The sequence below is a fragment of the Curvibacter sp. GW821-FHT09D12 genome, assembly GCF_059416245.1.
In genome coordinates, this window is record NZ_JBWKOU010000024.1 from 1 (window position 1) to 57,130 (window position 57,130).

Annotated in this window: 49 protein-coding genes; 35 read left to right on the plus strand and 14 right to left on the minus strand. The window is 63.1% G+C overall.

Translation table 11 applies throughout. From position 1 onward, the window contains the following. Positions 1–135: 135 nt before the first annotated feature. The gene (locus tag AC07PT_RS25355; protein WP_494658550.1) at positions 136–711 is read right to left on the minus strand and encodes a 5-formyltetrahydrofolate cyclo-ligase; all 576 of its coding nucleotides are present in this window, start codon (positions 709–711) and stop codon (positions 136–138) included. A 9-nt stretch (positions 712–720) separates the two neighbouring features. Between AC07PT_RS25355 and AC07PT_RS25360 the strand changes: the two genes are divergently transcribed. Further along, positions 721–2,739, plus strand: coding sequence for a lytic transglycosylase domain-containing protein (locus AC07PT_RS25360; RefSeq protein WP_494658551.1), 2,019 nt, complete (start codon positions 721–723; stop codon positions 2,737–2,739). A 122-nt stretch (positions 2,740–2,861) separates the two neighbouring features. Beyond that, positions 2,862–4,634, plus strand: a complete 1,773-nt coding sequence (locus tag AC07PT_RS25365) for an alkaline phosphatase D family protein (RefSeq protein ID WP_494658552.1) — start codon at positions 2,862–2,864, stop codon at positions 4,632–4,634. A gap of 10 nt (positions 4,635–4,644) precedes the next feature. On the opposite strand, the gene AC07PT_RS25370 is transcribed toward AC07PT_RS25365, so the two are convergent. Continuing rightward, positions 4,645–5,562, minus strand: coding sequence for an MBL fold metallo-hydrolase (locus tag AC07PT_RS25370; RefSeq protein ID WP_494658553.1), 918 nt, complete (start codon positions 5,560–5,562; stop codon positions 4,645–4,647). 14 nt (positions 5,563–5,576) lie between these two features. Then, positions 5,577–7,271 carry an AMP-binding protein gene (locus tag AC07PT_RS25375; RefSeq protein ID WP_494658606.1) on the minus strand — a complete coding sequence of 565 codons (1,695 nt, stop codon included), beginning with the start codon at positions 7,269–7,271 and terminating at the stop codon, positions 5,577–5,579. Between the two features lie 177 nt (positions 7,272–7,448). Between AC07PT_RS25375 and AC07PT_RS25380 the strand changes: the two genes are divergently transcribed. Next, positions 7,449–8,360 (plus strand): esterase/lipase family protein, encoded by a 912-nt coding sequence (locus tag AC07PT_RS25380; RefSeq protein ID WP_494658554.1) that lies wholly within the window; start codon positions 7,449–7,451, stop codon positions 8,358–8,360. Positions 8,361–8,513: 153 nt separating this feature from the next. Here the strand turns inward: AC07PT_RS25380 and hppD are convergent, their stop codons facing one another. Continuing rightward, positions 8,514–9,650 carry a 4-hydroxyphenylpyruvate dioxygenase gene (gene hppD / locus AC07PT_RS25385; RefSeq protein WP_492348849.1) on the minus strand — a complete coding sequence of 379 codons (1,137 nt, stop codon included), beginning with the start codon at positions 9,648–9,650 and terminating at the stop codon, positions 8,514–8,516. Positions 9,651–9,775: 125 nt separating this feature from the next. Here hppD and AC07PT_RS25390 point away from each other — a divergent pair, with 125 nt between their 5' ends. The 4 genes from AC07PT_RS25390 to lnt all read left to right on the plus strand — a co-directional run bounded on the left by AC07PT_RS25390 (position 9,776) and on the right by lnt (position 13,652). Then, positions 9,776–10,249: an Lrp/AsnC family transcriptional regulator gene (locus AC07PT_RS25390; protein WP_492348850.1), complete on the plus strand. Its 474-nt coding sequence runs from the start codon at positions 9,776–9,778 to the stop codon at positions 10,247–10,249. A 93-nt stretch (positions 10,250–10,342) separates the two neighbouring features. Next, the gene (locus AC07PT_RS25395) at positions 10,343–11,074 is read left to right on the plus strand and encodes a GNAT family N-acetyltransferase (protein WP_494658555.1); all 732 of its coding nucleotides are present in this window, start codon (positions 10,343–10,345) and stop codon (positions 11,072–11,074) included. Positions 11,075–11,178: 104 nt separating this feature from the next. Further along, entirely contained in the window at positions 11,179–12,054 is an 876-nt protein-coding gene (locus tag AC07PT_RS25400) for a CorC family transporter (RefSeq protein WP_492348852.1), read from the plus strand. Between the two features lie 17 nt (positions 12,055–12,071). After that, on the plus strand, positions 12,072–13,652 hold the full coding sequence (gene lnt, locus AC07PT_RS25405; RefSeq protein WP_494658556.1) for an apolipoprotein N-acyltransferase: 1,581 nt from the start codon (positions 12,072–12,074) through the stop codon (positions 13,650–13,652). Positions 13,653–13,683: 31 nt separating this feature from the next. Here lnt and AC07PT_RS25410 read toward each other — a convergent pair whose 3' ends face one another. After that, complete coding sequence (locus AC07PT_RS25410; RefSeq protein ID WP_494658557.1) at positions 13,684–15,630, minus strand: serine protease; 1,947 nt, start codon at positions 15,628–15,630, stop codon at positions 13,684–13,686. 300 nt (positions 15,631–15,930) lie between these two features. Between AC07PT_RS25410 and glyQ the strand changes: the two genes are divergently transcribed. The 8 genes from glyQ to AC07PT_RS25450 all read left to right on the plus strand — a co-directional run bounded on the left by glyQ (position 15,931) and on the right by AC07PT_RS25450 (position 23,464). Then, complete coding sequence (glyQ, locus tag AC07PT_RS25415) at positions 15,931–16,836, plus strand: glycine--tRNA ligase subunit alpha (RefSeq protein WP_492348855.1); 906 nt, start codon at positions 15,931–15,933, stop codon at positions 16,834–16,836. A gap of 18 nt (positions 16,837–16,854) precedes the next feature. Beyond that, on the plus strand, positions 16,855–18,975 hold the full coding sequence (glyS, locus tag AC07PT_RS25420) for a glycine--tRNA ligase subunit beta (RefSeq protein ID WP_494658558.1): 2,121 nt from the start codon (positions 16,855–16,857) through the stop codon (positions 18,973–18,975). A gap of 40 nt (positions 18,976–19,015) precedes the next feature. Further along, complete coding sequence (gene gmhB, locus AC07PT_RS25425; RefSeq protein WP_492348857.1) at positions 19,016–19,588, plus strand: D-glycero-beta-D-manno-heptose 1,7-bisphosphate 7-phosphatase; 573 nt, start codon at positions 19,016–19,018, stop codon at positions 19,586–19,588. Between the two features lie 31 nt (positions 19,589–19,619). Further along, entirely contained in the window at positions 19,620–20,366 is a 747-nt protein-coding gene (locus AC07PT_RS25430; protein ID WP_494658559.1) for a lysophospholipid acyltransferase family protein, read from the plus strand. A 20-nt stretch (positions 20,367–20,386) separates the two neighbouring features. Then, entirely contained in the window at positions 20,387–21,367 is a 981-nt protein-coding gene (locus tag AC07PT_RS25435; protein WP_494658560.1) for a M48 family metallopeptidase, read from the plus strand. 88 nt (positions 21,368–21,455) lie between these two features. Then, the gene (locus AC07PT_RS25440; RefSeq protein ID WP_494658561.1) at positions 21,456–21,833 is read left to right on the plus strand and encodes a CidA/LrgA family protein; all 378 of its coding nucleotides are present in this window, start codon (positions 21,456–21,458) and stop codon (positions 21,831–21,833) included. After that, positions 21,830–22,567, plus strand: coding sequence for an LrgB family protein (locus tag AC07PT_RS25445; protein WP_492348861.1), 738 nt, complete (start codon positions 21,830–21,832; stop codon positions 22,565–22,567). The genes AC07PT_RS25440 and AC07PT_RS25445 overlap by 4 nt, the downstream gene beginning before the upstream one ends. Before the next feature lie 57 nt (positions 22,568–22,624). Then, positions 22,625–23,464 carry a class I SAM-dependent methyltransferase gene (locus AC07PT_RS25450; protein WP_494658562.1) on the plus strand — a complete coding sequence of 280 codons (840 nt, stop codon included), beginning with the start codon at positions 22,625–22,627 and terminating at the stop codon, positions 23,462–23,464. A 31-nt stretch (positions 23,465–23,495) separates the two neighbouring features. Here AC07PT_RS25450 and AC07PT_RS25455 read toward each other — a convergent pair whose 3' ends face one another. From AC07PT_RS25455 to AC07PT_RS25470, 4 genes are all read right to left on the minus strand, one after another. After that, a complete protein-coding gene (locus AC07PT_RS25455) occupies positions 23,496–24,269 on the minus strand; it encodes an SDR family oxidoreductase (protein ID WP_494658563.1) in 774 nt (257 codons plus the stop codon). A 45-nt stretch (positions 24,270–24,314) separates the two neighbouring features. Next, complete coding sequence (locus AC07PT_RS25460) at positions 24,315–25,274, minus strand: NAD(P)H-dependent flavin oxidoreductase (protein WP_494658564.1); 960 nt, start codon at positions 25,272–25,274, stop codon at positions 24,315–24,317. A gap of 115 nt (positions 25,275–25,389) precedes the next feature. Beyond that, a complete protein-coding gene (locus AC07PT_RS25465) occupies positions 25,390–25,884 on the minus strand; it encodes a DUF6691 family protein (RefSeq protein WP_494658565.1) in 495 nt (164 codons plus the stop codon). Between the two features lie 28 nt (positions 25,885–25,912). Next, entirely contained in the window at positions 25,913–26,338 is a 426-nt protein-coding gene (locus tag AC07PT_RS25470; protein ID WP_494658566.1) for a YeeE/YedE family protein, read from the minus strand. Positions 26,339–26,430: 92 nt separating this feature from the next. Between AC07PT_RS25470 and AC07PT_RS25475 the strand changes: the two genes are divergently transcribed. After that, the gene (locus AC07PT_RS25475) at positions 26,431–26,685 is read left to right on the plus strand and encodes a metal-sensing transcriptional repressor (RefSeq protein ID WP_494658567.1); all 255 of its coding nucleotides are present in this window, start codon (positions 26,431–26,433) and stop codon (positions 26,683–26,685) included. A 111-nt stretch (positions 26,686–26,796) separates the two neighbouring features. Then, positions 26,797–27,906, plus strand: coding sequence for an MBL fold metallo-hydrolase (locus AC07PT_RS25480; RefSeq protein WP_494658568.1), 1,110 nt, complete (start codon positions 26,797–26,799; stop codon positions 27,904–27,906). A gap of 27 nt (positions 27,907–27,933) precedes the next feature. Here the strand turns inward: AC07PT_RS25480 and AC07PT_RS25485 are convergent, their stop codons facing one another. Continuing rightward, a complete protein-coding gene (locus AC07PT_RS25485; protein WP_494658569.1) occupies positions 27,934–28,731 on the minus strand; it encodes a galactosyltransferase-related protein in 798 nt (265 codons plus the stop codon). Beyond that, complete coding sequence (locus AC07PT_RS25490) at positions 28,731–30,596, minus strand: hypothetical protein (protein ID WP_494658570.1); 1,866 nt, start codon at positions 30,594–30,596, stop codon at positions 28,731–28,733. The genes AC07PT_RS25485 and AC07PT_RS25490 overlap by 1 nt, the downstream gene beginning before the upstream one ends. A 251-nt stretch (positions 30,597–30,847) precedes the next feature. Here AC07PT_RS25490 and gspE point away from each other — a divergent pair, with 251 nt between their 5' ends. The 16 genes from gspE to AC07PT_RS25570 all read left to right on the plus strand — a co-directional run bounded on the left by gspE (position 30,848) and on the right by AC07PT_RS25570 (position 48,172). Next, on the plus strand, positions 30,848–32,581 hold the full coding sequence (gene gspE, locus AC07PT_RS25495; protein WP_494658607.1) for a type II secretion system ATPase GspE: 1,734 nt from the start codon (positions 30,848–30,850) through the stop codon (positions 32,579–32,581). Next, the gene (locus tag AC07PT_RS25500; RefSeq protein WP_494658571.1) at positions 32,574–33,842 is read left to right on the plus strand and encodes a type II secretion system F family protein; all 1,269 of its coding nucleotides are present in this window, start codon (positions 32,574–32,576) and stop codon (positions 33,840–33,842) included. Before gspE ends, AC07PT_RS25500 begins: the two co-directional genes overlap by 8 nt. A gap of 38 nt (positions 33,843–33,880) precedes the next feature. Next, entirely contained in the window at positions 33,881–34,309 is a 429-nt protein-coding gene (gspG, locus tag AC07PT_RS25505; protein WP_494658572.1) for a type II secretion system major pseudopilin GspG, read from the plus strand. 24 nt (positions 34,310–34,333) lie between these two features. Beyond that, positions 34,334–34,783, plus strand: a complete 450-nt coding sequence (locus AC07PT_RS25510) for a GspH/FimT family pseudopilin (protein WP_494658573.1) — start codon at positions 34,334–34,336, stop codon at positions 34,781–34,783. Beyond that, positions 34,780–35,178, plus strand: coding sequence for a PulJ/GspJ family protein (locus AC07PT_RS25515; RefSeq protein WP_494658574.1), 399 nt, complete (start codon positions 34,780–34,782; stop codon positions 35,176–35,178). Before AC07PT_RS25510 ends, AC07PT_RS25515 begins: the two co-directional genes overlap by 4 nt. Beyond that, positions 35,175–35,861, plus strand: a complete 687-nt coding sequence (locus AC07PT_RS25520) for a prepilin-type N-terminal cleavage/methylation domain-containing protein (RefSeq protein WP_494658575.1) — start codon at positions 35,175–35,177, stop codon at positions 35,859–35,861. The genes AC07PT_RS25515 and AC07PT_RS25520 overlap by 4 nt, the downstream gene beginning before the upstream one ends. Continuing rightward, a complete protein-coding gene (locus AC07PT_RS25525; protein WP_494658576.1) occupies positions 35,858–36,718 on the plus strand; it encodes a type II secretion system minor pseudopilin in 861 nt (286 codons plus the stop codon). The genes AC07PT_RS25520 and AC07PT_RS25525 overlap by 4 nt, the downstream gene beginning before the upstream one ends. Before the next feature lie 7 nt (positions 36,719–36,725). After that, positions 36,726–38,021 (plus strand): PilN domain-containing protein, encoded by a 1,296-nt coding sequence (locus tag AC07PT_RS25530; protein ID WP_494658577.1) that lies wholly within the window; start codon positions 36,726–36,728, stop codon positions 38,019–38,021. Further along, positions 38,018–38,575 (plus strand): type II secretion system protein GspM, encoded by a 558-nt coding sequence (gene gspM / locus AC07PT_RS25535; RefSeq protein WP_494658578.1) that lies wholly within the window; start codon positions 38,018–38,020, stop codon positions 38,573–38,575. Before AC07PT_RS25530 ends, gspM begins: the two co-directional genes overlap by 4 nt. An 882-nt stretch (positions 38,576–39,457) precedes the next feature. After that, positions 39,458–41,770, plus strand: a complete 2,313-nt coding sequence (gene gspD / locus AC07PT_RS25540) for a type II secretion system secretin GspD (protein WP_494658579.1) — start codon at positions 39,458–39,460, stop codon at positions 41,768–41,770. A gap of 23 nt (positions 41,771–41,793) precedes the next feature. Then, positions 41,794–42,243, plus strand: coding sequence for a hypothetical protein (locus AC07PT_RS25545; RefSeq protein ID WP_494658580.1), 450 nt, complete (start codon positions 41,794–41,796; stop codon positions 42,241–42,243). A gap of 195 nt (positions 42,244–42,438) precedes the next feature. Continuing rightward, a complete protein-coding gene (locus AC07PT_RS25550; RefSeq protein WP_494658581.1) occupies positions 42,439–44,115 on the plus strand; it encodes a cell surface protein in 1,677 nt (558 codons plus the stop codon). Positions 44,116–44,224: 109 nt separating this feature from the next. Further along, positions 44,225–45,136, plus strand: coding sequence for a peptidylprolyl isomerase (locus AC07PT_RS25555; RefSeq protein ID WP_494658582.1), 912 nt, complete (start codon positions 44,225–44,227; stop codon positions 45,134–45,136). Between the two features lie 82 nt (positions 45,137–45,218). Further along, positions 45,219–46,019, plus strand: a complete 801-nt coding sequence (locus AC07PT_RS25560) for an ABC transporter permease (RefSeq protein WP_494658583.1) — start codon at positions 45,219–45,221, stop codon at positions 46,017–46,019. Next, complete coding sequence (locus AC07PT_RS25565; RefSeq protein ID WP_494658584.1) at positions 46,016–47,251, plus strand: ABC transporter ATP-binding protein; 1,236 nt, start codon at positions 46,016–46,018, stop codon at positions 47,249–47,251. The genes AC07PT_RS25560 and AC07PT_RS25565 overlap by 4 nt, the downstream gene beginning before the upstream one ends. Before the next feature lie 60 nt (positions 47,252–47,311). After that, a complete protein-coding gene (locus AC07PT_RS25570; RefSeq protein ID WP_494658585.1) occupies positions 47,312–48,172 on the plus strand; it encodes a methyltransferase domain-containing protein in 861 nt (286 codons plus the stop codon). Here AC07PT_RS25570 and AC07PT_RS25575 read toward each other — a convergent pair. From AC07PT_RS25575 to AC07PT_RS25585, 3 genes are read right to left on the minus strand one after another with little or no spacing between them, the layout of a single operon-like run. Next, positions 48,144–49,226 carry an acyltransferase family protein gene (locus tag AC07PT_RS25575; protein ID WP_494658586.1) on the minus strand — a complete coding sequence of 361 codons (1,083 nt, stop codon included), beginning with the start codon at positions 49,224–49,226 and terminating at the stop codon, positions 48,144–48,146. The genes AC07PT_RS25570 and AC07PT_RS25575 overlap by 29 nt on opposite strands. After that, entirely contained in the window at positions 49,216–51,225 is a 2,010-nt protein-coding gene (locus AC07PT_RS25580) for a tetratricopeptide repeat protein (protein WP_494658587.1), read from the minus strand. The genes AC07PT_RS25575 and AC07PT_RS25580 overlap by 11 nt, the downstream gene beginning before the upstream one ends. Before the next feature lie 38 nt (positions 51,226–51,263). Continuing rightward, the gene (locus AC07PT_RS25585; RefSeq protein WP_494658588.1) at positions 51,264–54,953 is read right to left on the minus strand and encodes a methyltransferase domain-containing protein; all 3,690 of its coding nucleotides are present in this window, start codon (positions 54,951–54,953) and stop codon (positions 51,264–51,266) included. Between the two features lie 189 nt (positions 54,954–55,142). On the opposite strand from AC07PT_RS25585, the gene AC07PT_RS25590 reads away from it, so the two are divergent. After that, complete coding sequence (locus tag AC07PT_RS25590) at positions 55,143–55,886, plus strand: SapC family protein (protein ID WP_494658589.1); 744 nt, start codon at positions 55,143–55,145, stop codon at positions 55,884–55,886. Between the two features lie 85 nt (positions 55,887–55,971). Then, complete coding sequence (locus AC07PT_RS25595; RefSeq protein WP_494658590.1) at positions 55,972–57,078, plus strand: MraY family glycosyltransferase; 1,107 nt, start codon at positions 55,972–55,974, stop codon at positions 57,076–57,078. Positions 57,079–57,130: the final 52 nt, after the last annotated feature.

Sequence of the window (57,130 nt, forward strand, 5' to 3'; positions counted from 1 at the left end):
GTCGCCTTTCTTTGCTTACTTTCTTTGGCGAGACAAAGAAAGTGAGGCGCCCGCCGGGGCGCAATCCCGGCCTCCGAACTCAAACAAGCAGCAGAAGCAACAGAGCGCAGCGGCATCACCGCCATAACCCAGCCCTTACCCCACCGGCCAAACCACCCCGTTGTCATTCAAGATCGCATCCAGCGGCTGGTCATGCGCCTCGGGCTCGAAGTCGGGCAGAAAGCCCTGGGTGTAGCCCAGGCCCACCGTCACCGGGCGGGGCTCCAGGGCGGCCAGGGTGCGGTCGTAGAAGCCGCCGCCGTAGCCCAGGCGGTAGCCGCCAGGGCCGTAGCCCACGCAGGGCACGAACAGCAGGGAGGGCACGATCAGCTCGGTGTCCTTCGGCTTGGGAATGCCGTAGGCGTCTTCTTCCATGGGGCAGCCCGGGTACCAGGCGTGGAAGGTCAGCGTCTTGTGCACCTTGTCCACCACCGGCAGGCCGATGCGGCGCAGCTGGGGCTCGCCCTGCAGTTCGCCGTCTTCCTTCCAGCGGTGCAAGGCGGGCAGGGGGTCGAATTCGCCCTTGATGGGCCAGTAGGCCCCAATGACCTGATCGGTGCGACCAACCAGCCAGATGCGCATCACGCGCTGCAGCAACTCGGCGCGCTGTAGCCTGTCTGGCAGGTTCAGTCGTTGCTCAATGAGTGCCTTGCGAACCGCTAACTTGTCCATAATTCCCTCATGTATCTAAAGAAGATTTTGACACCGCTTCTGGTGTCTCTGGTTTTGAGCTGTTCAGCCGCTGGGGTCTGGGCGCAAACCGGGGGCCTGGCAGGGGCCTCGATGGCGGGCCAGAACCGGGCCGATGACGTGCTGGTCGACATGAGCCAGGCCTTTCGCAAAGGGGATCGCAAGAAGCTGGCCCAGTTGCTGCCGTTGGCACGCGGCCACGCGCTGGAACCCTGGGCCGCCTACTGGGAGCTGCGTGCCCGTCTGAACGAGGCCAGCGCCGATGAAGTTGAGGCCTTCATGGCGCGTTATGTCGGCACTTACCAGGAAGACCGCATGCGGGCCGACTGGCTGCAATTGCTGGGCCAACGGCGCGACTGGGAGGGCTTTGCGGCGCAATACCCGCTGTACCGCATGGGTGACGACCGCGAACTGCGCTGCTATGCGTTGGCGGTGGACTACCTCAAGGGCGTGGCGGCACCCGGTGCGGCCGAAGAGGTGCGGCGCCTGTGGCACGGCCTGCGCGAGGCCGAAGATGGCTGCACCCTGGCAGCGGACCGCTTCTATGCCGGCAAGCGTTTGACTGCGCTCGACATCTGGCGCAAGGCGCGCCTGGCCACCGAGGCCAACCGGCCTCGCGCCGCCCGCAACGCGGTGGGCGTGGTGGCGCCCGAGGTCTTGCCCGAACTGGGCCTGATCAACGACAGCCCGGTGAAGTTTTTGGCCAAGCGTGCCGCGGCCCCGAGCCGGGTACGGCAAGAGCTGGTGGTGCTGGCCCTGATCAAGATCGCGCTCAGCGACCCCGACACCGCCGCCACCCTGTTGGAAACCCGTTGGGCCGTGCAGCTGTTGCCCGAAGAAGAGCACTGGGTGCTGGGCGTGATCGGCAAGCAGGCCGCGCTCAAGCTCGATCCGTCGGCCGCGCGCTACTTTGGCAAGGTGAACCGCGACACCGACCTCAACGATGATCTGCTGGGCTGGAAGGTGCGCGCCGCGCTGCGGGCCGGCCAGTGGCGCCAGGCCCTGGGCGCTTTGCGGGCCATGAGCGAAGAGGCGCGCAAGGAAAGCATCTGGGTCTACTGGCGGGCGCGGGCCCAACTGGCCCTGGCGCGCAACGAGGCCGAGCGCCGCGAGGCCTTGCAGCCCCTGCAGGCCATTGCCGGCCCCCGTGGCTTCTACGAGCAACTGGCGCTCGATGAGCTGGGCCAGAAGCTGGTGCTGCCACCGGCACCTGTGCCCTTGTCGCCCGAAGAGAAAGAGGCGGCGCGCAACAACGCCGGCTTGAACCGGGCCCTGTACGCCATCGCCATTGGCCTGCGCTCCGAGGGCAACCGCGAATGGAACTACAGCACCAACCTGCACAGCCCAGGGGGCATGGCCGAGCGTGACCTGCTGGCTGCTGCCGACCTGGCCTGCCAGCGCGAGGTTTGGGACCGCTGCATCAACACCAGCGAACGCACCCGCAGCGTGTTCGATGCCAGCCAGCGCTACCCCATGCCTTTTCGGGACCAGGTGCTGCGGCGTGGGCGCGAGATCAACCTCGACCCCGCCTATGTGTATGGCCTGATCCGCCAGGAAAGCCGCTTCATCATGGACGCCCGCTCGGGCGTGGGCGCCTCGGGATTGATGCAGGTCATGCCGGCCACCGCACGTTGGACGGCCAAGAAGATCGGCCTGGCGGGCTTCACCCCCGACCAGCTCTCTGACCGTGACACCAACATTGCCATCGGCACGGCCTATCTGAAGCTGGCGCTGGACGACTTTGGTGGCTCGATGCCCATGGCTGCCGCGGCCTACAACGCCGGGCCGGGCCGGCCGCGCAACTGGCGCAACGGCCCCATGCTGGAGGCCGCGATCTGGGCCGAGAACATTCCTTTCAACGAAACCCGCGACTACGTGAAGAAGGTTCTGGCCAATACCACGGTGTACGCCGCCTTGATCACCGGGCAGCCCCAATCGTTGAAAGGTCGGCTGGGCCTGGTGGGCCCGCGTGACCAAGGCGTGCCCGACCCCAGTACTGATCTGCCCTGAGCGCGGGCCTGCGCGCCCGTGCCCTGGCGGGGGCGGAACCTCCGTCCATCTGTCTGGTTTCACGCACCTGTCATCGCAGGCATCCATGCTGCGTGCTCATTCCATCTTCAAGAGCACCTCCCATGGATCGCCGCCAATTCCTGTCCCGTTCTGCCTTCTTCACCGTGGCTGCCGCCTCCCTGACCGCCTGTGGCGGGGGCGGTGGGAGTGACGGGGTTGGCACTTACCAGTTTCCCCAGGGGGTGGCCAGCGGCGACCCGCGTGAAAGCAGCCTGGTGTTCTGGAGCCGCTGCGTGCGCGCCACGGGGGCTGGCGCTGACATCAACGTGCGTCTGCAGGTGTCTACGTCGGCCCAGTTCATCAACTTGCTGGCCGATCTGCCCCTGGTGGCCAGCGCCACCTACGACAACACGGTGCGCGCCAAGGTCACCGGCCTGCCAGCGGCCACGCCGCTGTACTACCGGTTCCTGGCCGGCAATGACGTCAGCGCCGTGGGCGTGGGCAAGACCGCCCCGGCCAGCACGGCCACGCTGGCGCAATTGCGCTTTGCCTGGTTCACCTGTCAGGACTGGAGCGTGAACCACTGGGCTGCCATGAGCCTGTTGGCGGCCGAGGACCTGGACTTTGTGGTGCACCTGGGTGACTACATCTACGAGACCGTGGGGGCCGCCTTCCAGAGTGGCGCGGCCGAACCCGCGCACGCCCGCATCAGCCTGCCCGACGGCACCAAGCTGAGCGACGGCACGGTGTATGCCACCACGTTGGCCGACTACCGCACCCTCTACAAGACCTACCGCGGTGATGCACGCCTGCAGGCCATCCATGCCAAGTTCCCCATGATCGCCACCTGGGACGACCACGAGTTCAGTGATGACTGCTGGCAGGACCACCAGACCTACACCAACGCCAACCTGCAGCAGACGGCCCGCCGCCGCGCCGCCAACCAGGCTTGGGTGGAGTACCTGCCGGTCGACTTCGGCGATGTGTCTTTCGACAGCGCCAATGCGGCTTTCAACAACCTGCGCATCTACCGTGACTTCCGCTTTGGCACGCTGATGCACCTGGTGATGACCGATGAGCGCCTGTACCGGGACGACCATGTGGTGGACGAGGCCACCATTGCCACGGCCCAGGGGCACGACCCCATCAATGGCAGCGACTCGATCGGTGCCCGTTACTTTGTTCAGGTGCCGGTGCTGCAGCAATTCGAGGCGCTCAAGACCCAGGCGATGGGGCGCGTGCCGTCCATCCTCGGCACCCCCCAGACTGCGTGGTGGAAGCAGACCCTGTCGAGTTCCAGTGCCACCTGGAAGGTGTGGGGCAACGAAGTGATGCTGAGCCGGCTTTGGCTGGATCTGCGGGCCAGCGCGCCGGCCCCGTACAACGCCCAGTACGTGGTGAACTGTGACGGCTGGGATGGCTACCCCAGCCACAAGGCCGATCTGCTGGGCCACATCACCAGCAACAACATCCAGAACGTGGTGGCCATCACCGGTGACCTGCACGCCTTCCAGTGCGGTGTGGTGCGCGACAAGCCCGACACCAGCACCGGTACGCCTGCCGTGGTCGATTTTGTGAGCGCCGGCATCAGCAGTTCCAGCTTCTACAGCTATGTGAAAGCCGGTGCGGGAACCACCCCTTTGGCGGCCCTGGTCACCTCGCCCGCCGTGTTTGACGCCGTGCTCAAAGGCAACAACCCCGACTTCGCCTATGTGGATCACGACGCCCAGGGCTATGCCTCGGCCACCCTCACGGCCAGCAGCCTGCAAGTGATCTACACCAAGATGAAACCCCTCACCAGCAGCGGCACGGTGCCCGACAGCCCAGTGCTCAAGCGCACCCGCATCACCCTGGCCGCGGGCAGCAAGACGCCGGTGGTGACGGACAACATCTGAGCGCGCTGGCTCAGGCGTTGAGCAGTTGCTGCCCTTGCAGTCGGGCGGCCCCCGAGGCCACCAGTTGGTCGACCAGGTCGGACAGCCAGGCCTGCGCGGAGGTGCCCCCACCGTGCCTGGCGGCTTCGGCCATGTAGGGGGTGTGCTCCATCCATTGGCGCAACTCGGTGAGGCTGATCTGCTGCCACTCGAGCAGCTTGAACTTCAGCAGCACCTTGGTGGCGTATTGCTGGTGGCGCTCGGGGGTGCGCACAAAGCCGTCCAGCCGTCGGCGTGCCGTGGCCAGTGCGCTCGTCACGTCGTGGAACACCGCGCCATGCCCAGGCACCACGGTGCGGGGAGCCAGGCGCTCGATCAGGTCCAGGGTGGCGGCCACTTCGTCAAAGGCGGGCACGCCGTCGAGTTCGGGGAAGACCACGCCAAAGCCGTTTTCCCAGAGCGCATCCGCTGAGATCAGGGTGGCGCTGGCGGGCTCGAACAGGATCACCGAGTACGGGTCATGCCCTGGCGCCGCATGCACCTGCCAGGTCTGCAGGCCCAGCACCCGTTCGGTATCGGGTTGCAGCAGGCCGTCAAAGCCGAAGCGCGGGCATTGCTGGCCGGTGTGCTGGTAGCTCAGTCGGTTTTCGTCCCAGTGGCGCACGGCCTCGGCTTCGCCGGGTGGGATCCAGGTCTGCAAACCCGGGTATCGGGCCTGCAGCGCTGCATTGCCGCCGCAGTGGTCGCTGTGCAGGTGCGTGTTGAGCAACTGCACCAAGGGGCGCGGGCCCAGCGTCGATTCGACCAGGGCCACCGTCTGGTCGCTGTGGGTGGCGTAGCCCGTGTCGACCAAGGTGGCCCCGTCGGGCCCGTCAAGCAGGATGTTGTTGGCCGACAGCCAGCCCCGCTCGAACACGCTGACGCCCGGGGGCAGGGTGGGGCCCTCCATGGGATGCCTCGGGCTCAATGGGCCACAGCGCTGCTGCGCAGCTCGCGCCGCAGGATCTTGCCCACATTGGTCTTGGGCAGCTCGGTTCGGAACTCGATGTACTTGGGGTGCTTGTAGCCGGTGAGGTTTTCGCGGCAGTAGCGGGCCACATCGTCTTCGGTCAGCGCCGGGTCGCTGCGCACCACGAAGACCTTGATCGATTCGCCCTGCTTGGCGTCGGGCACGCCGATGGCGGCACATTCAAGCACGCCGGGGCACATCGAGATCACTTGCTCCAGTTCGTTGGGGAACACATTGAAGCCGCTGACCAGGATCATGTCCTTCTTGCGGTCGATGATGCGGGTGTAGCCCTTGTCGTCCATCACGCCCACATCGCCGGTGCGCATGAAGCCGTCGCTGGTGAAGGTCTTGGCGTTCTCGGCGGGCTGCTGGTAGTAGCCCGTCATCACATTGGGCCCCTTGATGCAGATCTCGCCCGATTCACCTTGCGGCACGGTGTTGCCTGCGTCGTCCTTGATGGCAATGTCGATGCTGGGCAGGGGCAGGCCGATCGAGCCTGAAAAAACGGTGCTGTTGACTGGGTTGTTGGTGCCGATGGCGCAGGTCTCGCTCATGCCCCAACCTTCGATCATGGCCGAGCCCGTGGCTTGCTGCCAGGCCTTGGCCGTGCCCTCGGCCGCAGCCATGCCGCCGGCCTGCGAGATGCACAGGTGCGAAAAATCAAGGGTCTTGAACTCGGGGTGCTGCAGCAGGGCGTTGAACAGCGTGTTCACCGCCGGCAGCATGTGGAAGGGGCGCTTCTTCAGCTCCTTGATGAATTTGCCGATGTCGCGCGGGTTGGGAATCAGCGTCAGGTGCGAGCCTTGGCGGATGGCCAGCAGGCACAGGGTCAGCGCGAAGATGTGGTAAAGCGGCAGGGCGGCAATGCCGTTGATCTGGGTCGGGTCGCCAATGCGGGCCAGCGCCGGTTTGAACCAGGCATCGGCCTGCAGGGTGGCGGCCACAATGTTGCGGTGGGTCAGGGTGGCGCCTTTGGACAGGCCGGTGGTGCCGCCGGTGTACTGCAGAAAGGCGATCGAGTCGAGGTTGCTGCTGGCAGGTTGCAGCTTCAGGCCGCGCCCCTCGGCCAGGGCCTGGCTGAAAGCCACCACGCTGCGGCCGGGCGTCAGCGGGATCTGATAAGGCGGCACCATCTTGGCCAGGTGGCGCACGGCAAAGGTGATCCAAGCGCCCTTGAGGCCGCCCAGCAGGTCACCCATCGAGGTCATCACCACCTGCTTGATCGGCGTCTTGTCGATCACCGCCTGCAGGGTGTGGGCAAAGTTCTCCAGGATGATGATGGCACTGGCCCCTGAATCCTTGAGCTGGTGCTCCAGCTCGCGTGCGGTGTAGAGCGGATTGACGTTGACGCAGGTGTAGCCGGCGCGCAGCACCGCCGCCATGGTGACCGCGAATTGCGGGATGTTGGGCAGCATGATGGCCACTCGGGCCCCGGGTTCGAGGCCGCGCGATTGCAGCCAGGCGCCCAATGCCGCCGACAGGGTGTCAAGCTCGCCATAGCTCATCCACACGTCCATGCAAACCGAAAACGGCTTGTCGGCAAATTTGCGGAACGATTCCTCCAACAGGTGGGGGACCGAACGGTATTGCTCGGGGTCAATCGTTTGGGGCACGCCGGCCGGGTAGTGCTGCAACCAGATTCTGTCCATCATGTCTCTCCTTGGCGCCCGATTTTGGCTGCACCGCAGCAAGCGTGGCTACGGGGCTTGTCCTAGGGGCGGGGCTTCAGTCGTCGCTGAGGCGACAGCCACAGACCGTTGTGCCCCCCAATGCACTGCGTGCCATCATTGGTGAATGAAATCAGATCCATCCGGGGTGATCCGCCCATGATCGCCAGATTGCAAAGAATGATGTTGTGCTGGGGCGCCCTGCTGGTGGCTTGTGCTGTTGGGTGGTGGTGGCCTCAATCGCCGTGGGCGATCGCCGCCACCCTGCTGGGGCTGCTGGCCCTGAATCCGTTGGCCCTGGGCCTGGAGTTCATGATCATGGTGCAGGTCAACCGCAGCGACCCGGCGCCCAGGGCCTCCTGGTGGCAGGTGCTGTTGGCCTGGGTGACCGAGGTGCGGGCCTCCAGCCGCGTGTTCGGGCTCTGGCAGCCTTTTCAGGCCGAGGCCTTGAGTGATCGGCTTCCGCCCGCTTGCCAGCCCGGGCCGCGCGGTGTGCTGCTGATCCACGGCTATTTCTGCAACCGGGGTGTCTGGACCCCGTGGATGCAGCATTGCACGGCGGTGGGGCGGCCTTTCGTGGCACTCAGCCTGGAGCCCCCCTTCGGCTCGATCGATGTTTATGCCGCGCAGGTGGAGCGCGCCGTGACGGCCCTCACCGAGGCCACAGGCCGTGCCCCCGTCATCGTGGCCCACAGCATGGGCGGCCTGGTGGCCCGCGCCTGGTTGCGGGCCAGCGCAGGGCCCGGCGAAGCCGCCCGTGTGCACCATGTGATCACCCTGGGCACCCCGCACCAGGGCACCTGGCTGGCCCGCTGGGCCCACACGGCCAACGTCCGCCAGATGCGCCGGGCCAGCCCTTGGCTGCAAGCCCTGGCCGCCCAAGAGCCGCCCGAACGCGCCGCCGCCTTCAGTTGTTTCTATTCGAACTGCGACAACATCGTCTTCCCGGCCCACACCGCCACCCTGCCCGGCGCCCAGGCCCACTTCGTGCCCGGCATCCCCCACGTCGCCCTCGCCACCGACCCCGGCGTGCGCACCCAGGTGATGGCCTTGATCAAAGCGATGGATTGAGGCGTGGCGGCATTCCCAAGGGGCCGTCAGGCCCCCTTCTGAATTCAGCGAGCTTTAAACGAAGCTGTCAGGCCGGCGTCTGGCAGCCCCAAGGCGGCCTGCGGCCCCCCAGGGGGGGTAGGAAGTGACACGAAGTGCACGCCCGTGGGGGCCTCAGATCACCCCGCGCCGCATCTGATCGAGTTCGATGGATTCGAACAAGGCCTTGAAATTGCCATTGCCGAAGCCGTCATCGCCCTTGCGCTGGATGAACTCGAAAAAGATCGGGCCCAGTTGGTTTTCGCTGAAGATCTGCAGCAGTAGGGCGTCCTTCTTGCCATCGATCAAGATCTTGCGCTGATGCAGCTCTGCCAAGTCTTCGCCGTGGCCCGGGATGCGCTTGTCCACCAGTTCGTAGTACGTGTCGATGGTGTCGAGCAGCCGCACTTGGTTGGCCTGCAGGCCATCGACGGTGGCGTAGAGGTTGTCTGAGCCCATGGCGATGTGCTGGATGCCTTCGCCGCGGTACATGTCCAGGTATTCCTGGATCTGGCCAGGCTTGTCCTTGCCCTCTTCGTTGATCGGGATGCGGATCTTGCCGCAGGGGCTGGTCATGGCCTTGCTCTTCACGCCGGTCACCTGGCCTTCGATGTCGAAGTACTTGACCTCGCGGAAGTTGAACAGGCGCTCATAGAAGTCGGCCCATTCATGCATGCGCCCCCGGTGCACGTTGTGCGTCAGGTGGTCGATGTAGGTCAGGCCCACGCCGTGGGGGGCCAGGGCTTCTTCGGTGCTCAGGCCGGGCAGGGGCTCGAAGTCGACGTCAAAGAAGCCGATGTTGCCGATGGCGCCTGGCTGGGCGCCGTTCTTGCCGCGCCAACGGTCCACCAGGTAGATCAGGCTGTCGCCAATGCCCTTGATGGCGGGGATGTTCAGCTCGCCCGGGCCTGCCACGCCGGCATAGCCCCAGGCACCCAGGCCGACGGCGCGTTCGTAGGCGGCCTTGGCGTCCTGCACCCGGAAGGCAATCGCACACACGCTGGGGCCGTGCAGCCGCGCAAAGCGCTGGGCAAACGAATCCGGTTCGGCGTTGATGATGAAGTTGATCTCCCCCTGACGGTACAGGGTCACGTTCTTGTGGCGGTGCCGAGCCACCGGGCGAAAGCCCATGCGTTCAAATACCAGGCCCATGGCCACCGGATCGGGGGCCGCGTATTCAATGAACTCAAAGCCGTCGGTGCCCATGGGGTTGTCCCAAGGGGTGAAGGGGGCCACGGTGGACGTGGCGCTGGCGGGCAGGGGGGCATTCATCGGTCTGTCTCCATCCATGAGTGAGGTCTTGAAGCGATTGACTGTAGGGGGCGGGCCCAGCAGTTTTTCTGCATTCTTTGGCCGTGACATCCGTCAATTTGCAAGAATCCTGCAAAATAAAAGCCATGGAAGCATTGGATAAGCTGGATCGGCAGATTTTGCGCAGTCTGCAGGCGGATGGTCGCGCCACTTACGATCAGATCGCCGAGGCCGTGGGCTTGTCGGCCAGCGCGGTGTTGCGCCGGGTCAGGCGGCTGGAAGACAGCGGCGTGATCGACCGCTATGTGGCGCTGGTGCAGCCCGAGGCGGTGGGGCTGGGTCTGACGGCCTACCTCAATGTTCGGCTTGAGAAGCACACGGAAAGCCACAAACGCAACCCCATGGACCTGTTCCGGGCCAGTGTGCAGACTTGGCCTGAGGTGGTCGAGTGCGCGGCGCTCACGGGCGAGATGGATTTTCTGTTGCGGGTGGTGGTGGCCGACATGGCGCATTACCGTCGCTTTGTGCTCGAAAGCTTGCTCAAGCACCCCAGCGTGCAGGATTGCAAGACCAGCTTCGTGCTGGACCGCGTCAAGGCGACCACGGCCTTGCCTGTCTGACGAACGGTGCTGGATGAGGGATAACCTTCATCCCCGCAGGGCTTGAATGGGGTGGATTTTGGGTTATAGGGGAAAACCCTTATAGTTCAGCCCATGTTAGCCCCTTCCAACTGGATCCGGTCTTCGCTGCAAGCGGGGCGTGATCTGTTTCATTTCACCCTGGCCCAACCTTCGGGCCCCGAAGCCTCGGGCCCGTCGCCTGTGCTGGTGCCCATTCGTTCACTGGGCCCCAGCTACCGCTCCCGCATTGCGGCCCACTTGCTGGCCCTGGAGCCGCAAGACCGTTACCTGCGCTTTGGCTACGCCGCCAGCGACGAGCAGGTGCAGCGCTACGTGGATCAGCTTGATTTCGAGCGTGATGAGATCTTTGGCATTTACAACCGTCGGCTTGAGTTGATTGCCATGGCGCATCTGGCCTTCTCGACCGATCCCAAGTCGGCCAGCTGTGCCGAATTTGGGGTGTCGGTGCTCAAGCAAGCCCGTGGCCGCGGTTTTGGTGCCCGTTTGTTTGACCGGGCCGTGATGCATGCACGCAACGAAGGCGTGAGCCTGATGTTCATCCACGCCCTGAGCGAGAACACAGCCATGTTGAAGATCGCCCGCAATGCCGGCGCGACGGTGGTGCGTGATGGCTCCGAGTCCGAGGCCCACCTCAAGCTGCCACCTGCCAGCCTGGATTCCAGGGTGGCCGAGATTGTTGAGCAGCAGTTTGCTGAACTGGATTACCGGCTCAAGGTCCAGGCCAAACAGTTCCGTGAAACGCTGGCCAGTGTGCAGGAAATCCGCCGCGGCGTGCGCCAGGGGCGGCACCAGTCCGCCCAGTGAGGTTCACCCAGTGACGGGTTGGCGGCCGGTCCTGTTGGCCGGCTGTCACATCAATCCGCTATCCTTGAGGCTTACTCACTACCGCACGTTTTGCGCACCAGGCTGTGTCCGACCCTCACCCAGCGCGCGCTTCCGAGAAGGAAGACAAGCGCTCTTTTCTGCAAAAAGTTGCCGAATTCATCCGTCCCGGGCCCGACTCGCGTGACGAATTGCTGGATGCCCTCACCGATGCCGAGGACAACCAGGTCATAGGCGCCGAGTCGCGCGTGATGCTCGAAGGCGTGATCCGCATGGCCGACTTGACGGCCGGCGATGTCATGCTCGCCACGCCGCGCATGGACCGGCTCAGCATCGATTCTCCCTACGAGGAACTGCTGCACCAGGTGATTGAAACGGCGCATTCCCGTTTCCCGGTGTACAGCGGCGAGCCCGACAACATCATCGGCATCCTGATGGCCAAAGACCTGCTCAAGCTGCAGCGGGCCCCTGAACTCAACCTCCGGGCGCTGCTCAGGCCGGCCGTTTTTGTGCCTGAAAGCAAAGGTCTCAATGACTTGTTGCGCGAGTTTCGCGGCAATCGCAACCATCTGGCCATCGTCATCGACGAGTTCGGCCGGGTGGCCGGTCTGATCACCATCGAAGATGTGCTGGAGCAGATCGTGGGCGAGATCGAGGATGAATTTGACATCGCCGAAGACGAAGGTGACATCTTCGGCCTGGCCGATCGCAGCTATCGTGTGAGCGGCGACACGCCGATCGAGCGTGTGGCCGAGGCCTTTGGCGTGCAGATCGAAAGCCGCGATGCCGACGAGCACTTCGACACCATCGGCGGCCTGATCGCCCATGAGCTGGGCCATGTGCCCCGGCGCGGCGAGCACTTCGAGCTGGCCGGCCTGAAGTTCGTGGTGCAACACACCAAGGGCGGCGCTGTGCGCTGGTTCAAGGTCACGCCCCAGGCGGACGGCGCCAGCCCCGCATGAAGGGCTTGAGCGGTCGCATGCGGCCGACCTGGGCCGCCTGGGTCTGTGCGGGCCTGGCCGGGTTGATGCAAGCCCTGTCGCTGGCCTGGCCCTGGGGGGGGCAGGCCTCGGGCACCTTGCAGGCCCTGTCGTTGGCGGCCCTGGTCGGTCTGCTCAACCGGGCGCTCAGCGCCCGGCACGGCGCCTGGCTTGGCGGGGTGTTTGCCCTGTGCTGGCTGGCCGGCACCTTTTGGTGGTTGTACATCTCGATGGCGGTCTATGGCGGGCTGGATGCGCCGTTGGCTGTGCTGGCCGTGTTGGGGCTGGCCGCTTTTCTGGGCAGCTACTACACCGTCGCGGCAGGTCTTTATGTGCGTTGGCGCCGTCGCCTCGCACTGGGCCCGCTGGCGTCGGCGGGCCTGTTTGCCGCCTTGTGGACCCTGGCCGAACTCCTGCGCGGGCATTGGTTCACGGGCTTTCCCTGGGGCGCCGGGGGCTATGCCCAGGTAGACGGTGCTGCCCGCTGGCTGGCCCCTTGGGTGGGGGTGTATGGCACCGGGGCGGTGGTGACGGCCTGGGCGGCCGGGCTGGCCAGCCTGCCTCGGCGGAAATGGCCGGTGCAGATGCTGCTGCTGGGGCTTGGGGCGCTGCTCTGCTGGGCGCCTGCGCCTGAGCAGGCGGCCTCGTCGGCCCCATTGGAAGTCAGTCTGTTGCAGGGCAACATTCCGCAGGACGAGAAATTTCAGGCCGGCTCAGGGGTGCCCATGGCCCTGGCCTGGTACCGTGCGCAGTTGATGGCCAATCAGGCCTCGCTGGTCGTGGCCCCGGAGACCGCGCTGCCCCTGCTGCCCGAGCAACTGCCCGCGGGCTATTGGGAGGGCCTGCTGGAGCGGTATGGCGTGGGGCCTCAGAGGCCTGGGCCTGCAGAGAACGGGCCGCCCCAGGCGGCCCTGATCGGTGTGCCCCTGGGCAACCAGCGCGAGGGGTATACCAACTCGGTGCTGGGCCTGAGGCCTGGTGAGTCCCGGTTGTACGCCTACGACAAGCACCATCTGGTGCCGTTTGGCGAGTTCATCCCGCCGATGTTCCACTGGTTTGTGGCCCTGATGGACATGCCCTTGGGCGATTTCAACGCCGGGACCGTGGGGCAGCCCTCCATGTCCTGGCAGGGGCAGCGCCTGGCCCCGAACATCTGCTACGAGGACTTGTTTGGCGAAGAGCTGGGCCTGCGTTTTCGCGACCCCACCCAGGCGCCCACGGTCTTTGTCAACGTGAGCAACATCGGCTGGTTTGGCGACAGCGTGGCGATTGACCAGCACCTGAACATCTCCCGCCTGCGGGCACTGGAGTTCGCCCGCCCCATGGTGCGGGCCACCAACACCGGCGCCACCGCCATCATCGACCACCGCGGCCGGGTGACGGCCCAGTTGCCCCCGGTGAGCCGGGGCGTGCTGCAAGGCGTGGTGCAGGGCAGGGGCGTGAGTGCCGACCAGGGTGGTTGGGGCATCACGCCCTATGCCTGGTGGGTGTCACGCCTGGGGCTGGCGCCGCTGTGGTTGATTTGCCTGGGGGCGCTGGCCTGGGCCCGTTGGCGCGAGCGCCGCGCGCCGCCCGGGTAGGCCCTCAAACGGGCGCGGTTGCCGAGCCCGTTTACTGAGTGGCCCAGGGGTAGTAGGCAATGCCTTCGTACGCAAATTTGGGCTGGGAGCTGATCACGTAATCGCGTTCAGCGCTGCTCATGGTGTAGAAATGCGCGCCTGTGGTGCTGTTGTAGAAGCGATACAGGGCGCTGTTGCTGCCATCCGATGACGTCTTGGCGTACCAGAAGGTACCTTCATCGCGGTAGGCTGGCAGCGATTGGTCTACATAGGCGCGTTCGACGGCGCTGATGGTATAGAAATGCACGCCCAGCGAGGCATTGTAGAAACGGAACACCGGGCTCAAGCCTGCTGCACTGTTCATGTAGGCATAAAAAGAGGTGCCCTCGTAGCTGTACTGCGGGTAGGTGGCAATCACATAGTCGCGTTCGCTGGCGCTGGCTGTGTAGAAGTGGGCCTGGGTCTGTGTGTTGTAGAAGCGGAAGACAGGTGTGCGGCTGGTCGTGCTGCTGTTGTCCAGCCATTGGAAGATGCTGGCGGTGTAAGGGATGTCAAAGCGGCCATACACATCGTTGGCCGTGGGGTTGGCGCAGGTGGAGGCGCCGCCGGACAACTGGCCCACCAGGTACTTCGAACTGCCGCTGGTGATGAACAGTCCTGAGCCGCTGCTGCCGCCCTCGGTTACGCCACTGGTCCAGCCAACCCGGACGTGGGTGGTGGCGCTGCTGGAGCTCGTTGTATAGGTGCAAGAGAAGGTCTCAGAGCCCGCGGCCCGGGTGCAGGTGGCATACCCGGTGGTGCTTCCCAGGCTGACCTTCTGCAGGTCGCCCGCGGGGTGGTGCACGCCGCCGACGCTGGTGCCCACGGCGGGCAGGCTCGGCGACCAGCCCGAATAGGTCACGCCCGCGGGCGGGCTGTTGTTCAGGCGCAGGAAGGTGGCGTCACTGCTGTTGTCGGTGTAGAGCAGGGCGGCGCCGCCGGTCACGGTCTTGCTGCCGCTGTAAAGCGTGCCGCTGCCACAGGCCGAGGCGCGGTAGAACCAGAAGGTTTGCAGGGTGGTGGCCACGGTCTGGGTCGAGATGCAATGGTTGGCGGTGAGCAGGTAGGGGGTGGTGGTGCTGGCCCGGTCGTTCAGCAGGGTGCCGGAGCACAGGTAGCTGCTGCCAGTGCTGGCATCGGAGAACAGCAGCCGTGCCACGCTGTTACCGGTGCTGCTCCAGTCGCTGTTGCAGGCCACGTCGACTTCACAACTGCCCGAGTTGTTGATCTTCAACGTGAGTTTGGCGGCCGTGGGTGACTGGAACAGGTGCGACAACTGCGGCACATTGATTTGCAGTGTCGAAGTGGCCACACCAGCGGGCAGCTCGATCTGCATCGTCAGGTCTTCGCCTTCCACATAGGGGGCAAAGTAGAGGTGGTTGCCGCTGGCGCCGGCCTGGCTGAGCTCGTTGACGGCCAAGGCGTCGATCACCTGGGTGCCGGTGACTTCAGTGGCGGTGCTGGCGCCTTGCGCATAAAAGCGCAGTTTGGTGCGAGCGTCGATGTGGCCCACCTCCAGCATCAGCCGAGTGCCGGCGGCGCCGCTGGAGACAAAACGGATGGCGGCGCGCTGGCTGCCGTCGCTGTTCGGCGTCCATTGCAGGCGGCTGGCAAAGGTGCTAGCGGAATCCAGTTCGGCAATCTTGCGGCCCAGACCGATCTGGGGCGCTTGTCCGATGCTGCGGATGTCAACAGTGGTTTGCAGTTTGGCGACCTCGGTGCCGGCACTGCCCAGGCTCACCTTGTAGCTGGGGGCCGGGTCGTTGGTGCTCAGGGTGTAGTCGCTGTTCAGCTCTGCAGATTTGGCCGCGGCGGGGGTGAAGCTGTCCACCGGGGTGCCCAGGGCGGTGGTGGGCAATTGGCGTTCTGCCACTGCGCCGCTGCCATTGCCGCCACCGCAGGCACTCAGCAAGGCGGCGACGCCCAGGGCCAGGCCCCATCGAACGAGGTTAGCTTTCATCTTGTCGGATTCCATGTGTTGTTGAGGTGTCCGACGGCCCCCAGGGCATGTGTGCATCGGCTTTGCTCACTTCTGGGGGGATATTTTGCATGGGCTTGGTGTCAATTCGTACTCCTTTTACACACGCGAGCGGGCCCCATGGCGGGGCGCAATGGCTTGCACCGCCGTCGCGCCCCAAGCATCCAGGCCCGGTGAGCCGTAAAATCATGGGTTTGCTGCGCAAGTGCCTGCTTCCCATGCAGCCACGCCGGCCCCATCCACCTCTTTTGCCCAGACCCCGGCCCACCGGGGCCCAACGTCATGTTGACCTTTCAGCAAATCATTCTGAAGCTGCAGTCCTACTGGGACGCCCAGGGCTGCGCGCTGTTGCAGCCCTACGACATGGAAGTGGGCGCAGGCACCTCGCACACCGCCACTTTCCTGCGCGCCCTGGGCCCCGAGCCCTGGAAGGCGGCCTACGTGCAGCCCAGCCGCCGCCCCAAGGACGGCCGTTATGGCGAGAACCCCAACCGCCTGCAGCACTATTACCAATACCAGGTGGTGCTCAAGCCGGCCCCGAGCAACATCCTTGAGTTGTACCTGGGCAGCCTGGAGGCGCTGGGTTTCGACCTCAAGAAGAACGACATCCGCTTTGTCGAAGACGACTGGGAAAACCCTACGCTGGGCGCCTGGGGCCTGGGCTGGGAGGTCTGGCTCAACGGCATGGAAGTGACCCAGTTCACCTATTTCCAGCAAGTTGGCGGCATTGATTGCAAGCCCATCACCGGTGAGATCACCTACGGCCTGGAGCGCCTGGCCATGTATCTGCAGGGCGTGGACAACGTCTACAACCTCAAGTGGACCGACACCCTGAGCTACGGCGATGTGTACCACCAGAACGAAGTGGAGCAGTCGACCTACAACTTCGAGCACAGCGATGCCGAGTTCCTGTTCACCGCCTTTGGCGCCCACGAAAAGCAGGCCAAGTACCTGATGGAGCAGCAACTGGCCCTGCCGGCCTATGAGCAGGTGCTCAAAGCCGCCCACACCTTCAACCTGCTGGATGCCCGGGGTGCGATCTCGGTCACCGAGCGTGCTGCCTACATCGGCCGCATCCGCAACCTGGCCCGCGCTGTGGCCCAGGCTTATTACGAGAGCCGCGAGCGCCTGGGTTTCCCCATGGCCCCGCGCGAGTGGGTTGAACAGATGGCCAAGAAGGCCGCCTGAGCGGGAGTACAAGACATCATGAGCCAACAAAATCTTCTGGTAGAACTGTTTGTCGAAGAGTTGCCCCCGAAGGCACTCAAGAAGCTGGGCGAGGCCTTTGCCGGCGTGCTGGCCGAGCAACTCAAGGCCCAGGGCCTGGCCGCTGCCGACAGCGTGACCACCGCCTTTGCCTCGCCACGTCGCCTGGCGGCGCACATCACCCACGTGGCCGCCAAAGCGGCCGACCGGGCCGTGCAGCAAAAGCTGATGCCTGTCAGCGTGGGGCTGGATGCCGCTGGCAACCCCACCCCGGCCCTGCTCAAGAAGCTGGCCGCCCTGGGCGCCGATGCCTCGGCCGTGGCCGGCCTCAAGCGCGCCCCGGACGGCAAGACCGAAGCCCTGTTCTATGACAGCGTGGTCAATGGCGCCACGCTCGATGTGGGTTTGCAAAAGGCGCTGGAAGAATCGCTGGCCAAGCTGCCGATTCCGAAGGTCATGACCTACCAGCTGGAGACCGATTGCGAACTGCCCGGCTGGAGCAGCGTGCATTTTGTGCGCCCGGCGCATGGGGTGATCGCCCTGCACGGCAGCAGCGTGGTGCCGCTCAAGGTGCTGGGCCTGAAGTCGGGCAACACCACCCTGGGTCACCGTTTCGAGGCCGCCAAGCCCGTGGTCACCATCGAACACGCCGACGCCTACGCCGACACCCTGCGTCGCGATGGCGCGGTGATCGCCAGCTTTGCCGAGCGCCGTGCCGAGATCGTGAGCCAACTGGCGGCGGCCGCGGCCCAGGTGGGCAACGGCGTGCGCCCCATCGAAGACGACGCGCTGCTCGACGAGGTGACTGCCCTGGTCGAACGCCCCAATGTGCTGGTCTGCGCCTTCGAAACCCAGTTCCTGGGGGTTCCGCAAGAATGTCTGATCCTGACCATGAAGGCCAATCAGAAGTACTTCCCGCTGCTGGACGCCGCCGGCAAGCTGACGCACCAGTTCCTGGTGGTCAGCAACATCAGCCCGGCCGATGCCAGCGCCGTGATCGGCGGCAACGAGCGCGTGGTGCGCCCGCGCCTGGCCGACGCCAAGTTCTTCTTTGACCAGGACCGCAAGAAGACCCTGGCCTCGCGGGTCGAGGGTCTGGGCAAGGTGGTCTACCACAACAAGCTGGGCACCCAGGGCGAGCGCGTGGAGCGTGTGCGCGCGATTGCTCAGGCAATTGCTGCCCAGTTGGGTGACGCCACCCTGGTGGCGCAGGCCGATCTGGCTGCCCAACTGGCCAAGACCGATCTGGTGACCGACATGGTGGGCGAGTTCCCTGAGCTGCAGGGCACCATGGGCCGTTACTACGCCCTCAACGACGGTCTGCCCGAAGCCGTGGCCGACGCCATCGAAGACCACTACAAGCCCCGCTTCGCGGGCGACACCTTGCCGCGCGGCACCGTGGGCGTGGTGGTGGCCCTGGCCGACAAGCTGGAAACCTTGACCGGCATGTTCGGCATCGGCAACCTGCCCACCGGCGACAAAGACCCGTTTGCGCTGCGCCGCCATGCCCTGGGCGTGGTGCGCCTGTTGATCGAGAACCAGTTGCCGCTGGCCCTGGGCACCCTGCTGCAAAGCGCTGTGCCCGCCTTTGGCGACAAGATCAGTGATGCCAGCGCCGCTCTGGCCGACTTCATCTACGACCGCTTGGCCGGCAGCCTGCGTGAGCAAGGCTTCAGCGCCCAGGAGGTGGATGCCGTGCTGGCGCTGCGCCCTGAGCGCCTGTCCGATGTGGCCCAGCGCCTGGAGGCCGTGCGTGCCTTTGCCAAGCTGCCCGAGGCGGCCGCCCTGGCTGCGGCCAACAAGCGCGTCAGCAACATCCTCAAAAAGGCGGGCGAGGTGGATGCCCACGTCAGCCCGGTGCTGCTCAAGGAAGCCGCTGAGCAGGCTTTGTACGCGGCCCTGCAAGCCACTGCACCGCAGGCCAAGGCCCAGTTCGATGCCGGCGACTACACGGCCTCTCTGCAGACCCTGGCGGCCTTGCGCACCCCGGTCGATGCCTTCTTCGAAGGCGTGATGGTGAATGCCGAAGAGCTGGACTTGCGCCTGAACCGCCTGGGCCTGCTCAAGACCTTGCACGACGCCATGAACCGCGTGGCCGACCTGTCCCGTCTGGCCAGTTGAGCCCCCACGCCAAACCCACGCCACCCCCAGGATGCTCCCCATGAAACTCGTCATTCTCGACCGCGATGGCACCATCAACGAAAGCAGCGACGACTTCGTGAAGAGCCCGGAGGAGTGGTTGCCTCTGCCCGGGGTGCTGGAGGCGATTGCTCGGCTCAACCACGCTGGCTTTCAGGTGGTGGTGGTGTCCAACCAGGCCGGCCTGGGACGCGGCCTGTTCGACATGGCCCAGGTCAATGCCATGCACGCCAAGATGCACAAGCTGTTGGCCGCTGCCGGCGGCCGTGTCGAGGCGGTGTTCTTCTGCCCCCATGCGCCCGACGAGGAGTGCCGGTGCCGCATGCCTTCTCCCGGGCTGTTCGAGCAGATTGCCGATCGCTATGGCATCAGCCTGCAGGGCGTGCCCATGGCGGGTGACAGCCTGCGCGATCTGCAGGCCGGGTATGCAGCGGGTTGCGAACCGCACCTGGTGCTCACCGGCCTGGGCGCCGAATGGCGCGACCGGTCCCTGCCCGACACCTTTCCGCCAGGCACCCGCGTGCACGCCGACGTGGGCGTCTTTGCCGATCACCTGATCGCGCGCGATGCCGAGCGCCAGCGCGTGGCGGCCTGAGCCGCCCTCTGTTTTCAACAAGGCCCTACCCATGCACCTGCTGCGCTCCCTTTTGCACACCCTGTGGATGATGGTCACCGTGATGCCCTGGGCCTTGATCATGTTGGTGGCCTCGCTGTGGCGCCGCGGCACCCCGCTGTGGTGGATGGCGGTGCGCTGGCTGGGCTGGGCCGTGGCGGGGGCCCGCGTGCTGATGGGCATTGAGGTGCGGGTGAGCGGACGCGAAAACCTGCCGAAGGGCGAGACCAGCCCGGCCATTCTGCTGGTCAAGCACCAGTCGACCTTCGAGACCTTTCTGATGCCCACACTGATGCCGCACCCGCTGGCCTATGTGTTCAAGAAAGAGCTGCTGTATGTGCCTTTCTTTGGCTGGGCCATGGGTCGGCTCGACATGATCCACATCGACCGCAGCCAGCGCGCCCAGGCCTTCAACAAGGTGGTGGCGCAGGGCAAGCGCCTGCTCGCGCAGGGCATCTGGATCATCATGTTCCCCGAGGGCACGCGCACGCCCCGCGGCCAGAAAGGCCAGTACAAGAGCGGTGGCACCCGTCTGGCCATCGAGACGGGCGCGCCGGTGATCCCGATTGCCGTGACCTCGGCCAAGTGCTGGCCGCGCAAGGCCTTCATCAAGCACCCGGGTGTGGTGGATGTGTCGATTGGCAAACCCATCCCTTCGGCAGGGCGCCAGCCCGACGAATTGATGCGCGAGGTCGAAGCCTGGATCGAGGCTGAAATGCGACGCCTGGACCCCGAGGCCTACCCGCCCGCCCAGGGCTGAGCACACGCGTGCCGGGGGCCATGAACCGACTGCTGCAATTCACGCTCGACCTGTTCGAGCGTGAGCCGACGCCGGCGGCCCCCTCTGCGCCGCCCAAGCGCAGGGCCGCGCCACCCCGACGGCCCAAGCCGACGCCGAAGCCGGATCCTCAGCTGTTCGAGCCAGCGCGCCCCATCCCGTCGGCCCCTGGTCCCGTCGGCCCGCCTGCGGCCCCGCTGACCGAGGTGATCGCACCCATGAGCTTTCGCCATCCGCAGGCCAACCGCGAGTTGCAACTGCAAGGCAGCTGGGTGGCTTACCGCTTTGAGCGGGCACGTCGGCGCAGCATCGGTTTTGTCGTCGGGCCCGAGGGCCTGGTGGTGCGGGCGCCGCGCTGGGTGTCTCAGGCCGAGGTGGACGCTGCTCTGCGTACCAAAAGCGCCTGGATCGTGCGCAAGCTCGACGAGGCGCGCGAACGCCAATCCCGCCAGGCCTCTGCCAGCGTGGCCTGGGCCGATGGGGCCGAGCTGCCGTTTCTGGGCGAACCTCTGCGCGTGCGCCTGCAGCCGGGGGCGCTGGCGGGCGGCATGTTGCACCGCCTGGCCCCTGAGGCCGCAGCCGAGCAGGGCGTGCGCCACCTGCTGAGCCTGGGCCTGCCGCCTCAGGCGGAAGCCAGCCAGATCAAGGATGCCGTTCAGGCCTGCCTGATGCGAGAGGCCAAGGCCTTGTTCGCGCAGCGGCTCGACCATTACGCGCCCCAACTGGGCGTGCAGTGGAACAAGCTGGCCCTGAGCAATGCCAGCACCCGTTGGGGCAGCGCCCGCATTGACGGCAGCATTCGCCTCAACTGGCGCCTGATCCATTTCAGCCTGCCCGTGATCGATTACGTGGTGGTGCACGAGCTGGCCCACCTGCGCGTGATGGACCACAGCCCCCGCTTCTGGGACACGGTGGCCGCAGTGGTGCCTGACCACGCCGAACGCCGTCAGCAGCTGCGCCTGGGCGCCTTGCCCCGCTGGTGAGGGTGGGCGCAGCGCCCGCGCCTGCACCCAAAGCGGCCTTGCGTGACAATGGCGGCCCCCAGCTTGAACCCACAGGAGACACCCGACCATGATTCAAGGACTGACGCTTTTGTTTCTGATGCAGTTGCTGGGCGAAGGCCTGGTGTTCTGGCTGCACCTGCCCTTGCCGGGGCCCTTGATGGGCATGCTGATCCTGGCCGGCTGGCTGGTGTGGCGCGGCGCCGTGCCCGAAGGGCTGCGCCAGGCCTCTGGCGGGCTGTTGCAGCACCTGATGCTGTTGTTCATCCCTGCGGTGGCCGGCGTGATGATGCACTTTGGCCGAGTTGCCCACGAGTGGTTGCCGTTTCTGGCGGCGGGTGTTGGCGGCGCGGCCGTGACGCTGGTGGTGACGGCCTTGACCTTGCGTTGGATGCTGCGGCGCAGTGGCCAGCCATTGGCAGATGAGTTCCCTGAGGAGGGCGCATGAACCCCGGCGGTCTGTTCGAGATCTGGGTTTTCCTGGGCCGCTCGCCCTTGTTGTGGTTGGCGTTGACCCTGCTGGCCTACCTGGGGGCGGTGGCGCTCTACCGGCGTTCGGGGCACAAGCCCTGGCTGATTCCGGTGCTGACCTCTGTCAGCCTGGTGATTGCCGTGCTGTGGGCCACTGGCACGCCATACCCCACTTATTTTGAGGGCGCCAAGTTTGTCCACTTCCTGATCGGTCCGGCCACGGTGGCGCTGGCCGTGCCTTTGTTTGGACAGCTTGAGCGCCTCAAACGAATCTGGCGCCCGGTTCTGGTGGCGTTGTTGGCGGGGTCGGTCACGGCCATGGTGTCGGCTGTGGCCATCGCCTGGGCGCTGGGGGGCTCGCGCGAGACCTTGCTTTCGCTGATGCCCAAATCGGCCACGATGCCCATTGCCATGGCATTGGCCGAGCGCTGGGGCGGGCTGCCCTCGTTGGCTGCGGTGGCTGTGGCGGTGACGGGCATCAGCGGGGCCATCATGGCTCGCCCGTTGCTGAACTGGGTCGGCGTGCATGACCCGGCGGTACGAGGCTTTGCCGTGGGCATTTCCGCCCATGCCATCGGGACCGCCCGGGCCTTGCAGGTGCATGAAACGGCCGGGGCATTTTCTGCCTTGGCCATGGGGCTCAACGGGGTGGCCACGGCGGTGTTGATGCCCTTGCTGGTGGCTCTGTGGCAAGCAACGCCGTGGTGGTGAATTTTTTTGATCCTGGGTATCTGCCCATTTTTTGTGTCGTCCAAACTGAGAATCTTTATGAAACTGACCCGAACCTTGATTGTTCGTGCCGCGGGGGCTTCTCTCGTTTTGACCTTGGCCGCTTGCGCCGGCCCTGGTGCCAACGGTGTGCCCGGCGCCTTGAATTCCACGTCGATTGCGGCCATTGTCGCCAACCCGGATCGCTCAGCCGAAGACCGGAAACTGGACGCGGTGCGTCAACCTGAGAAACTGCTGGCGTTCATGGGTGTGCGTCCCGGAATGCAGGTGCTTGATCTGAATGCCGGGGGCGGCTACACCAGCGAGCTGCTGGCTCGCAGTGTGGGGGCCACCGGGCGTGTCTATGGCCAAAGTGCGCCGCCGGCAGATGGCAAGAACGAGGCGCCTCAGGCAGGCACCGCCGGTTTCAGGGCCGGGCCGGAGCCGGCCCGCACACGCTCCTTTGCCGCCTTGCTGCAGCGAGCCCGCCAGTCTCAGTTGGGCACGCTTGAACCTGTCGTGCTGCCTTTTGAGTCTCCTGTCCCTGATGCCGCCACCCGCAAGGGGCTGGATCTGGTGACTTTCATGTTCAATTATCACGACCTGGGGCACTGGGGGGTGGACCGCACCAGCCTGAACCAGGCCATTTTTGCAGGTCTGAAGCCGGGCGGCGTCTATGTCATTGCTGACCACGCCGGGCGCGCCGGAACCGGCATCACGGAGTCGAGCAGCCTGCATCGCGTTGAAGAAGCCCTGGTGCGCCAGGAGGTCGAGGCCGCTGGCTTCCGATTTGTGGCCGCCAGCGAAATCTACCGCAATCCGGCCGACCCACGGGATCAGAAGTCAGCGCCAGATGGCCAGCGCACGGACGGCTTCCTGCTGAAGTTCGTCAAGCCCTGAACAGGGGGCGCCGGTCCGGCGCCCTTCCATCTCACCCCCGGGCGATCGTCACCCCGCCGTCCACCGTGAGGGTGTGCCCCACCACATAGTCGCCCGCCCGTGAGGCCAGGTAGATGGCAGCGGCGGCCATGTCCTGGTCGCTGCCGATGCGGTGTGCAGGGATGCGGGCCGACACGGCCTCGCCATTGTCACGGGCATCGCGGTTCATCTCCGAGGCAAAAGCGCCCGGGGCGATGGCGTTGACCACGATGTTGTCCTCGATCAGGCGCAGGGCCATGCGGCGGGTCAGGTGGATCAGGCCTGACTTGCTGGCGGCGTAGGAGTAGGTCTCCAGCGGGTTGACCGAGATGCCGTCGATCGAGGCGATGTTGATCACCTTGGCCGCGTGCTGCTGAGCCGCCTGGCGCAGCAAGGGGGCCAGCGCCTGGGTCAGGAAGAAGGGGGCCTTCAAGTTCAGGTCGACCACCTTGTCCCAGCCGCTTTCGGGAAACTCATCAAACGGGGCTCCCCAGGCGGCGCCGGCGTTGTTGACCAGGATGTCGAGCGAAGCCTCGTGCTGCCCGTAGGCGGCGGCCAGGGCCTTGGCGCCTTCCACGCTGGACACATCGGCCGGCAGTGACACGCAATGCCCGCCCTGGGCCAGTTCGGCGGCCGTAGCGTCGCAGGCCGTCGCCTTGCGCGCCGAGATGTAGACGCGTGCGCCCTGGGCAATGAAGCCCGCCGCGATCATGCGGCCGATGCCGCGGGAGCCACCGGTGATGAGGGCGGTGCGGCCCTTGAGCGAGAAGAGTTCGCTGGTGTTCATGGTCTTGTCTCCTGTGAATGGGGTTTCTGAAAGTCTCAGCCCGCTTCAGCCGAAGTGGCGTTGCTGGCTCATGGCGCCCAGTCGGGCGGTGATCTCTTCGAAGCCGCGCAGGGTCTCATCGATGATCTCCTGCGCCGTCTTGACGCCGTCGATCAGGCCCACGCTCTGGCCGGCCAGGGCCGGGGCGGCTTCCATGTCGCCCCCAAAATAGACCTGCTGCAGGCCCTTGAAGGTGTCGGCGGGCATCAATCCCTCCTCGTGGATCACCCGGGTGCGTTCGGACTTGAGTGCGCGGATGCAAGGCGAGGCCTTTTTGTTGAGCACCCAGGTGCCGGTCTCGCGGGACTCCACGATGGCGTTCTTGTAATTGGCATGCACCGGGCTTTCGGTGCAGCACACAAAGCGCGTCCCCATCTGGATGGCCTCGGCCCCCAGGGCGAAGGCCGCGGCCATGCCGCGCCCGTCCACGATGCCGCCCGCGGCGATCAGCGGCACGTCGACCCGGGCCCGGATGGCCTGCAGCAGTACCAGGGTCGAGACTTCTTCGGGGTTCTTGAAGCCGCCGCCTTCGGCGCCCTCGACCACCAGGCCGTCGATGCCGGCGTCCACGCACTTGAGTGCGGTGTCCAGCGTGGGCACGGCGTGGTAGACCGTGATGCCCGCGCTCTTCAAGGGAGCGATGAACTTGGCCGGGCTGCCGGCCGAGGTGGTGACAAAGCGCACCCCGCTGTCGCACACGAAGCGCAGCATGGCGTCGTCTTGCAAAAAGCGGATCGGCAGGTTGACGCCGAAGGGCAGGCCCAGAGTCAGCATCTGCCGGATCTCCTGCTGGCAGTTGGCGGTTTCGCCGGACGAGGTCTCGATCACCCCCAAGCCGCCGGCGCGCGACACGGCCGAGGCCAGCGGGGTGCGGGCGATCCAGCCCATGGGGGCCTGGATGATGGGGACGCGGGCGCCGGTGTGGGCCAGCACGCGGTTGCGACCGGGCGTGAATGCGGTGCTCATGGGGTGGGTAAGTGCAGATGGAACATGGGCTTGCAGCGTAGCGGCGCTGCTGCGGCCTGTCGGTCACCTGCGGGTCAGCCCCTGCGGCCGACCTCCGTCACCCCCGGGGGTGGCGTCAGCGCAGCCAGCGGCGTGCCACGGCCATCCCGGCCAGCATGGCGGCCACGAAGACCGCGGTGTCCAGCCCGCCGCTCAGCAGGGTGCTCAAGGCGGGGCCCGGGCAGTACCCCGCCAGCCCCCAACCGATGCCGAACAGGGTCGACCCCAGCAGCAGCGGGGTGTCGATGTCCTGCCTCGTGGGCAATTGAAAGCGGTCGGCGAACCAGGGGCGGCGCGCTGGCCGGATCGGCTTGGAGGGCGTGATGGCAAAGGCGATCAGGGTGACCATCAGCGCCCCGCTCATCACGAAGGCCAGGCTGGGGTCCCATTGGCCGTTGGCGATGCCGCCCAGGTTCAGAAATCCGATCACCTTGGCGGGTTGGGTCATGCCAGATAGGGCGAGGCCCGCTGCAAACAGCAGGCCGGCAGCGGCGGCCGTCAGCAGGGCTGGCAGACGCGACAGCTCGGGGTCTGTGGTGGATGGGGTCGCGGGTGTGGATTGCGTGTTCATGTCGGGCACCGGGGTGATGGGCAAAGCCTCAGGCTTGGAACAGCTTCAAAATGGCCACCGTGGCCATACCCGATCCCATGAAGGTGGCGGTGGCCGCCAGCGAGCGCACGGAGCGTCGGCCCAGTCCGCAAACGCCGTGCCCGCTGGTGCAGCCGGAGGCCATCACCGTGCCCAGTCCGACCAGAAACCCGGCTATCAGCAGCAGCGGCAGGGGGCGCAGGGCTGTGGTGGGGGTCGGCATCAACCGGGCCCAGAGCGCACCACCCAGCACCAGGCCCGCGATGAATGCAGCTTGCCAAGCTCGTTCCGGCTGGGCGTCGCGTCCGGGCAATAGCGCGGCGGCGATGCCGCTGATGCCAGCAATGCGGCCCAATGAAGCCAGCAGCCACCAACTGGCCAGTCCGATCATCAGGCCGCCCAGAGCCGACTGAAGGTAGGGGTGCAGTGCAATCATCGTGGGGTTCCTGGCAATGAAATCTTGTTCCTATATACCTGCCGGAGTATATTGGTGGGCTACTACTTTTGCCCGAATGCGGCGTTCTGACCATGCCCCCTTCATCGCCCCTGGCCGATGCGGCCCACAAAAAAGCACTCAAAACCCGCCTGGCTCGCGTGGAAGGCCAGTTGCGTGGCGTGCAGCGCCTGATCGACGAAGACGTGGATTGCGAACAGATTGCGCAGCAACTGGCCGCTGCCCGCAAGGCGCTCGACAAGTCGTTCTTCCACATGGTGGCCTGCATGATCGAGCAGGGGCGTGTGTCCCCTGATCAGATTGGCCGCCTGTTGGCCAAGTTTGCGTGACCTCACTTCGTGAGCTCGCACGTGCGACCGCTGGGCTGAGCCGCGCAGGGGTGCCGTTCGACTCGTTCTCTGTTTTTTCCACTTTCCGTCTGTTTGCCGCAAGGAACCGACATGCAACCCATTCAGTTGTTTGATACCGCCTCCAGCACCTACACCTACCTGCTGGCCGATCCTGTCACCCGCGACGCCGTGATCATCGACCCGGTCGAAGAGCAGTTGGAGCGTGACCTGCAGGTCTTGCGCGACCAGGGCCTGAGCCTGCGCTGGATCATCGAAACCCATGCCCATGCCGACCACATCACCAGTGCCGCCGCACTGGCCGAGCACACCGGCGCCCACACCGTGGCACCCCAGGGCTGTGGCGTCGGCACGGCGGCCACCCAACTCAGCGATGGCCAGAGCCTGGCTTTTGGGGGCGAAAGTCTGCTGGCCCTGCACACCCCGGGGCACACCGCGGGCAGCATGAGCTATGTGTGGCGTGACCATGTCTTCACGGGGGACACGTTGTTGATCAATGGCTGTGGCCGCACCGATTTCCAGTCGGGCAGTGCCGAAGCGCTGTACCACAGCCTGACCGAGGTGTTGTTTCGCCTGCCCGACGCCACCACCGTGTGGCCGGGGCACGATTACCAGGGCCGCACGCGGTCGAGCATCGGTGCTGAAAAAGCCAGCAACGCCCGCGTGGCAGGTCGCAGCCTGGCCGAGTTCGTGGCGGTGATGGAGGGCCTGCAACTGCCCAAGCCGCGCCGCATCGACGAGGCCGTGCCGGCCAACCTCAGCTCTGGCTTGCGGCACGATGCCGCAGGGGCCCCGGTGGGCGAGGTGCGTGCGGCACACGGCTATGCGGGCGATGTCTCGCCCCTGCTGGCCTGGCAATGGGTGCAGTCGGGCGAGGCGGTGTTGGTGGATGTGCGCACCGATGCCGAGCGCGAATGGGTCGGTTTTGTGCCGGGGGCCACAGGGCTGGCCTGGAAGCAGTGGCCCGGCATGGCCATGAACCCCGGCTTTGACGAGGGCGTGCTCGCCGCGGCGGCCGGGCGCAAGGTGGTGTTGCTGTGCCGCAGCGGCGTGCGTTCGGTGGCGGCGGCCAAACGTGCGACCGAGTTGGGGCTGCAGGCCTACAACATCCTGGAAGGCTTTGAAGGCGATCCGGATCAACACGGCCAGCGCGGTCGCAAGGGTGGCTGGCGCTTCCGTGGCCTGCCCTGGCGCCAGGGTTGAAACCGTTCGATCGGTGGTGGTGGGGCTTCAGCGCCCCATGTCCGGCAGGCGCACCGGACCGGTCTTGCGGAGTCGCCACAGGTAGCGGTAAAGCGTGGGGGTGGTCCACAACCGCCACAGGCTGCGCAGGTGCAGGCTCACGTAGCGCCACTGGCGGTGGCTGGTGCGCTGGGCGTGGTGCGTCATGCGAACATCGGCGCGCCTCAACTCGAGCCCGGCCAGCTGCACGCGCAGACAGAAGTCCACGTCTTCGCAGTACAGAAAATACCCCTCGTCAAAGCCACCCAACTGCTGCCACACCTCGCGGCGCAGTACCCAACAGGCCGCATTGGCCCAGTCGCGCCGCGGCACGGGCGGGCGATGGGTGTAGCGCTTGAGCAGGGCCAGTGGCGTAGGCACCTCGCGTTCGCTGTCTTGTACCGTGCCGTCTAGGTTGAGCAGCACGGGGTAGGCCAGGCCGGTTTGCGCGCGCTGGGCCTGCTCCATCAAAGTAGGCCATAGTTCTGCCGGTAGCCCCTCAAGGTCGGGGTTGAGGATGCCGAACAACGCAGTGTCGCAGCGCTTGAATGCCTCGTTGTGGTTGGCGCCAAAGCCTTTCGGGCTGGGGTTGTGGATTTCGGTGATGCGAAACGGCCAGCCCTGCGCAGGCAGGGGTAGCGGGGCGCCGGGCACGTTGTGGGTGATGATGAGGTGGCTCAGGCCGCTCGCTGACGTGGCGCACAGTTGATTCAACAGGGTGTGCAGGCAGGCGTCGTGTTGGTGACTGATGATGGAGAGGGTGAGGTACCTGGTATCGAATGTTTGTTGGATGGGCGTCATCAGCATCAGTTGAACTTCATCAGGCCCTTTGGGGGGGCGGGCAGGCTAGGCCTGTCCAGCCGCGTCGCAGGATCATTCAAGATGGCTTTCAGCGCTGAAAAAAGAGCGTCTGAACCGTAGGCATGGTTATCTGGATCAAAAGCGAACAAGTTGCGATCCTCTGACATGTAGTGTCCCTGCCAACGCCCTTCGACAAACATCGATATGAACTGAGCTCCTGCGGTCTGGTGTTGGCTGAGCGTTGTTTTGAGCTCTTCTGGGTTGAGGGGCGTCAGTGGATGGAACTCGGTCACTCCGTATTGGGTATGACCCTGGCTGTGCAGCCACTGAATCATGCTTTTGCCATAGGTGGTCTCACCATACAGGCTCACGCCAAGGTTCAGACCGGGTTGTGGCTGCAGTGAGCTGTCGACGGCGTATCTGTTGGCGTCCCAACTCGGATTGGAATAGGGTACCAGTTGGTGTGTGTAGAGCGGACGGCTGCCGAGACAACTATGAGCCAGCATGCTTTGAAAGTGTTGAATGTATTGCACGACTTGCAGGTTTCTGTAGGCATGCCAAAGAGGAACCAAGGGGTTGTAGCTGAAGCGCGCATTTTCGATCGGCGCATCGATGTAATAGCGAAGTGAAGGATCGGGTGAATTGCTCGCAGGAAGGCCAGGAGTCCAGCGATCGACCTTTGATGCGCCGGCATGGCCCACGATCTCCACGTGACGGGTGCCCAGGTGTTGCAGGGGGTGGCCGCTTCGCTCCAGATACAGGTCAATTTGATGGGGGCCGCTGGCAAGCGTCCGGAAGGCGAGGTCATACCGCCAGCCCACATCTGCTGAGCCAAGAGCAGGTAACGCGTCAAGCACATCCTGCCGATTCAGGCCGACATTGGCGCGTCCGTGAAGAAGTCCGTCAAGGTAGACCCGAACAACGCCGTGGCCTAGGTGTCCTTGTGGCGAGATCCATCCCGAGATTGGAAAGCTGCCGTGGGCATAGGCGTTGATATGTCGCTCAACATGGGAGCCTTGGCTTTTCAGTGCGTCATGGTCAGGCGGTTGCACTTCGTCCCAATGACTGTAGTTGCCGCCCAGCAGCGTGTTGAGTCGTGCCAGACTCCCGGTTTTTTGAGTGAGGAAGCGTTGAAACCCCTCGCGTGAAGCCTCGCTGTAGTCAGAGACTTTGTAGGGCACATTGAAGGCCATACCTGTTTCGAAGTGCGGAAAGAGCTGGTGAGTTTCTCCCAGGAGCGTGATCGCTGCCACTTTCTCAATGACTGAGACAGGCTGACGACACGCTTCTTCGATGATCGCTGCGATGACTTGTTCACGGCGCTGGGTCAGACTGTTGTCGGTGCGGGCAACGGACCAGGGGTACAACTTATCGTTGTAGTAACGATCAATGGGCAAAACACCATCTACAGTTGCAGCCAGATTGTGGGGGTCTTGTGCCAGTTCGGCCTCAATCGGGGCATGGGTCTCGAAATGGGTGGCAAAGAGATAGAGCACCACGGGGCGTGGCACATCGCGAATGGTCCTGATGAGTCGCTGCACCGCGGCCTTGTCCACGTGCCAGTCGGTGCCATCCCGGCGCAGAAAGTCGAGCAGTGGCGCCTTGAGGCTGTACCCCAAGGTTAGTCCCGAGGCTTGTATTGGGCCGAGCGTGTCCAGACTGGCTTGAACGAGTGCCGCAGCCGACCCCTCGGGCCCTATGCAAGTTGCGGGCAGCGCAAGTTCTGGACTTTCGGCGGTCGTGTTTTGCAGGCAATGATCCAAACCGCTGAGCATGGGGGCAAGTAGCAAAGGGCGATGCTTGCCGAGCGCACCCGCGTCATCAGCGACACGAAGCAGGCATGAGGCGGTCAGTAGCAGGGCAGCGATCATCACTCCGACAACCCATGGGATGGGTGATCCGGATTGTGCTGATGGTTGTCGGTGTTGCGGCATGCTGGATTCGGATCGGGTTGCAGGCAGCGAGTGCGGCTCTTGGCCGTGTGGCCTGTGCCTATCTACGCGCTGGGTGTGTGACTTTACAGGTCTGCGTGCTTGATGAGGCAAAATCGCGCATCACCGACATCACGCACTTGCTGTATTTCCGGTTTCTCGGTTCTACACCATATGCCTCATTTTCTCCCATGATCACAGAAGCCTTTGCCTCCCAAGAGCCAGCCCTGGACGTGACTATAGGCAGACCACGCTTGGGTGAACTATTGGTTCAGGCTGGTCGGCTGTCCGCTCGCGACATGGAGCGTGCGCTGCAGGCTCAACTCGAAATGGGCAATATGCTCGGGCGCGTTTTGGTCCAACTCGGCCTGGTGTCGGAGTTGGACGTGCTGCGGACGCTTTCTCAACAACTGAATGTGCCGGTGGCGGGATCTGACGAATTCCCCAGTGCCCTGCCTGAGGTTGAAGGGTTGTTGCCAGAATTCCTCTCCACTCACCAAGTTTGCCCGTTGCGTTTAGTAGGAACGGTGCTTGAGGTCGCCATGTCGGTACCTCAGGATGCCTTTGTGCTCAAGGCTTTGCGTCTGGCCACCGGGCTGACGATCCGGCCTTTTATCAGCCTGGAAAGTGATATCGAGCGCGCCTTGGCTCAGCCCGTCGTGACAGATGAGACTGGTGATGAGGCGCCTGATGGATTTGAGGATGAGGGCCTGGCTGGCGATTTTGTCGAGCACCTCAAGGATCTGGCCAGTGAAGCACCAGTGATCCGGTTGGTCAACGCCATCATCGGGCGAGTGATTGACCTGAGAGCATCAGATATCCATCTCGAACCATTCGATGACGGGTTGCATGTTCGATATCGCGTGGACGGTGTCATTCATGCGGGCGAACTCGTACCGCCGAAGCATAGTGCAGCGGTCAATTCACGCGTCAAACTGCTTGCGCACCTGGACATTGCTGAGCGACGTTTGCCGCAGGATGGGCGCATCAAGACCCGAGTCAAGGGGCGTGAGCTTGATCTGCGGGTTTCGACTGTGCCCACGGTGCATGGCGAAAGTGTGGTGATGCGGGTGCTTGATCGCGCCAGTGTGCGCTTCAGCCTCGAGAGTATGGGGTTTGCAGGCGATACGTTAAGTCGTTTCAATGCCTTGTTGGCCAAGCCGCACGGTATCGTGCTGGTCACTGGGCCCACGGGGTCGGGCAAGACGACAACACTCTACGCGGCTCTGTCCAAGCTGGATTCGGCGACTCAGAAAATCATCACTGTCGAAGATCCGGTGGAGTACCAACTCGAGGGCATCAACCAGATTCAGGTGCACCCGCAGATCAATCTGACTTTTGCCAGCGCGTTGCGGTCCATCCTCCGGCAAGACCCTGACATCATCATGATCGGTGAAATGCGCGATGGGGAAACGGCACAAATTGCAGTGCAATCTGCGCTCACGGGGCACTTGGTGCTTTCTACCCTGCACACCAATACAGCAGCGGGTGCGGTGATTCGCCTGAAGGACATGGGGGTCGAGGGGTATTTGATCACCTCTTCGGTCAATGGCGTGCTTTCTCAGCGCTTGGTGCGCACGTTGTGTAAACACTGTAAGTCGCCTGAGCTTCCCTCTGCCGAGGTGCTGGCTACGGCCGGGCTGCATCGTTTCTGTGCACCTGATCAGCCGATTTATCGCGCCGTGGGGTGCCCGCAGTGTCGGGGCTCGGGTTACCAGGGTCGTACTGGCATTCACGAATTGCTGGTGCTGGACGAGCCCATGCGAAGAGCAATTGTGGCGGGGCAGGATGCGAGCCAACTCCATGCACTCGCAATTCAGTCTGGCATGCTGACGCTGCATGAAGACGGTTTGCGCAAGGTTGTTGCTGGAGTTACCAGTTTGGACGAATTGTTGCGCGTTACGGAGGATCAGGGAGATGCCTGATTTTGTCTGGCGTGCCGCTGACGCTAGCGGAAAAATTCATGAAGGGCGTATGGATGTGGCCACGGTGGCGCTGGCTCAGAAGCAGTTGCGTGCTCGTGGTTTGACGCCGTTGAGTATTCGTGAACCCGGCCAAGGTGAGGCACCTTCGCTCGTGCCGACGGGAACTCGTGGCAGCCTGGCCGGGCTGCTGTCTAAGCAGGGTGGAAAGCAGCGTTTGGGGCGTGGGCCAGTGAACCAGTCTGATATCCTGCTGCTCACTTCGGAACTCTCAATTATGTTGCGGGCGGGACTCGCACTCGATAATGCCTTGCGCGTTTTGATCGGCATGAGTCACAAGCCGTCAGTAGCGGCATTGACCGAACGGACACTCGAAGATGTGAAGGGCGGCACGCCGTTCAGTAAGGCCTTGGGCAAGAACCGCGAACTGTTCGGCGATTTCTATATCAACATGATCCGCTCTGGCGAAGTCAGTGGGCAACTGTCTTCTGTGATGGAGCGGCTTGTGGAGCACATGGAGCGGCTTCGCGCTCTGCGTGAAAGCGTTGTGTCTGCCACCATTTACCCAGCCATTCTTCTCGGCGTGGCTGTGTTGTCGTTGATTGCCATGCTTGGCTTTGTCGTGCCTCAGTTTGAAAAGCTATTCACCGACATGGGTGATGCATTGCCTTTGCCTACCCGATTGGTGATGGAGTTGGGCCATGTATTCAAGAGTTATGGGCTGCTGATGGGCTTGCTTGCAATCATTGTGGGTGCTGCTGTGACGCGGTGGCTACGTTCGCCGCGTGGACGCCTTTGGTGGCAGACGCGCTTGCTGCGCGTGCCCCTCATTGGGCGTTTGATGCTCAAGTATGAATTGACCTTGTTTTCGCGTTCGCTTGGGACCTTGCTGGGCAACGGCGTGCCTCTCCTGACGGCCTTGCATATCGCGACCGAGACCGTCACCAATGCTGTTTTGCGTCAAGCCCTTGCGGATGTAGCGCCCAGGGTCAAGGAAGGCAGCAAGGTTGTCGACGCCATCATTTCGACGCAAATCTTTGAACCTTTGGCCATCAACCTCATCAGAGTTGGGGAAGAGACGGGGCGGATTGGCCCCATGATGCTTGAGTTGGCAAAGATTCTGAATCGGGACGTGGAGATTGGTATCAAGCGAGGCTTGACCCTGGTTGAGCCGCTGCTGATCATCGTTCTGGGCCTGATGATCGCCTCGATCATTGTGTCCATCCTGCTCGGTATTTTGTCTATCAATGATCTGGCAGGGTAGACCTCTAAAATCGCTCATTTTTCAAGGATTTGTCCATCGTGAATTCTCTTACTCGCCGCAAAACCCGTTCCGCCAAGGGCTTTACCCTGATCGAATTGCTGGTCGTGTTGGCCATTTTGACTCTGCTTGCAGGTCTGGTGGGGCCGCGTGTGCTGGGTCAACTCGGCGGTGCCAAGACCAAGACCGCAGGTGTGCAAATCGCCGATCTGGATAAATCGCTGGAGTTGTTCAAGTTGGACGTGGGCCGTTTTCCCAGTTCCGAAGAAGGCCTCAATGCGTTGGTCAACAAGCCGGGCAATGCAGCGGGTTGGAATGGTCCCTATCTGAAGGGTGGCGTGCCGACCGATCCTTGGGGTAAGCCGTATCAATATACGCTCAACGGTGGTGGGGTCGAGATCCTCTCTTTCGGGGCCGACGGTGTGGCTGGTGGCGAAGGCGAGAACGCCGACGTCCGCAACACCAAGTAATCCGTTTTTCTCACTTTCTGACGCATGCGATCGCAGCGCGGCTTCACGCTGGTCGAGCTGCTCGTGGTGTTTGCCATCATGGGCTTGCTGGTGGCCGTGGTGCCGCTTGCCTATGACCGCATGCGCGAATCCTCCCAATACCGAAACACATTGCGCAGCATGCTCAGTGGTCTCAAAAGTGCGCGCTCCACCGCCTTGGCTCAAGGGCGTGATGCGGTCTTTGTGATCGATTTGCAGCACCGAGCCTATCGGGCAGCCGAGGGTTTGGCGCTGCCGATCCCTGAATCGCTTCAGGTGCGTGCCACTGTGGCCGGGACCGAGCTGAGCGCCCAGCAGGAGGCTGCCATCCGCTTCCTACCCGACGGCGGAGCCACCGGAGGCAGTATCGATATTCTGCGCGCATCGGGCCAAGGTGTGCGTTTGCGTGTCGACTGGCTGTCGGGCCGCATTACCCAAGAGGCACTGGCGCCATGAGGCGACGCCAGAGCGGCTTTACTCTGCTCGAGATGTTGGTCGCCTTTTCGATCGCGGCACTCTCGTTGGCCATGCTCTACCGCGCCAGCGGCAGCAATGCGCGTAGCTCTGACAGCATGGAGCGCTCCCAGCGTGCGCTCTTGCTGGCTCAGTCGCTGCTGGCGACTAACGATGCTGTGCCACCTCAGGGTTGGAACGAAAGCGGTGTCTCGGGTGGCATGGCTTGGCATGTCAGTAGCGTGCTGTATCCGCTCACTGGTGATGACCCGCGTGTCCCCCCGATGCATGAACTGCACGTGCTGATCGAATGGCCCGATGGCGGTAAAACGCGCCAGATCGAATTCAAGACCTTGCGGCCCGAGCGAAAGTTGTTGCTGGATGGGGTGCGGCAATGAATTCGACGGTATGTCCTCTGCATAGCGCTCAGCCCTGTCGCGGCTTCACCCTGGTCGAGTTGTTGGTAGCCATGTCTCTGCTCTCGCTGGTCATGCTGGCTTTGGTGTCGGCTCTGCGCACGGCTGCCCAGACTGAAGAGCGGGTGGACCGCAAGTTGCAGTCGGCCGACGAGCTACGACTGGTCAGCAGTTTTTTGCGAGAGGCACTGGGTCGCATCTCTGTTCAGAAGACGCCTCTCATCAAGCAGGCTGGTGATTCACCCTATTTCTTTCGCGGTGAGCCAACTGAAATCAGTTGGCTTGGCGTGCTGCCGGCTCGTCATGGCGTGGGCGGGCGTCATCATCTGCGCCTGTTCTTGAGCTCAACACCTAATGGCAGCGCGCTGGCCTTTCAGTACGCGCCCTGGGTCGGTCCCGCCAATGCGCCTGAGTGGCAGGGCGCAAGCTCAAGCGTTCTGCTTGAAGGTGTGCAGGGCTTTGGCCTTGAATACCTCGATTCACAAGTCGAGCCTCCGAGCTGGAACCCTCGATGGACAGCGGTCGATCATCTGCCCGACAGGGTGCGTGTATCGATTCGGACGTCGACCGGTGACTGGCCCTACATGGTGGTGGCGATGCGGGCGCTGGTGGGCAGCGATCCGTCCATGTCGGGCCCTGTGTTTGGTGGCGGGGCGGCACGATGAGTCGAGTCACGTTGCTGTCCGGGCAGGCGCGCGAGCGCGGCGTGGTGTTGGTCATGGTCTTGTGGATCGTGGCAGCGCTGAGCATCATCGTTGCGGGTTTGACCCTGTCGGTGCGTGAGGAGGCTCGTAGCATGGGCTTGCAGCGTCAGCGTACGGTGGCTGGCGCCGTAGGTGATGGCGCAATACAACTTGCCTTGCGTGAGTTGACCCTGCGTACTGAGCCGTTGCTCCGCACGATGACGGTTGAGTTGTCCTATCAGGGGGTGCCGGTACAGATCGAGGTGATGCCGCTCAACGGCCTGATAGACATCAACAGCGCGCCGTTGCCCTTGTTGGCAAAGCTGTTCGCTGTCGCTGGCGGGGTGCCTGGTCTGGCGGATCAACTGGCCCAAGCAGTGGTACAGCAGCGTAGCACCCCTGGCCCGGGGGGCGCTGTTGAGCGTTTCGATGCGCCCGAAGATCTGCTGCGGGTTCCTGGAATCGATTATGCGCTCTATGCTAAGATCGCCGCGCTCGTAACGGCAGACCTCAGGGGAAGCGGCAAAATCAATCCCATGGCTGCACCGGCGGGCGTCTTGAACGTGCTGGCTGGAGGCAACGCGGGCGTGGGCGAGCGGATACAGGCGGCCCGTGCTGCAGGTGATGCCGGCATCGATACATCATCCCTTGACACCGCGTTCGTGGACCAGAGCCCGATCCGGCGCTTTCGCGTGCGTGCCCGTGTGCCATTGGCCGATGGTGGCTGGGCGATTGTGTCGCGCCACGTCGACATGACGGTTCGTCGCGCCGATGGCTTGCCCTGGCGCACGTTTTACTCAAGCCAAGGGTTTGAGTCAATTCCCCGCAAGAACCCCTAGTTGAACCATGTCCACCCTTTCTTCTGATGACCGTTTCCTGGGGGTCGATCTCGCTTCGCTCTGGCGCGAGATTCGTCGGCCCTGGTCGCGCCTGCACGAATGGCCTGTAATGTCCTGGCTCACGCCTCCAGTGCCCATCCGTCTGTTGCAGGCTGATGGCGACGAGTCAGTTTGGCTGGGCGAGGTCCTGCTGGCCACTTCCAAGTCTGGCAAGCAGCCCTTTGTGGCTGTTGAGCTGCCACTCGACGACGTGCTGTGTCGTTCGCTGGTCCTGCCCCAGGTTCCCGATGACGAGGTGGCCGGTGCTGTTGCGCTCGAAGCCCACGGCGTCAGCCCCTTCGCGGCGGCCGATCTGGTTTGGGGCTTCCGCCTCTCGCCTCGCGAGGGGGGCGGCCGTGAGGCGCAGGTCGTGTTGGCTTCGCGTCGGCAGATCGCGCAATATCTGGACAGTCAATCAACACGTCTGTCGCCGGACCAACAGCCTGAACTTTGGGTGCGTATTGACGCGGGCGCCCCTGTGGTGCTTGCTGGCTACGGTGAGGTTGCTCGGGTTCGTTTTGCCTCCCGGCGCCGCCATTTGGCCTATGGGTTGTTGGCGAGCGCGGTATTGCTGGCCTTGGCAAGTGCCGTGACCCCCGTGCTGCAGTTGCGCATGCGCGCGCTGGAGGCAGACCACGCCTATGAGGATGCACAGAGGCGAACCAAGTTGCTCGTGAAGCAGCGCGAGGCCATGTTGCAAAGTGCCGAGCAAGTGAATGCGCTCCACGATTTGCTCGGCAGTCAGGTTGATTTCATGCGCGTGTTTGAAAAGCTGACCGTGCTGTTACCTGACGACACTTACATTCTGGCGCTCAAGTATCAGGGCGGAAAATTCAACCTCACTGGCCAGACCGCCAATTCGTCTACCGTCATGCAGGCTCTGGGTGGTCAAAGCGGGTTCAAGGAAGTCCGTGCACCTTCTCCCGCCACTCGGGTGGGTGGGGCCAACAACAAAGAGACCTTCATTATCGAGTTCGCTGTCGACCTTGAGCAGTTTGGCATTGCGGCAGCGCCTGCGAATGCCTTGCCCGCTGGCGCAGCTGCAGCTGCGTCCAACGCCGCGCCAGTGTCAGGTGCAGCCCCATTGGTGACGGTGGTGCCGACACCGGCGGCGACCGTCTCTGCTCCGACGGCTCCACCCGCCACCACCCCACCCAAGTTGGTGGCCCCTAAGCCAGTGGCTGTGCCGGCTGGCAAAGGGCCGACCTTCGGTGGCTCGCCAACCATTCCGGCACCTGCGCCCCCGACCCCCAAGACGCCATGAAGAATATCAAATTCCGTGACGTCGCGATTGTCCTTTGCACGCTCGCGCTCGTTTTACTGCCTCTGGCCGGCATGGGCCTATATGTGTTCCAGAAATACCAGTGGGCTGAAGAAAAGCTGCAGGCACTCACCCCTCGTTACAGCCGTTTGATAGGTTTCGAAGCTCAGGGCGCCGACATGGACCGCTTGCTGGAGACGGCGCGTGGCCTTGTCAAACAGTATGCTTATGGCGACGAGCAAGATGCTAACCAGGCCGGCAGCGCTGCGCAGCAAAAAGTGCGTGACATCTTCAACAGCGCCGGGCTGCAGGTCATCAGTAGCCAGGTGTTGCCGGCCAAGGCTGACAAGGGGTTTGATCGTATTTCGCTGGTGTTCCAGGTGGAGGGCACGCAACAAGCCTTCCAGACCGCACTGGCGGTGCTGCCGGGGCAGTCGCCGGTCATCGTGCTCAACGAGCTTGATCTGCACATGATTCTTCCTGTTCCGACAGCGCCGGGGGTGCCTCCTAGGATCTCGGTCCAGTTCCAGTTCAGCGCATTCAGGGTGCATTCATGAAGCGATACGTATTGCATTGCTTGTGGCTGCTCAACGGTGCCTTGTGCGTGCCTATGGCTTGGCAATGGTTGACGCCTGAGGGCGAGTTGAAGAACGTGCACTGGGTGCCGCCTGAGGCTCAGAAATCTGATTTCTCTAAATTGATTGCGGCCTTGCCACCGATCGCACCGGCGGATACCAATCAATTCATGGCCTTGCTCGATCGGCCTCTGTTTTCAGTCACACGGCGTCCGCCTCCCCCGCCGCCACCGCCGGCCCCACCGCCCCCGGTGGATCATTTGGCGTCGGCCGTGCTCAGCGGCATCGTTGATGCAGGACCAGCCAGCACTGTGATGATCAATGTGGCTGGCAACAATCGCCGTGTGCGCTTGAATGCGCAGATCGAGGGGTGGACGCTGACGGCGGTACAGGGCCGCAATGCCACGTTTGTTCGCAATGGTGAAACCAGGGTTGTGCCTTTGCAAAAGGCCAAGATGACCGCCTACGCTGGTCTGTCCCGTGCAGCGCTATCGCCCGCTCCGTCTGCTCCTGTACCATCGGGAGCGCCCGGCGGTGTTCCTTCTTCCCCCGACGCGCATGCCGCCGCACCGGCTGTCACTCCCCAGGCTTCGGCGCTGCGCCCTGTCTTTGGTGCCCCGCGTCAGACCAACCCCCGTTAACCGAGCTAGCTCCGTAGTTTCCATGACTCGATACCGATACGTTCTCACTGCTGTTGCCTTGGCGGTCTCGCAATTGGCGGCGGTCCAGTCCGCCACCTCGGCAGAAGCCGGTTCGACCAACACGGGGGATCCGGTGAGTGTGCCCGCAACCCCTGTATCTGATGCACCGGCCCCAGTTCCGCCAGCTGCTTTGGCCGCGCCCGCTACTGCGGCTGCGGCGGGCATGGTGCCCGCTGTGGCACCGTCTACGGCACCCGCCGTGGCCCCGGTAACGCCCGCCACCGGTAAGGCCGACGCTGCCAGGAGCGACGCCAGTGGCAGCGAGCCGCGCATCATCCGTGGCAATGACCGTGTGATTGCGCCGCCCAAGCCTGTGCCTGCATTGACTGGTGCACCCATCACCTTCAACTTTGAGGAGGCCCCGGTGGCCGATGTGGTGCGGGTCATTCTGGGCGACGTGCTCAAGGTCGATTACGCCCTGCACCCGCCGCTGGCGGGCACCGTCACACTGACTACACGCACGCCGGTGTCGCCCGACCAAGCGGTGTTCCTGCTGGAAAGTGCACTGCAGGCCAATGGCATCCTGATGGTGCGCGATGTGCGCGGAACCTATCAGGTGGGGCGGCCTGATGCTGTCAAGGGCATGGGGACCTCGGCCCGGCAGGTCGACAAGGGCAGTCTGCCGCCAGGGCAGGGCGTGATCATTGTGCCGCTGCAATACATTGGAGCGGGTGAGATGGCCGCCATCCTCAAGCCGCTGATGCCCAGCGATGCGTTGATTCGGGTCGATAACATCCGAAATCTGCTGGTGCTGGCTGGTACCCGCACGCAGGCTGAGGGCTGGTTGGACCTGGTGTCCACATTTGACGTCGATCTGCTCAAGGGAATGTCAGTCGGTGTGTTCCCCCTTAAATATGCGTCGATCGCTGAAGTCGAGGCTGCTTTGCGCATGATGACCCCGGGAGCTACCGCGGCTGCGGCTGCGGCGACGTCGACTGCCGGTTTAGCTTCCGGTGTGACGGCACCGGCAAACACCGGCAGCAGCGCAGCTGGCCGTGCCAGCAGTACGCCAGTGGGCTTGGGTGAGGGTAATCCGTTGTTTGGCGCGCTGCGCATTTTGCCGATTGAACGTCTCAACAGCATTCTGGTGGTCACCCCACGGGCGGCCTATCTTGATGAGGCTCGCCTTTGGATTGAGCGCCTGGACCGTCCCAATGACAACAGCACGGAACCTCAGTTGTTCGTCTACCCAGTGCAAAACGGCAATGCGCGCCACTTGGCCACTGTGCTCAGTGGTATTTTCGGTGACGGGCGTCAGACCGGCAATACAGGTACCAGCGGTGTTGCGCCTGGCCTGAATCAGACCTCTTCCCTGACTAACAGCAGCACACTTAACCGCAGCAGTAGCACCAGTTTGTCCGGCCAAGGTGCGTCTTCGTTTTCAGGGGGGCTGAACCAGACCCAGAACCAAGCTCAGAGTGCCTCGGTGACAGCAGTCAACTTGGTGTCGGGCGTCCGTCTGATTGCCGATGAGATCAACAACGCTATTTTGGTCTACGCCTCGCGACGTGAATTCAACAAGATTGAGTCCACGCTCAAGCGCCTGGACATTCCGCCGACCCAAGTGCTGATAGAGGCCAGCATTATTGAGGTCACGCTGACCGATAACCTCTCGTACGGCCTGCAGTGGGCCTTCAGCAACAAAAGCAGCAATGGTTCCAGCGGTCTGGGCGTACTCAGTACGGTGGCTGGTGGCACCTTGGGTGCGGCGGCTGCGGGTTTCTCGTACACCTTCAAGAACAGCGCGGGCGATGTGCGCGCTGTATTGAATGCGCTAGCCGATAAATCCTTGGTCAACGTGATCTCCAGCCCCTCGCTGATGGTGCTTGACAACCATACGGCCAATATTCTGGTCGGCGACCAAACGCCCGTTAAAACGGGTGACACCAACTATGTCTCTGGTTCGACGGCTGTAACTTCGACCTATCAATACAAGGACACCGGGGTCAGCTTGGGCGTCACGCCCTCGGTCAATGCCGGCAACATGGTTACCATGATGATCAATCAGTCGGTCACCGATGTTGGGCAGGTGGATGTGCCAACCGGGCAGCGTGCCTTCATGCAGCGTCAGATTTCGAGCAAGGTGGCCGTGCGCTCGGGCGAAACCATTGTGTTGGGTGGCCTGATTCGTGACAACAGCACCAAGGGTAGCTCGGGCTTACCGATCCTGGGTGACCTACCCTTGATCGGCGGGCTGTTCGGTGCTCAGACCCGTAATGCCGCAAAAACTGAACTGCTGGTGGTGATCACGCCGAAGGTTGTTCGCTCCGATCAGGAGATCCGCGACGTCAGCGCCGAACTGCGTGATCGCATGAGGGGTCTTTCGCGCATGGTTGAGTCTAGCGGTGCGACCCCTTTCACCACTCCCAGTAAATTAGGTGTACCCGCCACCGGTTATGCCATACCGGCTCCAGTCCCTGCTGCGGTTACGCCGGCATTGACAACGGCGCCGGCTTCTTCTCAACCTGCGAAATGATCTGTCAACAGGAAATCCGCAATATGTCTATTAGTAGTGTTCGTCGTGCCTTTGGCGTACGCCGCCTAGCTGCCCTGGCGGCTCATACGCTGGTCTTGGCCGGTTTTGCCGCTGTCATGACTGGCTGTGCCATCCTCAAGCCCGAGCCGCCTGAGCAGAAGGTGACTCAGCGTGCCACGGCCTACTGGCAAGCCCGCGTGGCCGGAAAGATCGATCAAGCCTATCCTTACCTCACGCCCGGCTACCGCAGCCTGCACACGGTGGACCAGTTCTGGGGCACTGTGGGCTCGGGTGCGGGGCTCAAGGGGGCGCAAGTCGTTCGCGTGGCCTGTGAAGCCGAAAAATGCAAGGCCACCGTCCGCCTGGATGTGGTACCGATGATTCCGGGTGTCGCCTCGGGCATCGTGTCCACCCATCTTGAAGATACTTGGCTGCTTGAAGGTGGCCAATGGTGGCGCTACGAAGCGCCTTGAGTCGAGGGGAATGTATGTGCCTGGCTTTGCTTGAGGTAGACTGAGAATGCGACTTTGGTTGCGGTGTTGCATTTAATCAACACAAATATTCATGCCTGCTTTGCAACTGGCTTGGGCGCAAACTGCTGTGCTACCATCTCCTCGCGTAATCAATCGTGGTAGTTGCGCTTACCAACTTTTTAACTGGAGTTTGATATGAGAAAAAATGTTTTGGCCCTGAGTATTGCTGCCATGATTGGTGGCCTGGGCTTCGCTGGCGCTGCTTCGGCTGGCGTCATCGTCGGTACTAGCACCCCTACTGCTACCACTCTGGGTGCATCTAACGCTTCTAGCTTCACCGTGTCGCAAGGCGGTGTCGGTCACCAGCTGATCGTCCCTTACTTCACCACCCAAGCCGGCAACATGTCTGTGGTTCACATCGTGAACACCGACACCAGCAACGGCAAGGCTCTGAAGGTTCGCTTCCGCGGCGCTTCGAACTCTGACGACATCATGGACTTGCAAGTTCTGCTGTCGCCTGGTGACGTGTGGACCGCTGCTGTGGCCCAAGGTTCGGATGGCATCTCCACCCTGACCACCTACGACAACACTTGCACCTACCCCAAGCTGACCAAGGGTGTGGCTCAACCGTTCGTGACCAGCCGTCTGAACCCGAACCTGACCACCGCTCAAATCGCTGAAAACACCCGCGAAGGCTATGTTGAAATCTTCAACATGGCTGACATCCCGTCGGCTTCTGTCTACACCGTGGGCACGAACACCGCTTCCAAGAGCGCTCTGTACAGCACCATCAAGCACGTCGCCGCAACCGAAACCCCGGCTTGCGACAGCGCTGTTCTGGACGCAACCCTGCTGACCAACTACACCGCTGAAGCTGCTGCAGCAGCCGTTGGCTTCGCAACTCCGACCGGCGGCCTGCTGGGCGACTGGTACATCATCAACACCGGCAACACCACCGTGTTCTCGGGTTCTGACACCGCTCTGGTGGCTAACGGCCGTGGCAACTTCGTGTTCCACCCGCAGCTGCCTTCGGCTGTGGCTAGCCCTGAGCTGTACACCGCTGACCCGGCCCTGGCTTCCGCTGCAAAGGCTGTGACCGCCAAGACTTCGACTGGCGCTGGTACCGTGACGACCGCCGCTGTGATCGCTGCTGCTTACTACGACCTGCCTGACCTGTCGACCCCGTACCTGACCTCCACCACCACTGGTGATCTGACCGGTCCTCGCAAGCAAGCCGCTACGCTGACTGGCCAATTGGCTGTGACCTCGATCACCAATGAGTACGCTCGTGACCCGAGCATCGCTGCTCAAACTGACTGGGTGTTCTCGATGCCCACCCGTCGTTACAGCGTGGCTCTGGACTACAGCACCACCACCAATGGCGTGAGCACCCCGACTCCGGTGTACTCGTACGTCGGCGCTGGCAACGATGGCGGCACCACCACCATCCCGACTGCTACGACTCCTGCTCAGTACTTCAGCAAGGACAACACCAAAGTCGTGAGCGGTCAGATCTGCGTGAACGCCGACGGTCAATCCTTCTGGAGCCGTGAAGAGTCGGTTGCTTCGGCTGCCGCTGTGTTCTCGCCCAGCCAACTGACCACCTACCGCTTCTGCGGCGAAACCAGCGTGCTGAGCTTCAGCGCCACTTCGCCCCTGGGTGCCAACCTGGCCCGTCAAACCACCACCGCTGGCTACACCAACGGTTGGGGCGTCGTGACCACCAGCAATACCACCGGTTCTACCCCGGTTGCTCTGGGTCTGCCGATCCTGGGTTCTTCGTTCATCAAGCTCAGCAACACTGCTGTGACCCCGAACGTGAACTACGGCCTGACCCTGCCGCACCGCTCGGTGGCAGCTGTTCTGAACTAATCAGCGGCACTTTTTCGCGCTAGCGCGATCAGAAAAGGCGGGGTTCATCCCCGCCTTTTTTTATGGAATTTGCTGAAAGAGTGAGTAGTTTTCAATGACCCATCGAACCATGGCCCCTCGTTATCCGTTGCTCGTCTCCTCGGCCGCCTTGGCGGCTTTGTTGTTGGGGGCCCAGGCCGCGCAGGCCCAGGGGGCTGCCGCGTCGACGGCAAGCATTCTTTTGCGTGGCGATAAGCAGTTGCAAGTGAACAGCGATGACATGCAAGCCGATGCCTGGTTGCGTGTGCCACCAGAATCGCGTGCCACCGTGCTGTCTGATGCGAATGCTGTAAGCCAAGTGAGCAGCAACCTTTATGTGCGCCGCATGATGGCGGCTCAGGCTCGCGAAGCAGGGCTTGACAATGATCCCAAGCTGGCCGCTGCGATCCGCATCGTGCAGGACAAGGTGCTGTCGGATGCTTGGCTGGAACGCATTGATGCTTCGGTGACGAACAATGAGGCTGCCATTGACAGCATCACACGCGACGTCTATCGCGCCAACCCAGACCGTTTCAAGCATGGCGGTCAGGTGCATGTGAGCCATATCCTGATCCAAGGCACCTCGGACGAGTCGCGCGAGCGCGCCGACAAACTGCTGGCTGAGTTGAAGGCTGGCGCCAAGTTTGATGAAATGGCGAAGGCGCAATCGCAAGATCCGGGCAGTGCCCAACGCGGTGGTGACCTGGGCTGGTTCGAAAAGGGCCGCATGGTGCCAGAGTTTGAGGAAGCCGCGTTTGCGCTCCAGAAGCCGGGGGAACTCAGTGGCTTGGTCAAGACCCAGTTTGGCTACCACATCCTCAAGCTGGATGAGCGTCGTGAGCCCGGTGTGAGTACCTTCATAGAGGTGCGCGACAACCTGCGCAAAGAGGTGGTTGCCAAGCGCTTGCAGGATGCACGTTCTGCTGCGGCTCAGAAGATCCTCGAGGGTGCAAAGCCCGATGCCGAGGCGGTGCGCGCCTTCTCTGCGGCACAAAAGCCCTGAGGCTAGCCTGGATGAAAGCGGGCCGGAGATCGAGCCGGCCCATTTTCTTTCCATTGGTGCCTGAACCCTTTTTTCACTTTATATGCTGACTGTCTGGAACGAGTTTCGGTCCATCTGGCGCGCGCGCGCCTTGGTGAATGTGCTGACGCGCCGCGAGATATCTGGCCGTCATGCCGGAACGGCTGCCGGCATTTTCTGGCTTTACATTCAGCCCCTGTTTTCAGTGGCCGCCTTTTACCTGGTGTTCGACGTGGTGTTCGCCATGCGCCAAGGCAGCGGGGCGCACAGCACGGGCGTTGGCACCTTTTTGGTGGTGGGGGCCTTGCCTTGGATGGCGTTTTGTGACGCGCTGATGCGGGGCATGAACAGCCTGCTTGATGCGGGTGGTTTGCTTCAGAAGAATCCGATGCCGCCGGTGTTTTTTGTGGTCAAGTCGGTCTTGGCCAGCAGTGTGATTTTTGGCCCGCTGCTGCTGTTGATGGGCTTGGCCTATGCACCTTTGCACGGCTTTGCCGCCGCACTGACGGCCTTGCTTCCCTTGTTGTTGCTGCAGGTCCTGCTGAGCTTTCTGCTGGCGTACACACTGGCGATTCTCGCCGCGGCCCTGCGCGATACGGTGCAGTTTGTAGGCTTTCTCGTCTCCGTAGGAATCTATCTGACGCCGGTTTTGTTCCCGGTCACGCTGTTCCCCGAGAACTGGCGGTGGTTGCTGTGGCTCAATCCGATGACGGCTTTTGTGCTGGCCTACCAGCAGATTTTGCTGCAGGGCGCCTGGCCAGAGCCCGGCGTGTGGGTGGCGGTGGGAAGCTGGACGTTGTTGGTGGGTGCCGCTTTGAATGTGCTGGTCAAGCGCAGCCGTGATCAGTTGGTGGATTGGCTATGAGCGAGCAAGTGAGCACACAACAAAACGTACTGAGCGTACGTGACTTGGGCAAGGAATACCGGCTTTACGCTTCGCCGCGCCAGCGCTTGGCCGCCTTGCTGCGCAGCAAGGCCACCTACCGCAGCCACTGGGCTATCCAAGGGGTGACCTTCGACCTCGTGCGGGGGCAGTGCATCGGCGTGATCGGCGACAACGGCGCAGGCAAGAGTTCATTGCTCAAGCTGCTGGCAGGTACCTTGACGCCGACCCGTGGCACGATTGAGCGGGTGGGCCGCGTGACCGCGATTCTGGAGTTGGGGGCGGGCTTTCACCCGGAATTCAGCGGTCGTGACAATTTGTACTTTGCCGGCAATCTGATCGGTATCGAGCATGAACAGATGGCTGAACTGGAACCCAGCATCATTGAGTTCTCCGAACTCGGAGATGCAATGGACCGACCGGTCAAGACCTATTCTTCTGGGATGTCGGTGCGTCTGGCCTTCGCCTTGGTCACGGCGGTGCAGCCCGATCTGCTGATCATCGACGAAGCGCTGGCCGTCGGTGATCAGCACTTTCAAAAGAAATGCATCGACCGCATCATGGCCTTCAGGGCCAAGGGATGCACGATTCTGTTTTGCTCGCACAGCCCGTACCATATCCGTCACCTGTGCGATCGTGCATTGTGGTTGCATCAAGGTCGGGTGCGCCAGTTCGGCGAAACCGAAGAGGTTCTGGGATCCTACCTGGTGCACAGCAGATTGCTGGACGAAGGCCAGCCCGACGTGGCCGAGCCGCAAGCGGAGGCCGCAGCGGCCCCAACTGGCCCACCCCCCCCGCCTGCAGATCCGGCCCAGGCCCATGTGGTATCGGTCGAATTGGCCAACCTGGTCGAGGGTGAGGACATGCCTCGCCTCAACAGCAAGGACTTGGTGGCCACCATCGTGGTGCGCGGGCGTGGTGACGAGCGGCCCAATGTGGGCTTCATGATTGAACAGTCCAAGGGCGTGGGAATCACGTCGTTGGCTACCCACGAAGAGGGCGCTCATCCGGTGTCATTGGGCAACGGGCTGTGGCGTTCCATCCTGACCTTTCCGAACCTGCCTCTGCACAGTGGCGATTACGTGATCAGTGCCTATGTATTCGACGAAAGCGGCCTGATTGTGTACGACCAGTGGTTCCAGTTTTTCCATTTCCGCTTTGTGTCTCCGACGCTGATGCCGGGGCTGGTTCATCTGCCTCATCGCTGGGAATAGGCCTCGTCATGCGCGAGCGCTCTGATCAATTTTCCATGGCGCCGGTGCGCCCTCATCACCATGTCCCTTCTTGATTTCCTGTGGCGCCGCTGGCGCGATTCGGGGCCATGGTCGGCCGACCAGATCCACGACGAATGGTTCAGAGCTCATTTTGGCTATGCGGCCGACATGGTGCATGGATGGCTGGGCTCGGTGCTTGACCTGAGCCAGGCAAGGCTTCTGAATTTTGGTGTCGGTGACGGCATCACCGACTTGAGTTTGATGCTGCGCCATGGGGCCCGCCACATCGAGGGCGTGGATATCCGGCAGGAATACCGGCGTCTGCCGCACATCGCAAGGGAACAATTGGGCCTGCGGCGCCTGCCCAAAGGCCTGCACTTCAAGACCATTCGTCCCTCCGAGCCCTTGTCGGGCCGTGGTCAAGTCGACGGGGTGATCAGTTGGTCTACCTTCGAGCACATCCAGCGCGACCAACTTGAGCCGATTGCCCTCGATTTGTTCCAACTGATCCGACCGGGGGGCTATTTCTTTTTGCAGATTGAACCCCTGTACTTCTCGCCTTATGGTTCTCATTTGCGGCGCTATGTGGAAGAACCCTGGCACCATCTGCAGTTGCCTGACTCTGCGCTCTGGGACCGTGTGCTTGCGCACCAGGGCGAGATCAATGCTGAAGAGCGTGATTTCGGCTTCGAGGCCTTTGGCCCCGAGGGCTACAAGAAGTTCGTGTTTGATGAATATCTGGCGCTGAACCGCTTGACCGCTGATGAACTGGTCGCCTTGCTGCGCAAGGCGGGCTTTGAGGTGGCTCGAGAGGAGCGGCGTCGCATGGCGCTTGAAATCCCTGAGGCCTTGCGCAACAGCCATCGTGAGGCCGATCTGCTGACCAACGAGATCATTCTGCTGTTGCGTCGTCCTGTCTGAGGCCAGGGCGCTCGAGAGCCCGGACGCCCGCCCCAGGTTTGTAGCGAAGCGCAGGTTTTTCGATCACGTGCCAGGAGAGGGCGGCGCAACCAAGGCTCAACAGCAGCGAGAGCAGCAAAAGAGCGGGCAGTGGGTGATCGGGCCCCCAAAGCATGACTACGCATTGCTGCACAGGAAAAGCGTAAATGTAGAGCCCATAGGAAAAGTCGCCCCAGCGTCCAGCTTGGTTCAGAACGGGCCAACTGAGCGTACCAAAGGCCAAAGTCAACACGGGTATGAGCAAAAGCGCGGCAGGCATGGTCAAGCCCAGAGCGTGCAGGCCGGCGGCCAGGAGCGCGGCGCTCATGAGGACTGGGCCAATCCGCTCCTGCCACAGCGGGCGCAGGTGTTGCAGAAACACACCTGAAACAAAGCAACAGCCCAACTCTAGCGACCAGATGCGTGGGTAGGGGCCTGGGCTAGAAAAAATCCATCCCAAAGCCAACCACGTCCCCAGCCAGACCAGCAGCAAGGGGCCACGCCGCTGCAGCAAGCCAAGGCGGCCGCACAGAAGCAGACCAAGGTAGCAGCCCACCTCGTAGGGGATGGTCCAAAGCGAGCCATTGACGGCGCGTGCGAAAGGGTTGTCAGGGAACACACCGGGCAGGGTCTGCTGAATCCAGAATACCCCCGTAGCGAGATAAGCCCAGGTCTCACTGTTGGCGAAATAGGCGGTCCAGTGCTGGCGGCTCAGGAGAGGCCCGAGGACGAGGCTGCTCAGCAGCGTGACGCATGCGAGCGCCGGCCAGATGCGCAAGGCGCGACGTTGCAGAAAGCGCCACGGATCTGGGTCGCGTTCCCAACTGCCGCTGACGAGGTAGCCGCTGATGACAAAAAACACCATCACACCCAGATAACCCCAGGTGGCGAACACCAACGGCGTGCTCTCTGGTCGTCCGCTGAGGGCAAGCTGATGGCTGTAAAGCACCATGGCGGCCGCCAGCAATCGCACGGCGTCAAAGTTGTTGCGGGCGCCGACCCTGGACAGGCCGACCCGGGTGTGTTCAGTCGCCATTTGGGCCAGGCACGGCAAAGGCAGTGGGCCTTAGACCGGCGCGGTGGCGGCGCGACATCTCGCCGTAGGCCGCTTCGAGCCCCCGGGCAAACAAGGGCGTGTTGAACAAAGGGGTGCTGTCGCGTTGTGCCAGCAGTTTGGCGCGCAATTGGGCCAGATCCTCAGGTTGGCGGGCCAGCGCCAAGGCGCGTGCCTCGTAGTCGGCCGCCGTTTCGGTGACCAACTCTGGCAGGCCCACGGCGTGCAGCAGGCTGGCGGCCACGCGCCCCGCAAAGGCCTGGCCCAGACAGGTCAGCACTGGCAGACCGACCCAAAGCGCGTCGCTGGCGGTGGTGTGGGCGTTGCAGGGCAGGGTGTCGAGAAACAGATCGGCCAGGCGATGCCGGGCCAAATGCTCGGGCAGGTTCACACGCGGCGCGAAGACCAGGCGCGATGGCGCCACACCGCGGCGCTGCGCCTCGTAACGCAGGTTGGCTTCGACATCACTGCTGTCACGCAGCAGCCACAGCACGCTGCCCTCGACCTGTTCCAGCAGTCGCATCCAGATGTCGAAGGTACCAGGGCGGATCTTGAAATTGTTGTTGAAGCAGGCAAATACAAAGCCCCGCTCGGGCAGGCCCTGCGAAGCCCGTGTGGGTGTATTGATGGCGATGGGGCGCAAGCGGTCGTTGACCTGGTAGCTGTAGGGTAGCTGCACGATCTTTTCATCGTAGTAATCACCGTGGTTGAAGGGCGTGACAAGCGCATCGCCTACTATGTAGTCATACACGCTCGAGCCGAGGCTGCCCGGATAGCCCAAGTAGTTGACCAGCACAGGCGCGGGTTTGAGCGCAAAGATGCCGTTGCGCGAGTGCGCCGTGAATCCCTTCAGGTCGACCGCAATCTCGATGCCGAGCTGTCCTATCAATGCGCAGATCTGCTCGTCAGAAAGGTCGGGCACATGGTGGAATTGGTCGAACGCAGTTTCGAGCCGGGTGCGCATAGGGCTGCGGTCGTTGGGCCCGTAGGAGATCGCGACAAGTTCGAAGCAGCTGCGGTCATGCAGCTCGAACAGCTCAGCCATCAGAAAAGCTGTGGCGTGTTCGTGGAAGTCGGCAGACACATAAGCCAAGCGAATTTTGGCTGCCGTTGCCACGCGCTTATGCGATGAAGGCCTGAAATTGGCGGGGGGCTGATATTTTGTGATCAAGCTGCGCGCCGTGCGCTGGTGCAGTGCGGGGTCGTCATACAAGGCTAGAAGTGCAAAAGGGGTCGACACGGATTCGCCGGCCAGGATGCGCTCACGAAGCTGAGCCAAGTGGGGGCCTTCATCGGTCCAGTCGCAGCTCATGCAGCGGGAGCAAGCCAGCTCGGTGAGAACTCGGAAGTCGTCGGGGCGGCTCTGCAGCAGGGCGGCCATGTCCAGGGCTGCTTCATAGCTGCGTTTCAGGCCGTTCAAGGCCTCGGCCCGCTGCAGCCGTGCTTCAAGGTGCTCGGGCTGCCGCAGCAGGGCTTGCTGGGCCATGGCCAGGGAATCTTCGTAGCGGCTGGCCAGAAAAAACGCCTGGCTCTTGCCGGTCCAGGCCTCCACATTGTCGGGCTCCAGCTGGAGGACCTGATCAAAACTGGCCTGAGCTTCGTCGTGACGGTGCTGTAACAGCAAGATGTTGGCCTGTGTGTGCAGCGCCGACAGATAGCCCGGTTGCAGCGCCAGAGCGCGCCCGCAGGCGCGCAGGCCGTCTTCCAACCGGCGTTCACTTTTGTAGGCATTGCCCAGATTGTTCCAGGCTCTGGGATCCTGTGGCATCGCGCGCACGCAGCGCTCCAGGCAGTCTACCCCCTCGCGTACACGTTCTGACTGGGAGAGAAGCACGCCCAACAACTGCAGTGCCAAGCCATGCTCGGGGGCCTTCTTGAGGATCTTTCGGTACAGCGCTTCGGCGTCTTTGCCGCGGCCGCATTTCTGGTGTTCCAGCGCTTCGCGCAGACTGGGAAGGTGGGGGTCGAGGTGGAGGTTCATGGCAGAGCCGACGGGAGAGTAGGACGGGTGTGCCTGGGTCAGCCTGGTGGGCTGGAGTGTCTGTTGTTTTCGTACTCTGCCAGCAGGTCGGGTGGGCTGGGCGGTGCGGGCTCACCAAGGCCGTTCAGATAGTCTTGAAGATAGAACTCAGCAGTGACATCGAGTCCGTCCAGCTCTGGGTGACGTCGTGGTGGGTTAGGCGCTCGGCCACCGAGGAATGCCTGCTCGCGCAACCGCAGCAGCTGTTCCAGCCACTGCTCAGCCGTCGCTGGGCAGTCCTGCAGCCAACTCCAGGGCCGGCCCTGGAGTCGCTCCGGAAAGGCGCCCAGTTCGGGGGCCAGTACGGGCAGGCCAGCGCGCAGCACTGCACTCAAGGTGTAGCTGTAGGTCTCGGGCCATTGGGCTGGGAACCAGGCCAGATCGGGTGCCAGCCATTGCAGCAGGGCAGGAAGGTCTTCTTCCGAATAGGCGCCATGTACGGTCAGGCGGGCACGTGGCTGGGTGGTCAGTGGGCGATAAGCATAGCCCAGCAGGTGGAATTCAAGTGGCAGGCCACGGCGAGCGGCCTCCAGTGCCACGGCCTCGAGGATATCGGCGCCCTTGATCTGGCTCAGTGCGCCCAGCACCACCACCTTGAGCGGACGCGCGGCATCCAGGGCCGCGGGCACGGGCAGTGGCAGCACCTCGCCATGGGGCAGGTCGGTGTGCGGCACGGCCCTCACCTGTGCCGTGGGGGCGTAGCGAATCAGGCGGGCCGCCGCGTCGCGGCTAGGCGCCAGTACATAACGTGCATTTTCAAGAAACGGCTGGAACCTCTTGCGCCATTGGGCAATGTCCACGCCGTCGGGTGCCGGGGTCTTCTGCAGGCAACGTGTACATTGCTCCGCGCCTTGTTCTCCACAATAGCTGCCTTGCGCGTCGGTCAGGGAGATTTGTGGGCAGATGCTGTAGAAATCGTGTGCAGTGAAGTCGTAGCTCAGGCCCAGGCTGCGGGGCAATTCGAGGATGGCGGGGTCGTGGTCCAACACGTGGTGGTAGTGCAAGTGGCAAACGTTGAGCCAACGCAGCGCGTCGATCAAGCGGGGCAACTCTTGCGGCACCAGAAAGCGGATCGACAGGCCTTCGCCGACTGCGGGCCAGCTCAGTCGTAGTTCATGCTCACCCTCCGGGGCCAATTGGAGACAGATGGCCCGCCCCTGCAAGTGCTCAGCCAATTCTTTCGCGTGGCGAAGCGTGCCACCGCCGCGCTTGTGCAGCACAGACACCAGCACAGGCCGTTCACTGGCTAGGATGCGCAGGCGGTCAACTGCCTGGCGCGCGGCGCGTGCTGGATCGCGGCCCAGAAAATCGTGGATGGCCGCCTCGTAATCGGGGTGCAGTCGCCGCAAGGTTTGCATGGCGGCCAGTTCGCGTGCGTTCTTGCTTTCGCCAAAGCTCACCCCTCCGGTGTGCAACACAAAGGTATCAAGTGCATGCAGGTGGCGCCAGCCGGCGCGTGAGGCTCTGCAGCAGAAGTCGTTTTCCTCGCCATAGCCCTTGCCGAAATTGGCGACATCGAAGAGTCCCACCTCCTGCAGGCAGGCGCGGCTGATGTACATGCAAAAACCGATGCCGGTCGGGATGTCGACGGCCTGGCCTGCGCATTCACGTGCGAACAAAGCGTCGAGCTGGGCCGTGTCGTAGCCCATGGGCAACTCGTTGGGTTCGCAAAAACGCGGGTAGCTGCAGATGGTGGCGTTGTTCGAGAACGGCGTGACGCTGCCAACCCGCTGGCCTTGGTCGGCATGGCGTACCAGACGGTCCAGCCAGTCGTTGGCCACCTCCGTGTCGCTGTTGAGCAGCAGCACGTCGTGATCGTCGTGGAGTGCCATGGCGCGGTTCACTGTGGCCACGAAGCCGAGGTTCTGCGGGTTCTCCAGCAAAAGCATGCGAGGCTCGCGGCTGGCCAACTCGCGCAGCCAGTCACTCAGCGCAGGCTCGGGACTGCAGTCGTTGACTACCACCAGGCGCCACGGGGTTTGCTGCGGCCACGCCAGTACCGATTGAAGACAGCGCTGGGTGTCGTCCAGGCCTCGGTACACCGGCACGACGATGTCGACGGTGCGCCGCTTGGGCGCGGACGGTTGAGTCTGCGCCTCGACGGCTGGCGCAGGGGACGACGGGGAACTGGGCACAGGCTCTTGCCTACCCAGGGCCTGATTGAGGCGGCGCTTGAGCACGCCCAATGGGCGGGTCAGGCGAAAGGCGAGCGACTGTTCCATGCCGCGCAGGTAGCCGTAAAGCTGCTGGCTCTGGGTCTGCAATTCTCGGTTCTGCCGGCTCAGTGCTTCGTTGTCATGCAGCAGCTTCGTCTTGAGGTTGAGCAAAACCAGGTTCTGGTTTTGCAGGTCGCTGCTGCGTTCACGCAGGAACTGCGCCTGACGCTGGTTTTCCCGCTCAGTCTGCTCGGATTCTTCGCGCCGCTGCTGCAGCGTCTGCTCGCAGCTTTCCAGGCGCTGGCGCAGCAATTGGGTCTCTCGTTCGTGAGCGTCCAGCGCCAGTTTGGTGTGTTCGGCCATGGCAAGGTAGTCGGCCGACATCGGCCAACCCAGGCTGACCTCCAGGTGGCTGGCCATTGCGAGCTCTGCCGGGCCCACCGGTAACTCCAGCCAGGGGTCATCGGTGTAAAGCAGTGCTACTGTGCTGGTGTGGGCTTGCGGGCCACCGAGGAGCAAGCCGCTGTGACGGCCCTGTTCAAGCACGCTGCGGCTGTCGTGTCCATCCACCCATTGCCACAGTGGATGACCCGATGCATCGCGCAGGCACAGTTGGTGCAGGTGCAGGAAACCCGGGCGGTCGGCCGGATCCAGGCGCAACCGGGTGATCGACAGGCCGGGGGGCAACTCAAAGCGCAGCGTTTGCAGTTCGGTGCCAATGCGGCCGGTTGCTTCGACCTTGCGATCTTCCTGGTAGCCGGCGGTGTCGCCCAGGTAAAGACAGGCACTGAACAAGGCCTGTGCTGGCTCGTCTGTGGGGGGAGGCAGCGTGGCATGGGGGCGACCGGGGCGGGCTGCGGCGATGAATTGGTAGGTCAGCGCATCAGGTAAAGCCAGCAAGTGGCGAGCAACGGCTGGCGGCAGGCGGTCGAAGCAGGTTTTAAATTCAGACGCTGGCAGCGTCCGCACGATGGTTTCCAGGGTCTCAATACCCCAGTCATTCTGGCCCATGAAACGGACCAGCGACTGGCGGGTGAAAAAGCGCAGGTGGGTGCTATCGAGCAGGCCTTCCTCGCGGTAGCGAAACTCGCCTTCCATCAGTTCGGCAATCAGGCCGGCATAGGCTGCGTTGGGTATGGAGATCAGTACCTGTCCATCGTCGGCCAACAACTCGCGGCATGCTGCCAGCACCCGCTCGGGCTGGCGCAGATGCTCGAGAACGTCGGCACAGATGATGTGATCGTAGCGCTGGCCGGCGAAAAGATCAGGCAGTTCGCAGTCGTCGAGGTTGGCCACCTCGACGCGGCGGTAGTCGGGGCGGGCCAGATCGGCTTCGCGCTCGTTGAGCGTCACGCCATCGATGCAGCAACCCTTCAGCGCCCTCAGGTGACGGCCCAGGGCGCCGTTGCCGCAACCCAGATCCAGAATCAGGGCGCCGGGGCGCACCAACTCGCTCAATACCGACAGCGAAGTACGATCCTGCTGGTTGATTTCGCGGGCGTAGACATGGAGCGATGGGGGGCTGCTTAACATGCCAGAATTATGACCGTTCGAGCTCGTCAGTCCGGCTCCTGGCAGGGGTACTGCGCCCCGCGTGGGCCAGGTTTTGCCGATTTTGGCGCGCGCACATTGCCACCGAACTAGAATCCGGACACTGATCATGCGCCGGCACAGGCCGCGCCTCTCCCATTCAAATCCCCGTCTGATAAGAAAAGGTTCTTCATGCAGGCACTGAAAGCTGTATCTCCCGAAGCGTTCGCAGGGAAATCCTGGAAGCGTCCGGGCAATTACATGTACGCTGCCGGGTACGACATGATTCCCGTGGTTGCGGCCGAGCTGCTCAAAGTGGCGGCCTGCCTGCCGCTGGCCTTTGTCCAGAACTCGGGGCGTTGGCAATTGGTGGCGATCATGTCACTTCAACCGGGCACCAACTTGCTCGTCGGTCCGCAGGGCCAGTGGTTGGGCGATTACGTGCCGGCGCTGTTGCGCGGTTACCCATTTACGCTGGCCAAGACAGAAACCGCACAGGACACAGGGTCGGATGAGGACGAATACGTGCTCTGCACCGCCGACAAGGGGCCGCACCTCGCGCCCGCGGGACAGGGGGAGGCCTTTTTCGGTGCGGATGGTGCGCCTTCTGTGGCGCTGCAGCAGACCATGGACTTCCTAGTCAGTATCGAAAAGAGCCGAGCCATGACACAGCGTGCCGTGGACGCTCTGGTTGCGGCCAAAGTCATCGTGCCCTGGGAGCTCATGACGACCCATAATGGCGTAACCAGCCCCGTGCAAGGCTTGCACCGACTGGATGAGGTCGCATTTGCTGCCCTCAAGCCTCGTGGCATGCTGGCCACGCTGCAAGCTGAAGGTGCAGTGCCGATTGCTTACGCCCACCTATACTCGCGTGAGCACTTTAACAATCTTAAACGCGCGATCAAGGCCCAGGAATCGCTGCGCGGCGTGCGCTGAGCGTGCTGACTCTGGTGACCCTGATGGGATGCCGGCCGTGGGCCGAGTCGAGAAAGCGGCCTGCTTTTCCGGTGCTGGAGCGTGCATGGTTGTCCTGACGGCGCTGGCGTTCGTCGTCGCCTTGCTTTGCGGCGGCCTGATCGTGGGGCGTCGGCTGGGATTGGGGCGCACCCGCTATGGCGACGACAAGCCGCAGCGCTTTCACGTTGGTGACGTTTCACGGCTGGGGGGACTGGCTGTTGGGGCCGGATTGGGCGTGGCCTGGATTGTTGGTGCGCTGATCGATAGCCGACTTGTCACCCTGAATCTATATCTGGACACTTGGTATGTGCTGTCCTGGCTGTTGGTGTTGCTACCTGCAGTGGTGGTGGGACAGATGGAAGACGTCACTCAGCGCCTGTCGGTGCACTACCGCTTACTGGCCACTTTGCTATCGGGTGTCTTGGCCTGTTTATTTCTCGATGTTGGCGTGCCGCGACTTGGCGTAGCTTGGCTGGACGCGATCTTGCTCGCCTGGCCCTGGACTGGCAGTCTACTGGCTGTGTTGGCCATTGCTGGTTTGCCGCACGCCTTCAACATCATCGACGGGTATAACGGCCTGGCTGGCACCGTGGCCTTTTTGGTCTGCCTTGCTTTGGCTCATGTGGCGCTGCAGGTGGGCGACCGCGCCATGGCTGCACAGATGATGGCGCTGGCAGGCGCTACGGCGGGTTTTTTGTTTTGGAACTATCCGCGCGGCTTGATCTTCGCTGGCGATGGAGGCTCCTATTTGTGGGGCGGGGTCATTGCTTTGGCCTGCGTCACCCTGGTCGAGCGCCACCCCACGGTGTCGCCTTGGTTCCCGGCATTGCTTTTGATTTATCCAGTGTGGGAAACCGTGTTTTCGATCTATCGTAAGCTGGTCCGTGGGGGCTCGCCCAGCGTTGCGGATGCATTGCACTTTCATCAGTTGATCTATCGTCGTCTCGTGCGCCGCGTGATCCACGACGACCATGCCCGTCAAATCCTCACGCGCAACAACCGCACTTCACCCTATCTCTGGGGTTTCACCGCCCTGACCGTGTTCCCGGCAGTGCTGTTCTGGCAGAACACCCCCGTGCTGATGTTCTTCTGCGGTCTCTTCGTCGTGACCTACGTCCTGGCTTATCTGGCCATTGTTCGTTTCAAGGTGCCGGGCTGGTTGCGGCGCTGAGCTGCGCGCCATATGCGGCACAATTCGCCTGTGTCGCTGGGGTGCTTGTGCG

Bases quoted from the DNA above. Each gene is read 5' to 3' on its own strand.
- AC07PT_RS25440 (WP_494658561.1), top strand. From the start codon at position 21,456: ATGATTCAAGGACTGACGCTTTTGTTTCTGATGCAGTTGCTGGGCGAA.
- glyS (WP_494658558.1), top strand. From the start codon at position 16,855: ATGAGCCAACAAAATCTTCTGGTAGAACTGTTTGTCGAAGAGTTGCCC.
- AC07PT_RS25430 (WP_494658559.1), top strand. From the start codon at position 19,620: ATGCACCTGCTGCGCTCCCTTTTGCACACCCTGTGGATGATGGTCACC.
- AC07PT_RS25565 (WP_494658584.1), top strand. From the start codon at position 46,016: ATGAGCGAGCAAGTGAGCACACAACAAAACGTACTGAGCGTACGTGAC.
- glyQ (WP_492348855.1), top strand. From the start codon at position 15,931: ATGTTGACCTTTCAGCAAATCATTCTGAAGCTGCAGTCCTACTGGGAC.
- gspM (WP_494658578.1), top strand. From the start codon at position 38,018: ATGAAGAATATCAAATTCCGTGACGTCGCGATTGTCCTTTGCACGCTC.
- AC07PT_RS25380 (WP_494658554.1), top strand. From the start codon at position 7,449: ATGATCGCCAGATTGCAAAGAATGATGTTGTGCTGGGGCGCCCTGCTG.
- hppD (WP_492348849.1), bottom strand. From the start codon at position 9,650: ATGAATGCCCCCCTGCCCGCCAGCGCCACGTCCACCGTGGCCCCCTTC.
- gspD (WP_494658579.1), top strand. From the start codon at position 39,458: ATGGTGCCCGCTGTGGCACCGTCTACGGCACCCGCCGTGGCCCCGGTA.
- AC07PT_RS25510 (WP_494658573.1), top strand. From the start codon at position 34,334: ATGCGATCGCAGCGCGGCTTCACGCTGGTCGAGCTGCTCGTGGTGTTT.
- AC07PT_RS25480 (WP_494658568.1), top strand. From the start codon at position 26,797: ATGCAACCCATTCAGTTGTTTGATACCGCCTCCAGCACCTACACCTAC.
- AC07PT_RS25530 (WP_494658577.1), top strand. From the start codon at position 36,726: ATGTCCACCCTTTCTTCTGATGACCGTTTCCTGGGGGTCGATCTCGCT.
- AC07PT_RS25395 (WP_494658555.1), top strand. From the start codon at position 10,343: ATGTTAGCCCCTTCCAACTGGATCCGGTCTTCGCTGCAAGCGGGGCGT.
- AC07PT_RS25520 (WP_494658575.1), top strand. From the start codon at position 35,175: ATGAATTCGACGGTATGTCCTCTGCATAGCGCTCAGCCCTGTCGCGGC.
- AC07PT_RS25570 (WP_494658585.1), top strand. From the start codon at position 47,312: ATGTCCCTTCTTGATTTCCTGTGGCGCCGCTGGCGCGATTCGGGGCCA.
- AC07PT_RS25550 (WP_494658581.1), top strand. From the start codon at position 42,439: ATGAGAAAAAATGTTTTGGCCCTGAGTATTGCTGCCATGATTGGTGGC.
- AC07PT_RS25435 (WP_494658560.1), top strand. From the start codon at position 20,387: ATGAACCGACTGCTGCAATTCACGCTCGACCTGTTCGAGCGTGAGCCG.
- AC07PT_RS25390 (WP_492348850.1), top strand. From the start codon at position 9,776: ATGGAAGCATTGGATAAGCTGGATCGGCAGATTTTGCGCAGTCTGCAG.
- AC07PT_RS25585 (WP_494658588.1), bottom strand. From the start codon at position 54,953: ATGTTAAGCAGCCCCCCATCGCTCCATGTCTACGCCCGCGAAATCAAC.
- AC07PT_RS25360 (WP_494658551.1), top strand. From the start codon at position 721: ATGTATCTAAAGAAGATTTTGACACCGCTTCTGGTGTCTCTGGTTTTG.
- gspE (WP_494658607.1), top strand. From the start codon at position 30,848: ATGATCACAGAAGCCTTTGCCTCCCAAGAGCCAGCCCTGGACGTGACT.
- AC07PT_RS25455 (WP_494658563.1), bottom strand. From the start codon at position 24,269: ATGAACACCAGCGAACTCTTCTCGCTCAAGGGCCGCACCGCCCTCATC.
- AC07PT_RS25485 (WP_494658569.1), bottom strand. From the start codon at position 28,731: ATGCTGATGACGCCCATCCAACAAACATTCGATACCAGGTACCTCACC.
- AC07PT_RS25460 (WP_494658564.1), bottom strand. From the start codon at position 25,274: ATGAGCACCGCATTCACGCCCGGTCGCAACCGCGTGCTGGCCCACACC.
- AC07PT_RS25500 (WP_494658571.1), top strand. From the start codon at position 32,574: ATGCCTGATTTTGTCTGGCGTGCCGCTGACGCTAGCGGAAAAATTCAT.
- AC07PT_RS25490 (WP_494658570.1), bottom strand. From the start codon at position 30,596: ATGATCGCTGCCCTGCTACTGACCGCCTCATGCCTGCTTCGTGTCGCT.
- AC07PT_RS25450 (WP_494658562.1), top strand. From the start codon at position 22,625: ATGAAACTGACCCGAACCTTGATTGTTCGTGCCGCGGGGGCTTCTCTC.
- AC07PT_RS25365 (WP_494658552.1), top strand. From the start codon at position 2,862: ATGGATCGCCGCCAATTCCTGTCCCGTTCTGCCTTCTTCACCGTGGCT.
- AC07PT_RS25580 (WP_494658587.1), bottom strand. From the start codon at position 51,225: ATGAACCTCCACCTCGACCCCCACCTTCCCAGTCTGCGCGAAGCGCTG.
- AC07PT_RS25370 (WP_494658553.1), bottom strand. From the start codon at position 5,562: ATGGAGGGCCCCACCCTGCCCCCGGGCGTCAGCGTGTTCGAGCGGGGC.
- AC07PT_RS25355 (WP_494658550.1), bottom strand. From the start codon at position 711: ATGGACAAGTTAGCGGTTCGCAAGGCACTCATTGAGCAACGACTGAAC.
- lnt (WP_494658556.1), top strand. From the start codon at position 12,072: ATGCGGCCGACCTGGGCCGCCTGGGTCTGTGCGGGCCTGGCCGGGTTG.
- AC07PT_RS25475 (WP_494658567.1), top strand. From the start codon at position 26,431: ATGCCCCCTTCATCGCCCCTGGCCGATGCGGCCCACAAAAAAGCACTC.
- gmhB (WP_492348857.1), top strand. From the start codon at position 19,016: ATGAAACTCGTCATTCTCGACCGCGATGGCACCATCAACGAAAGCAGC.
- AC07PT_RS25545 (WP_494658580.1), top strand. From the start codon at position 41,794: ATGTCTATTAGTAGTGTTCGTCGTGCCTTTGGCGTACGCCGCCTAGCT.
- AC07PT_RS25525 (WP_494658576.1), top strand. From the start codon at position 35,858: ATGAGTCGAGTCACGTTGCTGTCCGGGCAGGCGCGCGAGCGCGGCGTG.
- AC07PT_RS25470 (WP_494658566.1), bottom strand. From the start codon at position 26,338: ATGATTGCACTGCACCCCTACCTTCAGTCGGCTCTGGGCGGCCTGATG.
- AC07PT_RS25465 (WP_494658565.1), bottom strand. From the start codon at position 25,884: ATGAACACGCAATCCACACCCGCGACCCCATCCACCACAGACCCCGAG.
- AC07PT_RS25560 (WP_494658583.1), top strand. From the start codon at position 45,219: ATGCTGACTGTCTGGAACGAGTTTCGGTCCATCTGGCGCGCGCGCGCC.
- AC07PT_RS25515 (WP_494658574.1), top strand. From the start codon at position 34,780: ATGAGGCGACGCCAGAGCGGCTTTACTCTGCTCGAGATGTTGGTCGCC.
- AC07PT_RS25445 (WP_492348861.1), top strand. From the start codon at position 21,830: ATGAACCCCGGCGGTCTGTTCGAGATCTGGGTTTTCCTGGGCCGCTCG.
- AC07PT_RS25595 (WP_494658590.1), top strand. From the start codon at position 55,972: ATGGTTGTCCTGACGGCGCTGGCGTTCGTCGTCGCCTTGCTTTGCGGC.
- AC07PT_RS25410 (WP_494658557.1), bottom strand. From the start codon at position 15,630: ATGAAAGCTAACCTCGTTCGATGGGGCCTGGCCCTGGGCGTCGCCGCC.
- AC07PT_RS25590 (WP_494658589.1), top strand. From the start codon at position 55,143: ATGCAGGCACTGAAAGCTGTATCTCCCGAAGCGTTCGCAGGGAAATCC.
- AC07PT_RS25575 (WP_494658586.1), bottom strand. From the start codon at position 49,226: ATGGCGACTGAACACACCCGGGTCGGCCTGTCCAGGGTCGGCGCCCGC.
- AC07PT_RS25555 (WP_494658582.1), top strand. From the start codon at position 44,225: ATGGCCCCTCGTTATCCGTTGCTCGTCTCCTCGGCCGCCTTGGCGGCT.
- AC07PT_RS25375 (WP_494658606.1), bottom strand. From the start codon at position 7,271: ATGGACAGAATCTGGTTGCAGCACTACCCGGCCGGCGTGCCCCAAACG.